The sequence below is a fragment of the Rhizobium sp. RHZ02 genome, assembly GCF_014851575.1.
Lineage (GTDB): Bacteria > Pseudomonadota > Alphaproteobacteria > Rhizobiales > Rhizobiaceae > Rhizobium > Rhizobium altiplani.
On sequence record NZ_JACUZX010000005.1, the window covers coordinates 228,489 to 283,781 of the forward strand.

A 55,293-nucleotide genomic window follows, 5' to 3' on the forward strand; every position below is an offset into this window, starting at 1 on the left:
GACCGCCTGGATGACGATGCGTTCGTGCTGCTCGTGCAGCCAAGCGGCAAGGTGTTTGCCGCAACTGCCGCCGGCTCGGCTTACCTCGGCGCCAGCGTCGGCGATTTCTTCTCAGAGATCTCGGCGGTTCGCCGGTTCGGCGATCGCGCTGGCGTCATCGAGACAACAATCAGCGGGCTTCCGCACTACGCGGAAATCACGCTCATCGGCAACTCCGGCGGCTATGTCATCGCGGCAACGTCGTTGGAGCGGATCAGCAAGCTCTGGCGAGACGAGGTCACGCTGAACGTGACCCTCTTCGCAGGCATCTCCTCGATCCTGCTCGTCATCCTCTACGCCTACTATATGCAGGTGAAGCGCGCCCGCGATGCCGACGATACCTTTCTGGAGTCGAACCTTCGCGTCGAAACCGCGCTGTCGCGCGGGCGCTGTGGGCTCTGGGACTTCGATTTCGACCGCCGCGAATTTTACTGGTCGCGCTCGATGTACGAAATGCTTGGGCTTCCCGGCTCGGACCGGACGATGTGCTTCAGCGATGCCGCCCGCCTGATGCATCCGGATGACGGCGGCGTCTACGAAATCGCCCGGTCAATCGCTCGCGGTGATGCGGGCCAGGTCGACCAGATCTTCCGCATGCGGCATGCCGGCGGCCATTATGTCTGGATGCGGGCTCGCGCGCAGGTGATCCGCACCAATTCCGGCCGCGTCCACATGATCGGTATCGCGATGGACGTGACCGAGCAGCATCGCCTCGCCCAGCGCTATGCCGAGGCCGATCAGCGATTGGCCGACGCCATCGAATGCACATCGGAAGCCTTCGTGCTCTGGGACAAGAACGACCGCCTCGTCATGTGCAACGCGCACTTCCAGCAGGCGTACGGACTTCCCGATAGCGTCTTGGTCCCCGGCACCGAGCGCACAGTCGTCAATGCTGCCGCCGCGCGCCCCGTGATCGAACGCCGTATCGCCGACGCAGATGGCTCCGGTTATTCCCGCACAACCGAAGTACAGCTTGCCGACGAGCGCTGGCTGCAGATCAACGAGCGCCGTACGCGCGACGGCGGCATGGTTTCGGTCGGCACCGACATTACGCTGCTCAAGCGCAACCAGGAGCGCCTGCGCGACTCCGAACGCCGTCTCATGGCGACGATCGGAGATCTCTCCGCTTCCCGCCAGACGCTGGAAAGCCAGAAGGCGGCCCTTTCTGTCGCCAACTCCAACTACCTGCTCGAGAAGGAGCGCGCGGAAGGCGCCAACCGTGCGAAGAGCGAGTTCCTGGCAAACATGTCCCACGAACTTCGCACGCCGCTCAACGCAATCCTCGGTTTTTCGGAGATCCTGCAGGATCAGATGTTCGGTCCGCTCGGCTCGTCGAAGTACAACGAATATGCCCGCGACATTCACGACAGCGGCAAGCATCTCCTGAACGTCATCAGCGACATTCTCGACATGTCGAAGATCGAGGCCGGCCACATGAAGCTCGAGTGCGAGACGATCGATCTCGCGCCGCTCATCGAGGAAAGCCTTCGCTTCACAGCAATCCCGGCCGCCCAAAAGAACATCTTCGTCGAACAGCGCCTTTGCGATGGAATGCGGTTGACCGCCGATCGCCGTGCCATGAAGCAGATCCTGCTGAACCTGCTCTCCAACGCCGTGAAGTTCACCAACGAAGGCGGTCACATCGCCGTGCGCACGCGTCGTACCAGCAGCGGCGTCATGCTGACGATTGCCGACACCGGCATCGGCATCCCTCGCGCGGCGCTCGGCAAGATCGGCCAGCCTTTCGAACAGGTGCAAAACCAGTACGCGAAAAGCAAGGGAGGCTCTGGCCTCGGTCTCGCGATCTCGCGGTCGCTGACGATCCTTCAAGGCGGGAAAATGAAGATCCGTTCGCGCGAGGCGATCGGCACCGTCATTTCCCTGCACATCCCGAACGGCGACCGCTAAGTTTTCACAACTATCTGGAATACTTTCCTGATGGCTTTCGAGAGCCGTTTGATCTCTCCCTCAAGCGTCTTGATGTCAGGGCAATCGGCTGCCCGGCAGACAAGATCAATGAGGCCCGCCGGCGCCTCCTTCGGCTCGAACAAGCCATCGATACATAGGCGGATGAGCTGTGAGATATCGGTATAGAGCGACAGTGTCGCTAGGCAGAGTTCCATATCATCGCGGTCCATCAGCTCCGCGCCGACTAACTTCACCTGCCCTGCCGTATTGAAGTCGTCCTCCTCGATGGCGATGCCTTTGGTGGAGGCCACGAGCCGCAGATACTGCGCGATGAATTCGATGTCGATCAAGCCGCCCGGAATGAGCTTCAGGTCCCAGATGCTGGCCGGCGGTTTTTCCTGCTCAATCAGGGCCCGCATCTCCGACACGTCCTTGGCGATCTTCTCTGCGTCGGTCTTCGAACGAAGGACGTCTGCGATGATCCGCTCAGCCTCCTTGATCAATTCCTTGTCGCCGCACACGAGGCGGGCACGCGTCAGAGCCATATGCTCCCAGGTCCAGGCTTCCTCGCGCTGATACTTTTCGAAGGACTTGATGCGGGTGGCGACCGGCCCCTTGTTTCCCGAGGGCCTGAGGCGCATGTCGACCTCATAGAGCACGCCCTCCGCCATCGGCGCCGAGAGCGCCGAAATCAGCCGCTGGGTGATGCGGGTGAAATAGCGCGTCGAGTCCAGAGGCTTGGGGCCCGATGATTCGGCGGCTTCATCGTCGTAATCATAGAGCAGGATGATATCGATGTCGGAACCTGCAGTGAGTTCGAAGGTCCCGAGCTTACCCATACCGACCACAGCCACACGACCACCCGGAAAATCGCCATGCGCCGTCCTGATCTCCTTCATGACGGCATCGAGCACTGCCTCAAGGACGAGATCGGCCAGATGAGTGAAGGCGCGGCCGGCCATGGCGCCTCGGATCGCGCCGGTCAACAGCCGGATGCCGATGAGGAAGCGCTGTTCGTCCGCGAAGATGCGCAGTCGATCGAGCACCTCCTCATAGTACCGCGCGGGCGCGAGAAAGCCGCGTATGCGTTCGGCGAGATAGGATCGCGTCGGTAATTCCGCCATCAGGCCGGGATCAAGCATGCCGTCGAACACATGCGGCTTGGCGGCAATGACCTCTGCCAGCTTCGGCGCCGAGGACATGATGTTGACGATGAGCGACAAAAGCGCCGGGTTGCTGCCAAGGAGCGAAAACAGCTGAATGCCGGAGGGCAGGCCGGAGAGAAAGCTGTCGAAGCGCAGGATCGCTTCGTCGGCGCGGTTGCTTTCCCCGAACACGCGCAGCAGCTCCGGTGTCAGTTCAGTCAGCCGTTCGCGTGCCTCCACGGATTGCGTCGCCTTGTAGCGACCGTAGTGCCATGTGCGGATAACGCGAGAAATGTCGGACGGGCGCTCGAAGCCGAGCTTGCGCAGCGTGTTCAGCGTATCGGGATCGTCGGCCTGACCGGTGAACACCAGATTGCCCGTTTCTGTTGAAAGCCTGGTCTCTTGTTCGAACAAGCGGGCATAGCGCCGCTCGACCGTCTTGAAGACCTCGACCAGGCGCGTGGCAAAACTCGGCGTGTCGTCGAACCCCATCATGAAGGCGATGCGCTTCAGATCGGTTTCGGTCTCGGGTAAAAGATGGGTTTGCTCGTCGTGCACCATCTGAATTCGATGCTCGACGTCGCGAAGGAACCAATAGGCCTCGGTCAGCTCGTCGCGCGTCTCCTCGTCGATCCATTTCGCTTTTGTCAGCTCCGCCAACGTCTCTTCGGTACCGCGGCGACGAAGTGCCGGCATCCGGCCGCCGGCGATCAACTGCTGCGTTTGCGCGAAGAATTCGATCTCGCGGATGCCGCCACGACCGAGCTTTACGTTATGGCCCTTGACCGCGATTGCGCCATATCCCTTGTGCGCATGGATCTGCCGCTTGATGGAATGGATGTCGGCGATAGCAGCGTAGTCGAGATACTTGCGAAAGACGAACGGAACCAGCCCGCGCAGGAACTGCTCGCCGGCTTGGATATCGCCAGCGACCGCCCGTGCCTTGATGAAAGCGGCACGTTCCCAGTTCTGCCCTCTGCCCTCATAATAGATCATTGCCGCATCGAACGAGATGGCAAGCGGCGTCGATCCCGGATCCGGCCGCAGCCGCAAGTCGGTGCGGAAGACGTATCCATCGGCGGTCCGTTCCTGCATGATCCGTACGAGCCGCCGCATCAGACGCGGAAAGATCTCGATCGCGTCATCAGGATCTGCGACGATCCCCGCCTGTTCGTCAAAGAACACGACCAGATCGATATCCGATGAGTAATTGAGCTCCGATGCGCCGAGCTTGCCCATGCCAAGAACGATCAGCCCCGAGCCCTCACCGGGCGCGGTCACGTCCTTAAGCGTTACCTTGCCCCCATCGTGAGCAGCAAGCAGAAGGTGATCGATCGCCGCGCTGACGGATGCTTCTGCGAGCCGGCTCAACCAGCCGGTCGTCACGCGACCGTCGAAAATCCGGGCCAGATCCGCCAGGGCGACGAGGAAAGCGACCTTGCGTTTGATGATGCGCAGGCGGCTCATGACTTCCGCTTCGCTCGGCGCCTCGCCATTTGCTGCCGGCTTCCAGCAGGAACGCGCCTCCGCGATCATCGCCTCGATGCGCGGTTCCAACGGCTCCGAAATCGCAGTTGCGACGATTGCCGTATCGATGTTGGCAATCTCGCGTAGATAGGGAGACAAGGTTAGTGCGGTTGTGATGAAGTCGCGAAGCGTGCCGTCCGCCTTGAGCATCTCCGCCACGGCAGGTTCGCTTTTGCCGATCTTCTGAAGATCCGTCTGGGCAAGCTTCAACTCGCTCTTGTTCAGCGGTTTCAGCAGCCCGTCGGCTACTTCCACAAGGCTATGCCTCGAACCCGTCAGCATGCACCCTCCCTGGCGAACAGAACCGAGAACCGCCGGGGAGAATCACAGAACTTCCGGCAACTGGAATCTAACCTAGGGTCTGTGGCAGCGATGGCCAACACAGAATTCAATCAGTAGTCAACGTGTTCGCGGAGAGCTATTCACCGGAAAGATCATACTGACCGTGAGGCCGCGCTTTTCCTGATTTTGCGGATCGGTATCGGACAGTTCCAGCTTCCCGCCGTGCAGTTCCATCACCGCCTCGACCAAGGAGAGGCCAAGGCCGGTGCCGGGCTTGGAGCGGCTTTCATCCAGCCGCACGAAGCGCTTCAGCACATCCTCCCGCTTCTCGGCCGGGATTCCCGACCCATGATCAGCGACTGAGAGGCAAATGCCATCGGCCCGGCGGAGCAGCTTCAGCGCGATATCGCCGTGGCCCTCGGCATCCGAGGAATATTTGATGGCATTGTCGATGAGATTGAAAATCGCCTGGCCGATTAGCTCGCGGTTGCCCTGCACCTCAATATCCGGCTGGATCGATGATGTGAGCACCAACCCGGCTTCGTCGGCGACGGGTTCATAGAGTTCAGCGCTGTCTGCCACGATCGCCGAGAGGTCGACCGCCGACATTTCTGCGGCGACCGATCCCGCTTCGACGCGCGAGATCATCAGCAGTGCATTGAACGTACGGATCAGCTGATCGGACTCGGATATAATTCCCTCAAGCGCGACGCGTCGAACCTCGCCGTCCTTGGTGTCCAGTGCGTCGGCGGCCTTGTTGCGCAACCGCGTCAGCGGCGTCTTGAGGTCGTGCGCAATGTTGTCTGAGACCTGTCGCAATCCCTCGTTCAGCTTCTCTATCCGCCCGAGCATCGTATTGAGTGAAACAGACAGGCGATCGAACTCGTCGCCGGAACCGCCGACTGGAAGACGCTGCGAGAGGTCGCCAGCCATAATCTTCTTGCTGGCATCGGACATGCGGTCGATGCGTTTCAAGGCATTTCGACCGATGCCGAACCAGATGATGATCGCCCCGAGACCCATGATCGCGAGCGCGATCATCAGCGCCTGCCGGACCAGCCCGCGGAATGCCTCGGGCTCCCCGAGGTCGCGGCCGATCAGCAGACGCAACCCGTTGTCCAGCACGAAGATGTTGGCAACGGCCATGTGCCGGCGACTGATGCCGCTTTCCGCATAACGCTGATAGGTGAAGGGCATGGAGGTCCACCCCTCCTCATCGAGCACCCCGGGCTGCACAGATGCGACGTTACCGGCGAGGATATCGCCCGAGGGACCGGCAATGATATAGAGATTGGCACCGGGCTGGCGCGCGCGACGCTCCATCGTCCGAAGAAGAAGGTTCATGCCGCCGGCATCATAGGCCCGCTGGACCTGATCGACCTCCTGCTGCACGGCTTCGCGGATCTGGTTGGTCAGAAGCCGCTCGGACATCGCGGTCACATAGAAGACCAGCGTCGCGGCGCAGATGGCGAAGAGCAGGATGTAAAGTGCCGAGAGGCGGACTGCCGTAGACTTGAAGAGAAACCAGAAGCGGTTCATCCCTCGTCCTTGATCATATACCCCGCACCGCGAATGGTCTTGAGAAGCGGCTGGGCGAAGTCCTTCTCGATCTTCGACCGCAGTCGCGAAACATGAACGTCGATGACGTTGGTCTGAGGATCGAAGTGGTAGTCCCAGACGTTTTCGAGAAGCATCGTCCGGGTCACGACCTGACCGGCATTCTTCATCAAATATTCGAGGAGGCGGAATTCGCGCGGCTGCAGCGGTATTTCCTTGCCACCGCGTCGAACCTCATGCGCGAGCCGGTCCAGTTCAAGGTCGCCGACGCGATAGACAACGTCCTGATCCGGCGTGCCCTTGCGGCGGCCAAGCACCTCGACACGAGCAAGAAGTTCACTGAAGGCATAAGGCTTCGGCAGATAGTCGTCACCACCCGCCCTGAGGCCCGTCACGCGGTCGTCCACCTGGCCGAGAGCGGAGAGAATGAGAACCGGCGTATGAATTCCCTTGCGGCGCAATTCGCTGATGACGGACAAACCGTCGCGGCGCGGCAACATACGATCGATGACGATCACGTCATAGCTGTTTTCCGAGCCCATGAAGAGCCCGCTTTCGCCATCGCTCGCGTGATCGGCCACAATGCCAACCTCACGAAATGCCTTGGTGAGGTAGACCGCTGCTTCGAGATCGTCTTCGATAATGAGAATCTTCATGCGGTCGACATTACCTGCCGGCTGCGTTTCGGCAAGGCTCAAAGCTTCTTCCTGTTGCGAAGAGGTCATTGCGATCACCTACGGATATGGACGAAAGGGAGCCGCGCCCAGAAGGCGCGGCTCCCCCCTATGTCAGGGTTGGCGGATTAACCCTGGCCATTGATCGGAAGGGCGACGAAGCGGCTGCCTTCCTTCGACTGGATCTGGAAGAGTGCCCGCGTGCGGCCATCCTTCTTCGCCTGGTTCAGGACCTTGACGACATCATCAGCGTTGGAGACTTCCTGGTTGTTGACCGAGGTAATCTTTTCGCCTTCCTTGATGCCCTTGTCGGCCGCGTCGGAATCCGGGTCGATGCCGGTGATCTGCAGACCCTTGCCGTCTTCGGAAGGACCAACCGTCAAGCCCAGATCAGCCAGAGCCTTTTCGGAAGCAGGAGCCTGGCTTTCCGGTGCCTGATCGCCGTCGTCAGCGGAAGCATCCTTCTGTTCGGCGGGCAGCGTTCCGAGTTCGACCGTCAGAGACTGAGCCTTGCCGGCACGCCAGACGGAGAGCTCGACCTTCTTGCCGGGCGTCATGGCGCCGATACGGCGGCTGAGGTCGCGGGCATCCTTGACGGTTTCGCCGTTAACGGCGGTGACCACATCACCTGCCTTCATGCCAGCCTTTTCACCAGGCGTACCAGCCTGAGCGGAGACGACAAGCGCACCGCTCGCCTCGGAAAGGCCGAGCGAGTCGGCGATGTCCTTGGTGACGGGCTGGATCTGCACGCCGAGATAGCCGCGAGATACCTGGCCGTCCTTCATCAGGTCAGCAACGACATCCTTGGCCGTAGACGCCGGGATGGCAAACGCAATACCCACATTGCCGCCCGACGGAGAGAAGATCGCGGTGTTGATGCCGACGACTTCGCCACTGAGATTGAAGGTGGGGCCACCGGAGTTGCCGCGGTTCACAGCAGCGTCAACCTGCAGATAGTCGTCATACGGGCCGGAGCCGATGTCGCGGCCACGAGCCGAAACGATACCGGCCGTTACCGTACCACCGAGACCGAAGGGGTTACCGACAGCGACAACCCAGTCGCCGACGCGAACGCCGTTGTCATCGGCCCAGTTGACGTAGGTGAACTTGCGGCCCTTGCCATCAACCTTGAGGACGGCGAGGTCCGTACGGGGGTCCTTGCCGATCAGCTTGGCATCAAGCTCGGTGCCATCGTTCATGACCGCAACGAATGCCGCGCCGTCGGAAACGACGTGGTTGTTGGTGACGATGTAACCGTCTTCAGAAATGAAGAAGCCCGAGCCCTGGGCAACCGGACGCAGACGGCCCTTGCCATCCTGCGGGCCATGGTGACCCTGCGGACCACGACGGCCCTGCTGGCCCTGCGGACCTTGCTCACCGAACTGGCGGAAGAAAGGCTTCAGGGCATCCGGAAGATCGTCGAAACCACGGCCATTAAAGTCGAAGGCGAAGCCGTTGCCCTCGTCATCGGCGACGGGGTTGACACGGTTTTCGACACGCACGGAAACAACTGCCGGCGAAACCGCATCGACGACGTTCGCGAAGCTAGGAACAGACGGGGCCTGAACCTTTACGGCTTCGGCATAAGAGCGGGTGATTTCGAGGGGAATACCGGTCGCAAACACCGCAGCGGCAAGGCCGGCGACGGTCGAAGCCTTCAGCGCGGTATTGAGCGACGGAGCTTTGATATTCTTAAACATGAGTGCACCTTCTTTGACTTCAACATCTACAGGATCGGGATGACCAGATCGGGTGATGAAGCAAGATATAGGACGGCACACCTTACTGCGAACTGTCCGACCGATGAAAAATTCGTAATGTGCAATACGACGCGTTGCGATCCGTGCAGCAATCTCGCCCTCGACTAAGGCTCTGTGAGTCGATAAGCCTCCTTTCCACAACCGGAGGAGGACGAGACAATGGCCCATGTGGTCACGGGGGAGGATTTTGCGCCCGACACTGCCGCGCTGGCAGCCGTCATCTTCGGTGTCACCGCCTTCGCGGTTGCACAGGGACTGACCTACCCGCTGATTTCTCTGGTCCTCGAGCATCGTAACGTTGCACCCAGCCTCATCGGCTTCAACGCCGGTTGCTTTGCGGCGGGCCTTGCTGTCGCAACGTTTGCGGTCACGTGGCTGTCGCGAAAAGTCCGCGGCGATCGCTTGATCGTCGCAGGCCTCATCGGCTGTGCCGTCAGCCTCTCCACTTTCGCAACATTCGACTCGTTCTGGGTGTGGTGCGTCGCCCGACTTTTTCTCGGATTCTTCGTCAGCCTGATTTTCATGTTGAGCGAGGCCTGGCTCAACACCGCCTGTCCCGACCGCCTGCGCGGGCGCGTTTCCGGTCTCTACGGCGCCGGCATGTGCGGTGGCTTTGCCGCGGGTCCGCTCGTGATCCCGATCTTCGGCACGGAGCAAGGCTTCGCCTTCGCGCTGCTTGCCGTCTACGTCGCCTGCGTCGCCTTCCTGACGATCATCCTTACCCGGAGAGCACGGACGCTTCCCGAGCAGGCCGCCTCGGGAGCGCTCTTCAAGTTTGTCAGAAGCGCACCGATGCTGATCTGCATGGTGGTCGCATTTGCATTCGCCGACATTGCCGCCATTGCGGCGATGCCCGTCTATTTCGTCCGGCTCGGTTATTCCGAGGCGTTCGCCGCCATCAGCGTTACGGTGCTCGCACTGCCGACCGCGCTTGCCCAACCTGTCGTCGGCTGGCTGCTCGACAAGACCTCGCGCTTTGGCGTCGCCATCTGCTCCGGCCTGCTCGCCGGGCTGAGCTTCATCGCGATCCCGTTTCTTCAGTCGCAGGCGGCGATCCTGGTGATGTTCGGCATCATGGGCGCTGCTAGTTTTTCGCTCTACACCTGCGCCTTGACGATCCTCGGCGAGCGCTATGCCGGGGACACGCTTGTCGCGGGAAGTGCGGCCTTCGCCCTCGCCTACGCTGTCGGCAGCGCGGCGGGCTCGTCCTCGGTCGGCGCGATGATGGACGTCTATTCGCCATCGGCAGGACCTATTGCCGCCGGTAGTGTGGTGCTGGCATTCACGGGGGTGCTTGTCGCGTCTGTGGTGCGCCGCCGCCTCCACAGGCGGTCGTAGGATCACTCGTCGAGCAATTCTCTCAGGCGAGCCTGTTCTTCGGCTGTCAGCTTGGAGCCCGTCGGCCGGCCTACCCATTTCCGTGCGAAGACGATCAGCGAGAGGCCGCCTGCGACGGCGAGCAGAAGCGGCGCGCCCCACAGAAGGATCGTCTTCGTTTCGAAGCGCGGCTTCAACAGCACGAACTCGCCGTAGCGCGAGACGATGTAGTTCATCACCTGCTTGTTCGTATCGCCATCGGTCAGCCGCTCGCGCACCAGGAGGCGCAGGTCCTTGGCAAGTTCCGCATTGGAATCGTCGATTGACTGGTTCTGGCAGACCATGCAGCGCAGTTCGGCGGAGATCGCCCGGGCGCGCGCCTCGAGCGTCGGATCGGCAAGAACCTCGTCCGGGTTGACGGCAAAGGCCGGCGCGGCCGACAGAACTATCGCTATCACCAGGAGCAGACGCCTCATCATTCGGCCGGCTCCATGGCAGGACGCAGCGGCTTTGCCCTGCGGTTCGGCGCCCCGACACGCAGGCGCCGGTCGCTCAGCGACACGAAGCCGCCGATCGCCATGATCACCGCGCCACCCCAGATGCAGAGAATGAAGGGCTTCCACCAGATGCGCACGACCATGCCACCGTCGTTCGTCGGATCGCCGAGCGACACATAGAGCTGGCTCAGCCCGAACGTCACGATGCCGGCTTCCGTCGTCGGCATCTGCCGCGCCGTGTAGATCCGCTTGGACGACCAGACATCGGCAACCTCGACGCCGCCGCGGCCGATGGTGAAGTGACCGCGCTCTTCGCTGTAGTTCGGTCCGGTCGCCGGCTTCATGCCGTCGAACCGCACGGCGTAGCCGCCGGCTTCCACCGTCTGGCCGGACTTCATCTCGATGACATGCTCGGTTTCGAAGGTGGTCACCGCGACGATGCCGAGGACGGCAACACCAAGCCCGGCATGCGCGAACGCCGTGCCGAAGGCCGAGCGCGGCAGGCCGGCAAGGCGTCTCCAGGCGACGGAGGCAGCCACCTTGCCGACGCCGGCGCGATACCACAGATCGGCGATCGCGCCGAAGATCAGGAACAGCGCTGCAGCAAGGCCAAGCACGGCAAGCACGGGACCGCCGTGCTGGACATAGAAGAAGACCACCGCAACAACAAACGCCAGGATCGCGACCAGATAGAGCCGCTGCAGAACAGCGAGCAGATCGCCGCGCTTCCAGGCGAGCAGAGGGCCAAAGGGAACGATGACCAGCAGCGGCGCCATCAGCAGGCCGAAGGTCATGTTGAAGAAGGGCGGCCCGACCGAGATCTTGTCGCCGGTCAGCGTCTCCAAAAGCAGCGGATAGAGCGTGCCTGTCAGCACCGTGCCGCAGGCGACCGTGAGAATGAGGTTGTTGAGGACAAGCGCCCCTTCGCGCGAGATCGGCGCAAACAAGCCGCCGGCCGACAGCTGCGGCGCGCGGAAGGCAAAGAGCGACAGCGACCCGCCGATGAAGATCAGCAGAATGAACAGGACGAAGACGCCGCGGGTCGGATCGCTGGCAAAGGCGTGCACCGAGGTCAGGACCCCCGAGCGCACGAGGAACGTGCCCATCAGCGACAGCGAGAAGGTCAGGATGGCAAGCAGCACCGTCCAGATCTTCAGCGCCTCGCGTTTTTCCATGACGAGCGCCGAATGCAGCAGCGCGGTCCCGGCAAGCCAGGGCATGAAGGAGGCATTCTCGACCGGATCCCAGAACCACCAGCCGCCCCAGCCGAGCTCGTAATAGGCCCAGTAGGAGCCCATGGCGATGCCGAGCGTCAGGAACGTCCAGGCAGCCAGCGTCCAGGGCCGCACCCAGCGCGCCCAGGCGGCATCGATGCGGCCTTCGAGAAGGGCAGCCACGGCAAAGGAGAAGCAGACGGAGAAGCCGACATAGCCGAGATAGAGCAGCGGCGGGTGGATCGCCAGACCGACGTCCTGCAGCACCGGGTTGAGGTCCTTCCCCTCGGCCGGGGCCGGATCCAGCCGCATGAAGGGATTGGAGGTCAGCAGGATGAACAGGATGAAGGCGACCGATATCCAGGCCTGCACGGCGAGCACGTTTGCCCGCAGCGTATCGGGCAAATTCCGTCCGAAGACCGCGACCAGGGCGCTGAACAGCACCAGGATCAGCAGCCAGAGCATCATCGAGCCCTCGTGATTGCCCCAGACGCCTGACAACTTGAACAGCAGCGGCACAAGCGAATGGGAGTTCTCCCAGACGTTGGCGACCGAAAAGTCGGAGACGACGTGGGCGTAAGTCAGAACTCCGAAGGAGAACGCCACCAGCGCGAACATCGCCAGGGACCCTACAGAGGCCAGATCCATCATCGCACGGTCGAGGCGCCTTGCACCGATCACCGGCACGATGGAAACCACGAGCGCCGTCGCCAGCGCCAGGATCAGGGCATAGTGGCCGATCTCGATGATCATTGCACCGCCTCTCCTTCCTTCCAAAGCCCTTGGGCCTTCAGCTTGTCGGCGACTTCCTTCGGCATGTATTTCTCGTCGTGCTTGGCCAGCACCGTATCGGCGGTGAAGACGTCGCTGCCCGTTTCGAAACGCCCCTCGGTCACCACGCCCTGGCCCTCGCGAAAGAGGTCGGGAAGAATGCCGGTATATCGTACCCTGACCAGATCGCCGGTCGCATCGGTCACCGCAAACTGCACTGTCGATCCCCCCCCGCGCACGATGCTGCCCTCGCCCACCAGGCCACCGAGACGTATGCGCGTTCCAGGCGGCACCGGGTTCTTGGCGATATCCGCAGGCATATAGAAATAGGCCACCGACTGGCTGAAGGCGAACATGACGAGCAGCACCGCCGCAATGATGAAGCTCATGCCGCCACCGATCACCGCCAGGCGCTTCTGCTTGCGCGTCATTCCGTCATTCCTTCTGTCGCAATGTCGAGCTCTCGCGCCAGCGCCAACAGTTGCTTGCCTTGCTCGCCGGTTGCAGGGAATACCGCGAGTCCACGCTGCAACGCGTCGACCGCGTGCGCCTTTTCATTCAATACGGCATAAGAACGCACAAGCCGCAGCCAGCCTTCCAGATTGTTCGGGTCTTGGGTAAGCTTGGCATCAAGGCTTTCCACCATGCCGCGGATCATCTGTTGCTGGTCACCGGCACTCATGCTCTCGGCTGCGGCAACCTCAGCCTGGGTGGGATTACCGGGCGCGCTCGCGGCGCCGCTCGGCGACACGCCGCCATCCATCGCAATGCCAAGTTCTTGCGCCAGCGCAAGGAGTTGCTTGCCTTGTCCGCTGCTGGCCGGAAACGTTGCCAGTCCGCGCTTCAGAGCCGCAACTGCGCGATCCGTGTCTTTCAATACGACATAAGAGCGGACAAGCCGTAGCCAGCCTTCCAGATTGTTCGGGTCCTGGGTCAGCTTGGCATCAAGGCTCTCCACCATGCCGCGGATCATCTGTTGCTGGTCGCCCGGACTCATGCTCTCCGCAGCGGCAACCTCAGCCTGCGTCGGATTACCCGGCACGCGCGCGGCACCGCTCGGCGGCGCGCCGCCATTCTTCGCAATGTGTTCGGCGACCAGCGGCAACCAGGGCGCGTCGGCCGGCGATTGCTTCGCGAGCGCCTCGAAGGCGACCTTGGCCTCTGCCGCCTGACCAGCCTGCTCCATGCTAAGCGCAATGTAGAACCGGGCCTTCGGATTGTCGGGATCTAGCTGAAGCGACTGCTCCAACACCTTGCGCGCATCTTCGGTGACCACACCGTCCGAGATCGCCATCAGCGTCTCGGCAAGGCCGTCCAGCCGCGCCGGGCTCGGCCCGAGCAGACGGATCGCGCGGCGATAGGCATTCTCGGCATCGGCGACACGCATAGTGTTGAAGTATATCGGTGCCAGGACGTCCCAGCCCTTGCCGTCATCGGGATTTTGCGCCAGGTGCCGCTCGGCCTTGGCGACCAGGATCGCCATATCGTTGCCGGGATTCTCAAGTCTGGCTTGCAGCGGCTGCGACGGCAAATCGGGTCGCCCTACAAAAATGTAAAGACAGAGCCCCACCATCGGCAGGAGCAACAGCACGAACGCCTCGGAAAGACGGTGATGTTTCGAGGCCTTGCGATCGGTGACCGGCGCGGCCGAGACAGTGATCAGGCGCCGGCCAATTTCGGCTCGCGCGTAATCGGCCTCATCCTCTGAAATCAGCCCACCAGAGAGATCGCGATCGAGTTCCCGCAACTGATCGCGATAGACGGCAGCCTCCCCGGCATGCGCGTCATCGACCGCTCTCGTGTCACGCAGAAGCGGGTAAAGCAGAACGGCAGCGACGGCGGCCGTCAGAGCGGCCACAAGAATCCAGAAAAGCATAGATGCCAAATACTCGAAGCGAACATCTATTCCAACAAGCAAAGCCGCAATGACGATTATTTGAGGCGTTTGGCCGCAACATGGCCCGAGCAGTTAATTCTGCCGTCGCTCAGCCGAGGGGCGACCAACTGCCATTATCGTTTCGGCAGGCGGAACCGCGCGCCACCGTTTCCTTGCCGCCGATCGTCACGCTATGGGTATACTGACGGCAGTTCTGCGAGCCGACCTGGTAGGGTGCAGACGCGACGACCCTGCCGCTGACATTGCGCCCGCTCCAGACAACAGGCTGTCCGACTGCAGCACTTTCCAGCGCGCGATACTCGGCTTCCAGGGCGCGCTGGAGGTCGCTGTCGCTGATATCCACGCCGCTGCGACCGATGATGCCGCCCTGCAACGCCGCGATATAGGTAGCCGAAGCAGGAGGTTTCCTCGAGAAAAGACCGCCGGAGCCACCGCTTTTTGTCGATTGGCACGCTGAAAGCGTGATGGCGACAAGAAGCGAGGAAACGATCATGCCTTGCGAACGTAGCATCATTCAGCCGAACCAGAATTAGGTGTCAATTACGCAGCCACACGCGCACCAAGCCGTGTCGGCAATAAGGCAAAGCATGCTATGCAATCGCCTATGTCTATGTGACATCAAGCAAATGCTCACGCAACATCCTTTGTGATGCCAGGCAAAATAAGCCGGGCCTTCAATCCCTGCCATTCGCCGCGGGACAATTCGAGCCGCCCCTGATACTCGTTGGAAATCTCCGTCACGATCGAAAGTCCAAGGCCGGTGCCCGGTTTGCTTTCGTCCAGCCGCTTGCCGCGCTTCAGCGCCTCGCGAACCTGATCCTGCTCAAGTCCTGGCCCATCGTCCTCGACAACGAGCTCGACCCAGTGGCGACGCCCGCTGCCTTCCGTGCCCTTGACCTCCTCCGGTGCTTCCGCGACGGAAACGCGAACCTTGGTCGCCGCGAAACGGGCAGCATTCTCCAAAAGGTTACCGACGATCTCTTCTAGGTCCTGCTGTTCCATGGCGACCGCAACATGTGGCTGCGCCGCCGTGAGTTCAAACTGCTTGTCGGGGTTCAAGCGCCGCATCACGCGCACCAGGCGCTCAAGAGCGGGTTCGGCGTCGGTGCGGGCAAGCACGGATTCGCGTTGCGCCGCAATGCGGGCACGGTTCAGATACGACTGCACCTGGCCTTGCATCGCCTCCGCCTGGCCGCGCACGAGATCGCCGTGCGTGCGTTCCAGCACGCGCGCCTCGTTGAGCAGCACGGCAATCGGCGTCTTCAGGGAGTGGGCAAGGTTGCCGACCTGCATGCGCGCCCTCTCGACAATGCGGCGATTGCTGTCGATCAGCGCGTTGACCTCGTTGGCGAGCGGCAGGATTTCGCGCGGAAAATCGCCCTTCAACTGCTCGCTCTCGCCGGCGCGAATTCGCTCGAGCGCAGCGCGCGCCTTGTCGAGCGGCTTGAGGCCGTAGAGAATCGCCAGTGCGTTGACGATCAGGCTGCCGACACCGAAGCCGGCTAGCGCCAGGTAAAGGCTATGGGAGAAATTGCGAACGTCGTTCTCGACAACATCGACGTTGCCGGTCACGCGGAAGCGGGCGGCGCGACCGTCAGTATCCAGCACGACCTCGGTCTCGGCAACCTGGATCCGATTCCCCGCAGCATCCGTCACCTGATAGTAGCGCTCATAATTCTTGTCGAAGGGCGCTTCGAGAACAGAGGGTACAGGGATCGACGCGGAACCCAGCGAGGGCGACACGAGCGGCGGCGCCGTGTAGGTGCCGAGTGGTTCGACGACCCAATACCAGCCCGTCTTCGGCTGCGCAAAACGCAGGTCGCCAAGTTGCGGGCTGCCGCTGAGCGCCCCTTGGTCGCCGATCGTAACGGAATTGACGACGTTATAGAGCTGGGCGCGCAAAAGGTCCTGGAAGCCGCGCTCCGCGCTCTTTCGGTAGAGCGTCGAGATCAGCAACCCGATGACGACAAGCGCGACAGTCGACCAGATCGTGGTCAGCAGCAGGACGCGTGCAGTAAGCGATTTAATTCGCATTGTTCGGCGCTTGGATGCGGTAGCCGAGCCCGCGCACCGTTTCGATCAGATCGACGCCCATCTTCTTGCGAAGGCGCCCGACGAAAACCTCGATCGTATTGGAATCGCGGTCGAAATCCTGATCGTACATATGTTCGACCAGCTCGGTACGCGAAACCACTTCCCCCATGTGATGCATGAGATAGGACAGCAGCCGGTACTCATGCGAGGTCAGCTTCAGCGCCACACCATTGACTGTCGCCTTTGAGCTCTTGGTATCGAGCCGCACGGGGCCGCAGACGATCTCGGACGAGGAATGCCCCGCCGCGCGGCGGATCAGGGCGCGGATGCGTGCCAGCACTTCCTCGACATGGAACGGCTTGGTGACGTAGTCATCCGCGCCGGCGTCGATGCCCGCGACCTTGTCGCTCCAGCGGTCGCGCGCCGTCAGGATCAGCACGGGCATGCCGCGACCTGCGCCACGCCACTTTTCGAGCACCGTGACGCCATCCAGTTCCGGCAGTCCGATATCGAGAATGATCGCGTCATAAGGCTCGGTATCGCCGAGGAAGTGGCCCTCCTCGCCGTCAAAGGCCTGATCGACGACGTAACCGGCTTCCTTCAACGTGTCGCTGAGCTGCCGGTTCAGGTTGACATCGTCTTCGACTACCAGAATGCGCATCGGTCCGCTTTGCTCCGCTTGATCTCTTGGCGTCTAGATAGGGCGATTCTGCCTACATCGGAACCTTGACGGTCACTTTACGCGGGCGCTGTCCGTTGCCTTGGACGAGGACGGTGATGATGCAGCTGTCGCCAGCAGGCTGAACGGAAAGGAGCTGACCTCCCGTTTTTTCCACAACCTCACGCGCGGCCTCGCTGCAATCGCCTGCAACACGCACCGTCAGGGTACGCGGATTATCCGGTGAGGGCGACGTTATCGCCAGCCCGGCGGCTAGCGCTGCGACGCTCAAGGGAGAGGCCATGTGCAATGCTTTCAATGGATACTAACTTGGCCCAGACTATGTACTCAAGAGACCTGAATGGCAAATGAATGCCTTGTAATCCTTGATATTTAGAACAATTCCGAATTCACGCCAGGCGTGTTCAAAAGTCCGGTCGGCGAACGAAGCTTTCCGCTCGCCGCGCCGGATTCAAGAAACGGACTTGATGGTCGCCTTGGCGGTGACACGCCCGTAAGCAGCGAGCAGGCCGCCGAGTGCGCCAGCTATGTTGACGACTGTGTCGACCAACTGGCTCTTGTCCGTCGCACCAAGGTCGATACTGACAAAATGCAACACAGATGCGACGATTGAAATCAGCGCGCCCCAAATGGTCTTCGAACTGTACCAATTCTTCAGATCTATCATTTTCTCTCCTTCAAGATGAAATTCACACAACACATGTCGCGTGCGCCGGAATGCCGAGCGACACACGTTCCCCAAGTTGCCTGACACGCAGGCTGAGGCTGTTTTGCGGATGGCCGAAATCGGCGAGTTCGTCAGCGGTGGGATAAACCCACTCCGCCCTGTCGGATTCGCTTACTCTCAGAACCGCGTCACCGTCCATAATCTCGACGCGGTAGCGTTCAAACGGCTCATCCAGCGGAATTTCGGCGGCGAGCCAGTTGTCGGCGCTGTCGCGCCCGCGCCGGATCCAGGGACCTTCACGCCATCGTCGTTGCGCGCGCATCTGATGTGGACGGGGGCAAGCGGCGTCAGTGCCCGCAGGCCTCCCTCGAAGGCAAAGGGGCCGGCCTTCCCAGCCGACGAGGCCGTTTCGGCGATCCAATTCAACCGCAGGTCCATTTCGTCGCTGCCGAGGCCGAGCGGCTTGACCGCTTCGTCGAGCAGCACGACGGCCGAGCCGACTGCTGCCCCGGAAAGCATCGCATCCTCGGTGCCGGCAAGCGCCCGTAACAAGCCATGCAGCGCCCAACGCCCACTCTCTACCTCCTCGGCCTCCCGGAACGCCAGGACTTCCCAGGCACCGTTGACCGACAAGAGCGCCATAAGGTTGGCGCCATTCAGAACTGAGGTCGCCGGTGCCGAAGCCCGGCCGCCATATGGCAGATCAAGTTCGAGCGGCAGTGACCAGTCAAAGCGGCCGACAACCCCTGCCGCGAGCGCGCATGTCAATGAGCCAATGCGGGCCGGCCGATCGAGTAGCACCCTGCCCTTGTAACCCTCGCTCGTAGCAGACGACGATAGCCCGATTGTTGTCCACGGTTTTGCAAAGGCTGCGCCTCGGGCGAAGCTCGAAGGATCGCTGCCATCGAATCGCGGCAGATCCATCAGCTGAACGACGGGAGAAAACAGGTTCGAGCCGCCCTCGCCGCTCGGCTTTGCACCAGTAACCGTCCCTGCACTCCTATCGACCGAGGCCGCAAATTCGCGCGCCTCGACCCGGCGGGCGTCCCCATCTTCGACGCGGGTGATCAGGAAGCGACCGCGGGGTCCGCCTGGGAGTGTAACGATATCGCCAGTCTGGATACGCATCTCATTCGGCGGCAGTAAGAACCGGATGGAGCGCCGGGCAATGCGATTGTCGCGCAACAACGCCTCGTTAGCGGCAAGCGCCGTCTCCTCAGGTACGACGGCTGTGAGATGCTGCTGAATGATCCGGATCGTCGATTGCGCCACGCGATGGGAACGGGCGCTCGCCTGCTCATAATCGAGGTCGGGGTTGTAGAAGCTCAGCAAGGCTTCGGCGGCAAAATCGCTGTCATGACCACGCGTCTCCTGCCACAGCGGCTCGTCTTCGCGGTCCACAAGAATTTCGACTGGCAGCGCCGGCAGGCTTGTCCGCATGCGGGACCGGAAACGCAAAAGCCCCGCATCTTCGATCGCATCGATCCGAAACGCTTCCTGGAGTGGCTAGATCAGGCTGCGCGCGGTGTCCCCCTGCACATACCCCGACAGATCGCCGCTGACCTCCGATACGTCGAAATCGTCAAAGCCGTGTTCCCGCAGCACCGCGGCCACGACCTCCGCCGGAGTGCCACCACCGAGCCTGCCGTTCAGCCAATGCCCAATCCTCCAGTTGGCGCCGTCACTCCATGTCGATGTATTCAGCGCGGAAAGGCCGGAAAAGGCCGCGCGTCCCACGACCAGACGAAAAGGTGCGCCGGATCGACCATTCCGGCCGGAGGACCACCGCTGGTCCACGACGCGTGATGCGCCTCCAGGAAACGCCGCTGCATGGTGTCGGCTCGGCTTCGGTTGGAAAAATAGGGAGCTGCACTTTCCGACGCCGCCGCGAGGACCGGCGCCGATGATACGGATCATGTCGGCTGCCTTCAGCTGTCCGCGCGAGAAGCGCTCGGCCAGACCGACGAGATTGTCCGCGGAGAACGCTGTCTCCAGTTCCGCCAACGCGTCAAGCATGAGGCAGAGGATCCGCTGTTCACCATCGATGACAGCCTCGATCTCGCCGCGGCGCCGGTTCGCCCTTGCCCCCGCCGCCCGCATCAGAGCGCCTCGAAGCTGATGACGCCGGCCGATTCCAGCGCCAGCTCGAACATCACCTCGCCATTATACTGGCCGGAATATTCGAGCGCGCTCGCCTGGAACGGCCCCGCCACCGTTTTGTAAGCCGTACCGTTGAATATCTTCAGGAGCAGGTCCTTGCCCTTCTGCGCCACCGTTGTCCGATCCCTTCGAGGAAACAGGCGCAGCCGGCGCCCTTGGTGTCATCCACTTGTCACTTTCAACCAGCCGGCGAAGCTGCTACGACCTTGCCCGCCCCCACCCCGTTCGCGTCAAAGCCCTCCATGTCTCGATCCATCCCCCTGCGCTCGGTGCAGACGATTGCCGTGCTTGCCGTCACCCAGCTGATTGGCTGGGGCAGTACCTTCGACATGCTCGGTGTCATGGGGCGCGTCATCGCGCCGGATCTCGGCTTGCCGAACGAGGTGGTTTTCGGCGGGTTGAGCATCATGATGGTCGTCAGCGCCCTTGTCGGCCCTGGGACGGGCCGCCTGCTCGCCCGGCATGGAGCCGCCCGCGTGCTCGCCGCCGCGTCGATTACCTTCACGATCGGCCTGCTGCTGTTGTCAGCCGCGCACGGCCTCGTCCTCTATGGACTTGCCTGGATTGCGATCGGCGCCGGCGGCGCCTTCGGTCTTTCCGCTCCGGCCTATACCGCCGTCGTCGAGCGAGCCGGACCTGACAGCAAACGGGTGATTGCCATCCTCATGCTGTTCACCGGCCTTTCGAGCGCGATCTTCTGGCCGATCCTCAGTCAGCTGAACGCGAGCGTCGGCTGGCGCATGACGTTTCTCATCTGCGCGGCGCTGCAGTTTTTCGTCTGCCTGCCGCTGCATATTTTCGCCCTGCCGAAGCCGATCGCCTTTACTGCGGACAGCAGCGCCGCACAGGAAACGCCGGTGCCGCTTTCGCCTGCGGGACAGCGCAAGGCCTTCCTGCTGATTGCCGCCGCAACGACGATATCGACTTTCGTGACTTTCGGGGTGTCGCCATCGCTGCTCGAAATACTGCGTCAGTCAGGCGCCTCGCCTGCGCTGGCGCTGCAGCTCGGTTCGGCACGCGGCGTGATCGGCATTTCCGCCCGCATCCTGGATATGCTCCTCGGGCGTCGCGGCAATCCGATCCTCAGCGCCGCAATGGGCGTGAGCCTGATGGTCTCAAGCTTCGTGATGATGCTGCTGATCCCGCCCTCGACGCCACTGCTCGTCACCTTCATCCTGCTCTATGGCTTCGGCTCCGGTGTCATGACCGTTGCCCGCACCCTGCTGCCGCTCGCCCTGTTCTCGCCGCGCGAATTCGGGCTGCAATCAGCCCGCCTGTCGCTGCCGCAGAACCTCGCCAATGCCATCGCACCCGTCGTCTTCACGGCGATCCTCGATCGCGCCGGTGCCGGAACCGCAATCGCGACATGCGCCGCGCTCGCCGTCATCTCGCTCGGCTTCGTGCTGACGCTGGCTGCGCAGGTCAAGGCAGCGACCAGGGTATACGAACCGGCCTGAGAGATGCAGGCAGTTGCTGCGATGGGCGGGACATTTCAGGTCACCTTCCCATCTTCTTCATAAGCAGCCCACCGCTTGATCTTGGAGGAGAAACAACATGGACCGGTTCACTGGCGGTTGCCGCTGCGGCAATGTCCGCCTCGTGGCTATTGGACGCCCCTATCGGGTCGGCATTTGTCATTGTCTCGACTGCCGCAAGCATCATGGCGCACTCTTTCACGCATCCGCGATCTTTCCTCAGGATGCGGTGACGGTCGAAGGCGAGACAGGTGAGTACGACGGGCGGTTCTTCTGCCCCCGCTGCGGCTCCCCGGTTTTCGGGCGCTCCGGGGATGAGGTCGAAGTGAACCTCGGATCGCTCGATGCTCCCGACCAGTTACAGCCAACTTACGAACTCTGGACCATCCGCCGCGAGTCGTGGCTGCCGCCGTTTCCGCTGGCGAGACGATACGAAGGCGACCGCGACGCCACGAGCCGCTTCGAGGCCTAGGTTGCGTCGCTATGCAGCGGCGGCTCCGTCACAGCCCGATAGCGCAACTCGGCGACATAGAGCTTCGTCTTCGGTTCGCGGCGGCTCTGCGTCCTGAGATGCAGCAGGCTGACGAGGTGATACGCTCCAAGATCGAGCGCCACATCCTGCAGCAGGGCGTGGAGACGCGAGGCCACCAGCTGCGCCTGCCTTCGCCCACCCACGTCGAAGCAGATTTCGAGCGACACCAAATGCTCCTCGCCTCTCTCGGTCGAAGTCGAATAGTCGTTGCTGACGAGTTCGCCGATCAGCACGCAAGGAAGCTTTCGCCCGGTCACCAGCCGATCGCGGATACCGTCGTCGCCGATCATGACGAGAAGCTCTGCGTCGCCGGTCAGGCGTGCATGGATAGCCGTCAGCAGTTCATTGGCTGCGCTCATGGCTCTCGCCTCCGTTTGCCGGCGAATTACCTGCGGTATCTCTAGCTAGCCGCGCCAGGATCGCCGCCAGATCGCGGAGCGTGATCGAAAGGGCAGTGCTCATCGTAACTCTTCCTCGCAGAGGCAGCAGAGGTAGCGGCCGGTCTCATCCGGATCGCGCCAGGTGCCGATGGCAAACAGCCGATCGCCCTTGCGCAGCCGCATCCCGGCCCTGATGTCGCTGCGGAACCGCAGCCAGATACGGTGGGTCAGCGTGAAAACATCCGCGCCCGCCCGCTCCTCGCGCACTTCGCTCACCGGCTCGATCCGCGCCCACATGGAAGCAATTGCGGCAAAGGTGACGGTCGCGCCACCCTGCCCGTCCGGCGCTTCTTCCGGCGCCTCCAGGTCGAGCGCGCGGTCATCTGGCCGGGATCGAAGAAGACGGATCGCATCAGAGCCTCCGCATCAGGAACGGCGCCACCAATCGGTCGTAACCAGCGGGTACGTCTGCTGGCTGGTCCTCGACGGCGACGGCGCCCCTGAAGGCGAACATCTGGGCGACATGCACAGCAGCGCCCGCTTCAGTGTGTCGGGCACCTCGGCACCGCTCTCGCCGAAGCCGGCGGAAAAATCGATCTCGATGCCGCTTGCGGCAATGGCAGGGTTCAAGTTTCGAGCCAGCACAGACGCGCCGGCCGGGCAGTACCGTCAAGCACATGGCCGGCCGCGGGCAAGACCACTTCCTCGCCCACCTCATCGTAAATACTCAGGCTTTCAACCGCTTGCACCGGTCCCTTGGCAATCTGAATCACGCGATCTTCAGGTAACGATTCAAGATGGAGGCGCCAGACCTGGGTGATCAGGCAGAGGCCCGTCGTGCGCTTCGGATGCTCGCGGGCGACGCTGATCAGCGAGGCCAGCAGCGCATCTTCGCTGCCGTCATCAAGCGGCAGATGGGCCTTCACTTCCGCAAGGTGGGGTAATCAGTGCAAAAGTCATGGACGATCTTGGATTGGTTTGATGCAGGCATATTCGGCAGGCGGATACGGATAGTGGCCGCACCCGCCTTGCCCCGATCAACTCACGGCGAACTTGATGAGCTTGATCGCCTCGAAATTCTGCACTCCGCCGCCGACTCGCTTGGTTGTGTAGAAGAGCACGTAAGGCCTGGCGGAATAGGGATCGCGCAGCACGCACGCCGGTGCGGTCGACGACGAGATAGCCGGCGCGGAAGTCCCCGAAGGCGATCGACAGCGCGTTGGCCGCGATATCGGGCATGTCCTCGGCCTCGACAACAGGGAAGCCGACGAGCGAAGCCGCCTTTGGTGCACCTCGCGCGCCCGGGCCACACCCTCGGCAAGCATGCCCTCGACAAAGAGACCGCGGCTATCCTCGCGGATGGTCTTCCAGGCGCCGATCGGCTCTGCAGGGTCATGCTGGAAGAGCATGCGCACGCCGCACGCCCCGCGTTCAGCCAGCGACTTGCGGAAGGCGCCGCGCTCGATGGCATCCTTGCCGAGATCGACTTCGCCAAAGACGCTGGCATAGCCGGAGAAGCTGCCGTCGCGCTTTAGCCCCCTCAGCTCCAGATTGGCGAACTTGCGCGTATCCGCGCCCATGGGTGATCGCACCAGCGCGCGGCTTGCGGTCATGATATTCTCCTCGTTGTAAACTGTTATTCCGGCTAGCGCCCGCGCGCCGTATCGTCCGGCGAGGCGCGACAGGATGCCGAGACCCCACCAGGCACAGATGCCTGCCGCCGCCGACCCGACAGCACGACCTCAGAGGCCGAGAGGCGATCCGCCAGCGCCAGCCTTTCGGCAATCCAGATACCCGTCGGGCCGCCGAAGATCGTCCCGCAGGCAAGGCCGGTGAAGAAACGGCTCGCAGCCTCCCGTCGGCTTTTCGGCAGGAGATAGACGAGCGACACCGCTGCCCCCGCCGACGCGCCGAGCGCCCTGGTCGCCCAGAGCCCGGCATCGTTGGAAAGGTCTGTCATCGCAGGGATCCTTGGTTGGCGAAGAACGGCAGCCGACCGGCGGTCACGACTTCGCGCCGCCGTATTCGGGGTGCCGTCCTCGCACTTCAGCGAATCTTTTGAATCGCTTGGGTGCGTTTGCTCGAACATTGAGTCCAGGCGCTCAGAGTTTGATTCATGCGCCGGCGCAGGCTTTCAATACCCCACCGCCTGGCGCTTCTCCTCGTCCGTGAAGAACGCCGCGCTTCCCAACCTTGTCCATAGTTGATCGCGTTCCGCCGCAAGCCCGGCCACCTTGTCGAGATCGGACTCAAGCCGCAGGCGGTCTTCGTAATGTCCGGAGAGCCAGGCGGAAAGCGAGGCCGCGGTGCGGGTCAGCATCGGCAGCACGGTCAGCCGATAGAAGGCGCGGTTCGCCTCCTGGTAATAGGCATAGGTGTTGTCGCCGGGAATGCCGAGCAGCATCGGCGGCACGCCGAAGGCAAGCGCGATGTCGCGGGCAGCGCGCCTCGACGAAATCCATGTCCTTCGGCGACAGCCCCATCGACTTCCAGTCGAGCCCGCCCTCGAGGAGTAGCGGGCGTCCGGCGCGCATCGGGCCGGAATAGCCTTCGTCGAGTTCCTGTTTCAGCCGCTCGTACTGGTCGGGCGAGAGATTGCCGCCCTCCTTCGGCTGGTAGACCAGCGCGCCTGACGGGCGGGCCGAATTGTCGAGCAGCGCCTTGTTAAAGGTCGCCGCCGCATTGGAGAGATCGAGCGCCACCTGGGCGGCCGCAAGCGGCGGGAAACCGAGATGATGTCGAGTGGATGGAAGAGCTTCAGATGCATTAGCCCCAGCCCCTCCGTCTCCGCCGGAAAGCGGCGCACGGAACCGCCGGCGCGATAGTCGTAAGCCTCGGGCCACCCATCCCTGCCCTCGACGATACCGATGCGATCAGGCCGCAGCAGGTGCAGCTCACGCACATTTCCGCCGACCATCAGCGGCTCGACATAGGCATTGCCCGACAGCAGCAGGTGCCCATAGAGCGCCTCGAAGAAATCGGCGACCCATGCGTCCGTTTGGCTGGCCGAGCAGCGAGAGGATGGCATGATCCGGCCGCTCATGATCGCCCTCGTAGAGCAGCCACGGCACCGAGGCTGCGGCTTCCGCCACTAGCCTGACACTGCGGTGTGCGACCGGGTTCTTCATGAAGCCCTCGCGCGACAGTGCCGCAGAGGAGCGCCCCGTCCAACTCGCCCGCCCCCCTGCGGCAAGCGACATGAAGCCACCTGCGGCCTTCTTCTCGGGCACGGTCCTGCGACCCGCCGCGGAGCTCCACGGCAGCAATGATCTCAATCTCATGGTTGGTATCCCGGAGTTAGGCGGACTCTCAAGCCTGCGGCGTGGCGACAGCCAATCGCAGGTGGAGCCCGATCAGGCCTTGAAGGCGACTTCTATGGTTTGCCGGTCCTGCGCCACGATCCGGCACTTGGTCTCGAAACCCTCGCCCTTGATGATCAGGACGAATTCCGCAGGTATGCCAGCGGAATTGGAGACGGAGAGCCCGGCGCTGTCGGTACCGAGCGAGCGTATGGTGCAGTCGATCGTCGAGCGGCGGTCGTTGAACATGATGGACCCCGCTTTCAGGACGCGACGGCGCGAACCAGTCGGACCATCAGCGCCGATAGAGTTCCACGACACGCATCGGTTTCGACCGTTGTGCTTGGCGTGGTACATTGCGGCATCGGCCTGAGCCAACAGCGTCTCGATATCCCTGGTGATGATCGAAAGCGCCGAAATGCCGAAACTTGCTGTCACGTTCAAGTCGCCGAAAGCTCCTCGGATCGGCCGGGACGCGATCGCCATCCTTACCTTTTCGGCGACCGCGAACGCCTCTTCGCGATTGATATGCGGAAGGAGAATGGCAAATTCCTCTCCCCCGAGCCGGCCGAACAGATCTCCCGCCCGCAGGCTCGCCTTGCAGGTTTCGGTGACCGCATGGAGCACCTGATCCCCCGCGGCGTGGCCATGGGTGTCGTTGACGCTCTTGAAGCGGTCGATGTCCAGAACAATGCAGGACAGGTCATGCTGGTGTCTCAGGGCAAGCGACAGAAGTTGATCGGCCTCCTGCCGGAAGGCACGGCGGGTAAGCGTGCCCGTCAGGCTATCGGTCGCGGCCGACTGCAGCAGCTCGATCCGGTCCATCGCCACGCCCGCCAGTTCGTGGAGAACAGAAAGATCCCTGGACCCGAACGATCTGGGGCGGCGATCGATCGCACATACCGTTCCGATAACGTGGCCACTCTTGGTTTTCAAAGGCACCCCGGCGTAAAACCGCACGTGGCTTTCTCCCGTTACGGCCGGGTTGTGCGCGAACCGCGGATCGCGGGTCGCATCCTGTACGAAAATTGGTTCCTCATGGTCGACCACGTAACGGCAGAACGTATCTTCGAGCGGAACCTCGTCCGCCGCCAGCCCAGAACATGCCTTGTACCATTGCCGATGCGCGTCGATGAGGGACACAAGGCCGATCTCGACCGCGAAGATCTCCTTGATCAGCCGCACGATGCGCTCGAAACCTTCGTCCTTCGGGGTATCGAGGAGGTCAAGCTGCTCCAGCGCCGCGAGACGCTCGATTTCCCGCTTTTTCGGGTCCAAGCACGACGTCCCGAAAGCCCTCACAACCACCATGCAGCATCGCTCCTAGCCCAGCTGAGATAGCATGCGTCTCATACATTCGTGAAGAAATTCAATACCGCTTTCCCCATCACATTATCGATGGCTTGTCAGAGTGGGACGGGAGATGCAGGCCTCCCTGCTTGCCGTCTGGGGGCGCCATAGCCTAGCCAGATTAACGCGAGACGCCCGGGTCCTTTCACGCTATGAAGGGGACCCTAGATCCCGCCTGTCAGATACCGAGGTTTCCAGATGGCTTTGAAAGTCCTTTTCATTGGCGGCACCGGCCAAATCTCTTACCCATGCGTCGAGCGCGCCGTTGCCGAGGGTCATGATGTCAGCGTTTTCAACCGCGGCCTGAGACAAGACCCTTTGCCTGCAGGCGTGACCTCGATCGTGGGTGAACTTGGATCGACCGCCTACGCGGATCTCGCCAGGGCCAACTTTGACGTCGTATGCCAGTTCATCGCCTTCACGCCCGACCAGATTACGCGCGACATCGAGGTGTTTACGGGGCAATGCGGTCAGTACATTTTCATCTCCTCGGCCTCGGTCTATGAGAAGCCGCCACGTCACTATGTGATTACCGAGAAGACACCGGCGATCAATCCGTACTGGCCCTACAGCCAGGCCAAGATTGCCTGCGAGGAACTGCTCAAGAAATCCGAGAACCTGGCCTGGACGATCGTCCGCCCCAGCCACACGGTACGCACCGGTGTGCCGATGATGTTGGGCGATAGCGACATCATGGCAAGGCGCATGCTGGACGGCGAGCCCACCATCGTGGCAGGCGACGGCCACACGCCCTGGACACTGACCCGCTCGGTCGATTTCGCAGTGCCTTTCGTCAGGCTTTTCGGCAAGAAGGCGGCGCTTCGCGATGTTTTCCACATCACCTCCGACCGCGCGCATATCTGGAACGATATCCAAAGGGCGATCGGCAGATTGCTCGGCGTCGAGGCCAAGATCGTTCACGTGCCGACCGACACCCTGATCAAGTATAATCCGGCCTGGGAAGGTCCCTTGATCGGCGACAAGGCCTGGACTGCGATCTTCGACAATTCGAAGGTCAAGCAGGTTGCAGGTGACTTCACCTGTGCTGAAAGCCTGGATGAGATCCTCGCCGAGCCCATCATGCACCTGAAGCAGCGCCTCGCCAAAAATCGTCCACCGAAGGGTGAACTCGATGCTCTGGTCGACAGGATCTGCGCCGCGCAGAGCGCTCTCGGCTAGGCCTGCCGTCCAACCGCATCCCTAACTGGCGCATTGGAGGGCAGGCTGCAGCATCAGCGCAGCGGCCGCTTCACCGCCGTGTTGCTCTCGTAATCCGCCGCCATCCGCATTTCGCGGATCGGGCGCACGAGGTCGATGGAGCGCTGGTAGTCTGGATGCGCCTTGTAGGCGGCAAGAGCAGCTTCGTCCTCGAATTCGCCGTAGACAACGAGGTCGACATCGGTGCCTAGCTGGTCGGTCTTGATGTTGGTGCCGATCTCCAGCAGGCGGGCGTGCGGGATCGCCGTCAGGATCGACAGGCCGGCGCGCACCTTTTCCAGTTGGTCCGCGGGCGCTGTGAAGAAGACGATGTGGCGGATCACGCGGAACTCCTGTGAGCGTCTAGCCGAAGACCCGCGCGATAGCACGCAGGAGCCAGGCCTTCAACCGCGCAAGCGCACCTGCCGGCCGTTCGCGACGGATGGCCGCAAGGAAGGTCTTGCCGTAGCCGGCGAGCTTTTCCGCCCGGTCCGTACCGTTGACGATGCGGCGCGCATTGACCCAGTCCTCCGTCGTCTCGTTCAGGTGGTCGGCGAGCTTATGAGTGGCGAAAGAGCCCTGGACCATACCTTCGATCAGGATCGAAACGGCGGCGTCCATCTCCATCGCCCGGTCGGGCTCGGCCACGAGATCAATGCCGGTCAGCAAGCTCATCGCCTCGTAATTGCGCTTGTGGGTGAGCTGCACCAGGCCGCGGCCGAGCCAGCACTTGCCGTCCTCGTCTGGCCGCCAGTAAGGCGTCTTCACCCAGGAGAGCTTGCCTGACGCATAGGCATTTTCCAGGATCTCAATCGCCCTTGCGTCGGTCGTCGCCAGCGTCTCGCGCACCGGCTGCATCGTATAGGCCGTCTCGTGGTAGGCGGTCGCCATGATGTAGGCGAGCCAGCGCGGATCGGCCTCAGCCATTCGCGCTTCCCAGAAATCGAGAATCGCGGTCATGCCCTCCACCTGCGGCTGATTAAGCGCTCCCTTAAAGAGCGCATGGCGCACAGTGTTGAAAAAGAAGGGCCTGTCGATGTGGATAACCATAATACCAGCCTCAAAAAGTGGTACGGCGTTCTACGTCTCAATCGATTAAAATTAATTCAATCGTTTAAAGTGTTTAAGCGCCTGATTTACACGTAGTTTAAGCCGTGCCAGTGATTAACTCACCGTTAAATCCAGCCTCGGAGGAGAGCATGCAGCAGCCGGCCAACAGCAATCAGCCGACCATTCCCCAGCATGTCGTCGACCAGCTCGAAAACGAGTGGCGTCAAGTTCGCCCGGAGCCGCAGTCGCCACGCCCAGCACAACAGCAACCTCAACGCTAGTCCTCAGACACCCCTCACCCGGCGTTCTCCGTATCCCTCCAGCATCGGTGCCGTCAGCGCCCAGACCAGCGCATCCAGCCGGTCGGGCGAACGGCCGGATGAAAGCCCGTCCGGGCCGAAGTCGCACATCTGGTCTTCCAGCGCGACGAAGCGCCCGGCATGGGCAACGCGCCCCTGTTCGTAGAGTGCGGCAACCGGTTCGGCCCTGAGGTACTTACCGCGCGTCGCGCGCACGGTCGAGACCGGCAGGCTCTCGTCGATGCTTTTCAGCATCGATGGCGGCCAGAAACACAAAAGCCGGGTCGAACGCCCGGCTTTCAGATCCGAAAAGCTTTGCCTCGGCACTCCGCCGCGCCCGCAACTTTCCGACTATGCCATAACCCTATCAAACGACCGTCACGCCGTAAAGGATTATTTTCCTATCAAGTGAAAATTTTCCAAAGCCACCGGACTGCTTGAGTTTTTCTGATTGGTCCACATCCATCAGCATGTGCTAATTTTATCGCCATGAACCAGGAAGAGCTCATTTCCTTTGCGCTCAGCCTGCCGGAGGCGGTCGAGAGCGCGCATCATGGCACGCGCGATTTTCGCGTGCGCAGCAAGATATTCCTGACGGTGCCGGAACAAGACTATTGCGTCGTCCGCCTGACGCCCGACCAGCAACACATGACGCTGGCGGTGGCGCCCGACGACACGGCCGCGGTGCCGGGCGGCTGGGGACTGCGCGGCTCGACCCGGCTTTTCTACGGCAAGGCGAGCGACGAACTCGTGCATGGCCTCGTGCGCAAGTCATGGCAGAACGCCGCGCCAAAAACCCTGCAAAGACAATTCGTTGTCATTCCATCCGGCTAGATCGAATCAACGATAGCCGGTAGCGTCGGCGGCTTTGCCTGCGTCCATGACCTCGTCCATGTACCGCCAGCAGTCCGGCCGCGAGCCGTCCACATCGTCAAAGCCGTAGATCTTGGCGAGCCCGCCGCTCGACAGCGACTGGCCGCTCCAGCGGACGCGTTCTGGATCGGCGGCAACGGCTGCCACCGCCCGGCCCGTGAAGCGCGGTGTCTCGGAGATGATGAAATGCGGCTGCACGGACGTCGCGTCGCGCCAGTTCTCCTCTCGCACATTGAAGATATCGAGCATCATTTCCGAGCGCATCCAGCCGGGCGTCAGCGCCACAGCCGTCGCGTCATGCGGCGCAAGATCCTTGGCATGCGCCCAGGCCATGCGGATGGCGCCCGTCTTGACGAGGTCGTAATATGGGCAGAGGCGGTAATGCGTGGCGTTGTATTCGGCCGTGCCGTCGGTCAGTTCGACCAGCAGCCCGCCGGGGTGCTCGACCATCAGCGCCAGCGCGAAATGCGCGGTGATCAGATGGGTGTCGATCGCCAGCCGCAGCATGTGCAGCCCCTTGTCGAGCGAGTGCTCCCAGACCGGCTTGTTCCATTCCGTCAGATGTTCGCCGCCCCAGATATCGTTGACCAGGATATCGAGCCGGCCCTGTTCGCGGCGGATCCTTTCGACCAGCACCTCGACTTCCGAAGGCATGGTATGATCGACGCGAACCGCGATCCCCTCGCCGCCCGCAGCGGTTACCATCTCGGCGGTCTCCTCGATCGTCTCCGGGCGGCCATACTCCGATTGCTTCTCCCGCGTCGTGCGGCCGGTAACGTAGACCGTTGCCCCGGCGGCCCCGAGTTCCAAGGCGATCCCGCGACCTGCGCCGCGCGTGCCTCCGGCCACAAGGGCGATCTTTCCTGAAAGCGCTGCTGTCACGTGCTTGTCCTCCACGCTGGACCAGGCGCAATGGGTGTTCGCCATTGCACTTGAATATAAACGAACGTTCGTTCATATTCGTCGCGAACACAAGAGGAATTTTCATGCCGCGACCCCGTACGCTTTCCGACGAACAGCTTCTCGACATGGTGCTCGGCCTCGTCCATTCGGAAGGTCCTGACGCGGCAAGCTTCGGCGCGGTGGCGAAGATCAGCGGCCTTTCCGGCTCGACGCTGGTACAGCGCTTCGGCACCAAGGCTGCAATGCTGCGGGCCTGCCTGCTGCGCGCCTGGGACCGGCTGGACATGGAGACGACCCGGCAGATCCAGTCTCTTCCCGAGACACCCGAAGGCGCCATCAACTTGCTCGCCGGCCTTTCCAGGGATTACGGCGACGATGCCGCGTCCTACGCTGAAGGCCTGCTGGTACTGCGGGAAGATCTGCGCGACCCGGCCTTGCGTGCTCGTGGGGCTGCCTGGGGAAAGACACTGGCGGCAGCGCTCGACCGATCCCTCGGCGCCCAAGGCAAAACGCCGCTCGGACGGCTGATTCTGTCGCAGTGGCAGGGCTGCCTGCTCTGGTGGGGCTTCGAGCCGCAAGGCTCGATCGAAGACTATGTTCGCGCTGAGCTGAGAGAATTCCTTGAGACGGTCGCTCAGCCAGCGACTACTTAGCCGCCTCCGGCTGCTGGGCCTGCGCCTCGTCGCCCACTGTCAGCGGCCAATCCACCACATAATCCTCAAAGTCGTCGACCTTGACCTCGGTTTCGTCGATCGTCCGGCCGCGCGCCGAAATGCCGGCGGCATGCACAGTCTCGGGATCGCCAGAAACCAGGGGATGCCACCAGTAAAGATCGCGCCCCTCGTTGATCAGCCGGTAGCCGCAGGTCGGCGGCAGCCAAGCGATCTCGTCGACGTTTTCCTTGGAGAGCTGGACGCAATCGGGCACGAAATCCCAGCGGTTCTCGTAGGAGGAACAGCGACAGCTGTGGTCGTCGAGCAGCTTGCAGCGGATCGAGGTGAAGTAGATGTCGCCGCTATCCCACTCCTCGAGCTTGTTGAGACAACAGAGGCCGCAGCCGTCGCATACGCTCTCCCATTCGGTCGTCGTCATCTCGGCGAGCGTCTTCGTCTTCCAGAAGGGTACTTCTTCCATCATTCCGTTCTTGCAACAGCTCCGCGCAAAATCGCGTGAGAGCTTCCATTTCTCTTGTTCTTGTCAGCCAAATCAACCAATGATTCACCAAGCTCCGGTTACTCCGGGGCACTGTCGGCAGATTTGCCATAGTCCGGCGTCAGGTTCCTCCGACGTCGAAGTGACTGATCGGGCGGGAATATAAGACGTGACGGATCCGGACAATCCAGAAAAACGGCCGCGCAAGCAACGCCACCTGCTTTTGAAGATCGACTCGTGGATCGATTCGACCATCTGGAATGCCGGTTTTCGCTCGGCCGAAATCTGGGAAGACATCACCATCTTCTTCCGCCGCTTCCGCGTTCGCGGCTGGAAGCGCATTTTCTTCGAACTGGCCGGCGAAGGCCTGACATGGGGTTCCGTCGGCGCCGTCCTGATGCTCGCCCTCGCCCAGCCTGCCTTTGAAGCTACCAAGGAAGATTGGCGCAATCGCGGCGACTACGCCGTCACCTTCCTGGATCGCTATGGCAACGTCATCGGCCATCGCGGCGTCATCCACCAGAACTCCGTGCCTATCGACGAACTGCCCGACGCGCTGATCAAATCAGTGCTTGCGACCGAGGACCGGCGCTTCTTCGATCACTTCGGCATCGACGTCATCGGTCTCTTCCGCGCGCTTGTTACCAACGCCCAGGCCGGCGAAGTTGTACAGGGCGGCTCGACATTGACGCAGCAGCTCGCCAAGAACCTGTTCCTTTCCAACGAACGCTCGATCGACCGAAAAATTACGGAAGCCTTCCTGGCGCTGTGGCTCGAAGCCAACCTCTCCAAGAAGGAAATCCTCTCCACCTATCTCGACCGCGCCTACATGGGCGGTGGCACCTTCGGCGCTGCCGCAGCGGCGCAGTTCTACTTCGGCAAGAGCATCACCGACGTCAATCTGGCTGAATCCGCAATGCTCGCCGGCCTGTTCAAGGCGCCGGCGAAATATGCGCCGCACGTCAACCTGCCGGCGGCGCGCGGTCGCGCCAACGAGGTGCTGACCAACCTTGTGCAAAGCGGCCTGATGACCGAGGGCCAGGTGATCGCCGCCCGGCGTAATCCGGCGACGGTCGTCGACCGCAACCAGGTGGAATCACCCGATTTCTTCCTCGACTGGGCTTTTGACGAGGTCATGCGCCTCTCGCCGCGCTTCCCCCAGCATTCGCTCGTCGTCAGGACCACGATCGACATGGGGCTGCAGAGCGCGGCCGACGATTCAGTGGAAACGTCGCTGCGCGAATATGGCGAGCGCTATCACGCCAAACAGGGCGCGATGGTGGTGATCGAAAACGGCGGCGCGGTGCGGGCCATGGTCGGCGGCCGGGATTACGGCGAAAGCCAGTTCAACCGTGCCACCAAGGCGCTGCGGCAGCCGGGTTCATCCTTCAAGGTCTACACCTATTCGGTGGCGATGGAGAGCGGCATGACGCCCGATACCATCGTCGTCGACGCGCCGATCTACTGGGGCAACTGGGCCCCTCGCAACTACGCCAATAAGTACGCCGGCCGCGTCACCATTGCGACTGCCATCGCCCAGTCGATCAACACCATTCCAGTGCGCCTTGCCAAGGAAAAGCTCGGCATCCAGCCGATCCGGGCCATGGCGAAGAACCTCGGCGTCGAGTCGCCCGTGCGCGACGACGTGACGATCCCGATCGGCACCTCCGAGGTGACGGTGCTCGACCAGGCGACCGCCTATGCCGTCTTCCCGGCAGGTGGCTACCAGTCGCGCCGTCACGGCATCACGCAGGTCCTCGATTACGGCGGCGACGTCCTCTACGACTTCGACCGTGACGAGCCGCCCGCCAAGCGCGTGCTCTCCGAGAAGGCCGACACCTACATGAACCAGATGCTGTCCCGCGTCCCCTATGTCGGAACGGCGCGAAAGGCAGCGCTCGACAACGGCATTCTGACAGCCGGCAAGACGGGCACGACGCAGGCGTACCGCGACGCCTGGTTCATCGGCTACACCGGCAACTACACGTGCGCCGTCTGGTTTGGCAACGACGACTATACCTCGACCAACGAGATGACCGGCGGCTCGCTGCCGGCCATGACCTTCAAGCGTGCCATGGACTATGCGCACCAGGGCATCACGCTTCGACAGATCCCCGGCACGCAGCCGCTGCCGCCCGACAAGACGGCAAAAACGGTCGCCGCCGCCAAGCCGGCGGAGGGCAGCCCGCCGCCCCTCGTCCGCCCCCGGATGCTCTCGGTCGAGTCCACGCACATTCTCAAGGACCTTGGCCAGGCGCTGAAGGCGGCGCCCCCGCTTGCCGCGCAAAAGGTGGCGAGCGCCGACTAAGGGCATCAGCAGCAACTGCTTCGTAGAGCGAGGGAGGCCGATCATGTCACGCATCGTCATCATCGGAGGGAGTGGCCACGTCGGAAGCTATCTGGTGCCAGCGCTTGTCGAGCGAGGCCATCAGGTCGTCAATGTGAGCCGTGGCACAGCAAAACCGTATCGCCCCCACTACGCATGGGGTGAGATCGAGAACGTCGCGCTCGATCGCGCGGCCGAGGAGAAAGCCGGCCGGTTCGGCGCCAAGATCGCAGATCTAAGGCCTGATATCGTCGTCGATATGATATCGTTCGACCTATCCAGTACACGGCACGTGGTGGAGGCCCTCCGAGGAAAGGTTGGCCATTACCTGTTCTGTAGCTCGATCTGGGTCTATGGCCGCCTTTTTGCGATCCCCTCGACCGAGACCGATCCGCCCAATCCGATAGACGCCTACGGGAGGGGCAAGGCCGAGTGCGAAGCCTGGCTGACGCGGGAGGCGCACGTCACCGGCTTTCCCGCGACCTGTTTCCGTCCTGGCCATATCGTCGGCGAAGGCTGGAATCCGATCAACCCGATCGGAAACGCGGATCCGGAAGTCTTTTCGCTGATTGCCCGTGGCGATGAACTCGTCTTGCCGAACCTCGGACTTGAAATGGTCCATCACGTCCATGCTGATGACGTGGCTCGCTGGATCATGTGTGCGATCGAGAACCGGTCGGCTTCAATCGGCGAAGTCTTCAACACGGTATCGGAACAAGCGGTGACCCTGCGGGGCTACGCGGAAACGGCATATCGCTGGTTCGGAAAGGAGCCGCGCATCGCTTACAAGCCCTTTGAAGAATGGCTTGCCGATCTCGGCGAGTATGCGGAAAGCAGTCGTGGGCACGTGATCCGAAGCTCGTGCCACTCAATTGAAAAGAGCCGAAACCGCCTGGGCTACAAACCGCGGTACACGAGCTTGGAGGCAGTGCACGAATCTGTGCGGGCGCTGATAGCTTCCGGAAAAGTCGTCGCGGCGGGCGCCGATCTTTGAAAATCGCTTGATGCCAAAAGTCTGGACGCTGATCCAGCTATCGAAAATCGACAATCAGTCGGCCTTTCGAATGGTCCAGCGTTGATCCGTTTTGGCCGGGATATGCCGCCGATACCGCCCTGCACCATTCCGCCTAGCTAGAATCAGTGGTAACCCTTTCAACTGATTTGTTTCTCAAGGGCGCATAGTGTTTCGGTTTCCTCTCTTCATAGCGATGACTCTGATTATCGCCTTTGGTGGCGGGATCATGATTTCGCTCTACGCGCTGGATGCGACGGCCGGCTTCGGCGCGATCAAGCTCGGCGCCTGGGAAGCCTTCCCCGAGCTACAAACCGAAAGCGCCGACCCCTATGCGAAATCGCACCGGGCGCGTGCCGGACGCCTGCTTTACGGAAACGCCGAAGGCCTGATGTTTACCGCCAAGGTCGATGACGCCGGCGACCGGCTGAATGCCGGCTGCAGCTACCGTATCACGGGGCAGACGCCGCCCGCCCGCATCTGGACGCTGTTTACCGCAGACAACAGCGGCAATCCTGCCTCGCTGCGACCGGGGCTTCCCGGCGCGCTGAATTCCTGGACGGTGCTGCGGCAGCCCGACAGCAGCTTCACGATCGACATTTCCGCGCACGCCCGACCGGGAAACTGGCTAGCGCTGCCGGCGGCGGGTACCTTCCAACTCGTCCTGACCCTCTTCGATACCCCGACAGCCGGCAGCTCCGGCGTTATCGACCTTGCGATGCCGAAGCTTCAGAAAACCGGATGCGGCAATGCTTAGGATCCTGTTTGCCATCCTCGCGGGACTTTTCGGGGCGGCACTCTTGCACCTCGTCATCATTCTTTCGCTGCCGCACTTTACCGGCAAGGACGCCGCCACCCGCGTCGCCTCCGAGGGCGATCTCGACAAGTTCTACCTGCTTGGGTCGACGGACGATGCCGCGGGACTTTCCAACGATGACCCTTTTGTCCGCACTGCTGTCTGCTCGTTCGACATTGAGGAAAATCCAATCCGCCTGACGGCCAAGGGCAATGTGCCGTTCTGGTCTGTCGCGCTCTATGACGAGGCTTCGAACGAGGTCTTCAGCATGAACGACAGAACGTCTGTGGGGGGAGCGCTCGACATTCTGGTCGGAACGCCGATCCAGTTGACAGAGCTTCGCAAGGCTTTGCCGCCTGACCTGCAGAAAACCATTCTCGTGGAAAGTACGCGTTCGGAAGGCTATGTGGTGTTGAGGACATTGGCGCCCCAGGCGAGCTTCGACGCAGCCGCGCGGAACTTCCTCGCGGAGGCCGGCTGCGACGAATATGCCGGCCCCTCGGATTGAAGCAATAAGTCTATTTCTTTGCCCGCGAAATGCGAGGCGCCGGGGAACGCTTCGAGCTTTCCGTCAGGCGCTCGTAACGCACGCCCGTGAAAAGGAGGATCTGTGCCTCGACTGGTTTCCTGCCCTTGCGGCGTTGCGTCTGAGACAGACGGTCCGCCAATGCGACGACTATTGCCATTCTCGTCTCCATGCACGGCCCGAGACGGATGAACTGCGGAATCTCACCCTGCCCGCCTATGCGAGCCAGCGCGTCCTGTAGAACCCGAAACCGGGCTCCGAGGCATTCGCGCCTTTCTCACGGCACCTGTTTGAAATACCGTGATGTGAAACCGGACGACCGAAGCACTCGATCGCCGTTCATACCCGAATTGAGACATATGACAGTTAACAGATCGTTAATTTCATGCCTGGACGTTAGCTATTTGCACGACATCTTATAAACGCGCTGAGTCCCCATTTGGTTTCAAACTTCTCATAAGAAGTTTCAATCGACAATGTCGCAACGATATTAGCATTAATTCATATACTTAACGGAGGTTGTGTCGGCGATGGCGGCCCCATCACAGCTCCGTGGTTTCTCGTCACAAAAATATCAATTGCGATCCTCACCAATACCGGTAAAGTTGTGTCATCGGCCACGGGTCCGTGGCCAGGCGGCGGGGCGCCGTCTTCCGCTTATTGCGGACAGGGAGGGGTTAAAATGTCTTTGTTTATCGGTTCGACATTCTCTCCCGAGGACCTTGACGTGCTGCGCGATGCCCTCGATGCGTGGTGTGCGGAAAAGCGGATCGACATCAAGAGCGCCGAAGCCCAGATGGCAGCGTCCGCTGCGCTTGACCTCTATCAGTCCGGGAACAATAGCGCCGAGAGGCTTTTGGCGGCGCTGCGCGGACACAAAGGGCTTTAGTCACTCCGTCCCGCGGTCGTCATACGGTGAAGCCTTTCGGTACAAATTGAATAAAGTCTTTAGCAAGCGTTAACCCTGCCCATGTAGGATTTGTTCATAACCTATGTGGGGTAAGGGGCGTCCCTTCGCGTCCAGTCCTGCGACATCCCTTTTTGCGTTTCCAGGGTGTGTTCTTGTGCGTGACCGGTTCCGAGACCTAGAGGCCCCATCCGCCAGCCGGAAGAAGGACGTGGTTCTCATGGCGACCGTCAGCAGCTTCGAGGGATTGCAGCCGCCAACCCGCTCCGAACTGCGCCAATTCGCCGAACTCTTCACGCCGCTGTTCCAGGCCTCCTCTCTCGAGGCAAAGCGTCAGGCCGTGGCAGCCCTTTCCCAATGCCCGCAGATTCCACCCGCCGTCGCGCTTTTCGTCGGCTGCCAGTCGATCGACATTGCAGCGCCGTTCCTCACCTCCTCGCCGGCGATCGACGACGAGACCTTGATCACCATTGCGCGCACCCAGGGCAGCGCACACATGAAGGCGATCGTCAGCCGGGATGCGCTTTCCCCGCGGGTCATCGACGCGCTGGTCGGCCTGCGTCAGGCGGAACAGCGGCTGGCAGCTCCGGCTGAGGTCGAAACCGGCATCGTACCATCCGAACCGCCGGTTCCGGCTTCCCTCGAGGAAGCCGAGGCTGCAGCGCGCCGCGCGAGTGAAGAGGAGATACGCAATAGAATCAGGGAGTTGGCACGTCATGTCAGCCGCCCGGAAGGCGATCGCCTCGGGCTGCGTAACCTGTCGCCGATCCAGGCCGCACTCCTCGTCCGCTTTGCCCGCAATCGCGAAGCGGCGCTCTTTGCAAAGGCGCTTGCCAGCGGGCTTTCGGCAAGCCGCTGGCTTGCAGAGCGCATTATGCTCGATATCTCCGGTCAGCAACTGGCGACCACGCTCATCAGTCTCGGCCTGGACTTCCGCGACGCCGTCTTTGTGCTCGAAAAGCTCTACCCGCACCTCGCGGAACCGCAGCATGGCGTCACGCGCGCATGGATGGTGCTGGACAGTCTCGATCTGGAAGAGTGCAACGCCCGCGTCGACGCCTGGCGCCGCGCCGACAGCTATACCTACCTGCCCGAAAAAACAGAAACGGCGCAAGCCACCCATGAGGAACCGCCCGCCCAGGACAGGCGCATCATCCGTACACGCTGACTTTGACTAGAGAGGGTTCTCGCGCCCGTCGCCAAGCGGAACGATATCCCCGAGCTCATCGGCTTCAAGCTCGACGATCCAGAGGTCCGGGTCGAACTTCCGCTCACGCTCGAGCATTTCCCTGACCCGATCAGGCTCTTCGCGCGTCAGCCGTTGCTCGAATAGGCGCTCCCCGCTCGTCTCGTCGTCGAAGAGGCTTTGCGGCGCTGGGCCGTAGAGCGTCTCAAGACCATCGCGGAAGTGCTGGCGAATGAAGATGGCGCCCGCCTCGTCGGCACCCTTTGCCTCGACAGCGGCAAAGTCACCTTTGGCAAAAACCCGGCGCAGGAGGGCGGAGACGAAAATATCGGTGCGTAATCTCATCGGCGAGCTATAGCAGACAAACGGCAAGCGGCAATGCTTGGCATTGCCGGGCTTCAGAGCGCGCCGATCTCCTTGAGCTTCTTCAAGACCGCTTCGCTCGGCTCGCCATTCTCGGGAAGGTTGTAGTGCTTCTGGAAGTGGCGAATGGCGGTGCGAGTCTGTTCTCCCGGCACACCGTCAACGCCGACATTGGCGTAGGCCATGTTGCTGAGGCCCTTCTGGATCTTCAGGACGAGATCCACAGTCGACAACTCCGCGGATGGTGCGGCTTTCTTTGCAAGTGTCGGCGCGGTCTTCACACTCTTTTCGGCGCTGCGGATGGCGGCGGCGACAGGATCCTCGGCGGATGCCTTCGAGGTGATGTCTTCGCGCGGCTTTTCCAGCGGGATCGCCGAGGGGCCGACCGAGTCGGTTCTGAGCGCTGCCAGCACATCTGGCGTTGCGTCGCCCGTCTGCGGCATGCCCACGGTTTCTTCGAAGAAGAGGATCGCCGCACTGGTGCGCGGGCCGATGACCCCATCCGGAGTGCCGTTGTAAAGGCCACGCCGGACCAGTTCGGTCTGGATGTCCATGACGATCTGGCTCGGCTGCTGCCCGCCGGGAGCGACTGGCGGCGTCGCATTGGTCTGCGTGACGTCGGCCTCGTCCTGCCGCTGGATCTTGAAGGTGGTGACATTCCCGCTTTGCTCCTCGATGACCGGGCGACCGCCGAGCACGTTCGGAAAGAGCGGATCGCGGGTGCGCAGGAACGGGTGCGGATGCGCCCCTGGCTGATACCAGAGCGCGTTTGCGGCTACGAAGCTGAAGATGACAAGGAAGGCTGCCGTACCGCCGGCAACCGACGGGTTGCGGCCGATCACGCCGCCGAGCACGCTTGCGCCCTGCAGCCCGATACCGCCGACCATGGTTGCCCCTGTGAGAAGGAGGCTCGGCCGTTTCTGTCGGCCTCTCCGTCCCTTAGGCGATTTTCGCTTGCTCGCGGCCATCGAAAAGCCCCTCTTCCAAAACGCCCGCTAGCGCCGGCACAGCCTTCAGTCGCGGCGGAAACTCGACAAGATCGTTGCGGGCAGTACCCACAGCCGGAATGCCAGAGCCATCCGCTGCAATGGACATCGTAATGATCGTACCGGCGCCCGGCGTGCTGGCGATTGCGAAGTCGCCGCCATGCAGCGCCACCAAGCCCTTCACCAACGACAGGCCGAGTCCCGTTCCCTCGAATCGGCGGCTATAGTCGTTCTGGATCTGGACAAAAGGTTGGCCGAGCGTTTCCAGCTTGTCGCCGGGAATGCCGATGCCGGTGTCGCTCACGCAGAGGTTCAGAACGCCGTCGCGCATCGACGCGTCGATCGAGATCGCACCGCCCGCATCGGTGAATTTCACGGCATTGCCAACCAGATTGATCAGGATCTGCTGGATCGCGCGCTGATCGGCCACGACCTCGTCGAGACCGCGCTGCACTCGGCTTGTCAGCGATACACCCTTGGACTTCGCCTGCAGCGCCAGCATGGCCTCGCAGGAACGAACGACGGATGCAATGTCGAAGGGTTCGAGGCAAAGCTCGTAGCGCCCCGCTTCGATCTTGCTCATGTCGAGCATGGTGTTGACGACGGAGAGCAGGTGCGCGCCGGATTCCCTGACAAGGCCGACATATTCCCGCTGGCGGTCGTTTTCGAGCTTGCCGAAATACTCGCCGAGCAGGATGTCGGAGAAGCCGAGGATGGCGTTGAGCGGCGTGCGCAATTCGTGGCTGACCGCGGCAAGGAACCGCGATTTTGCATCGTTTGCCGAGCGGGCGTCGGCGGCGCGGTTCTGCGCCTCCTGCCGTAACTGCTGCTCCACCGAGACATCGCGTAGCTGGGCAATCACGCTTAAGAGCGTGCCGTCGCCGTCCTGCCGCGCGGTCATATCCATACGCAGGTAGGCAAACTGCCTGTTGTCACGCGAAACCGAAGGGCGCTCCAGCCGCAGATCGACCGCGGCAGTCGCCTCACCCTGGCGAAGCTGATCCAGCGCCTGCAGGAAAAGGATGCGGTCAGAGACATGTATCTGATCGACAAAGCCCTTGCCGATCGGATCACGCATCCAGGCGAGATATTCGCGCTTGTCACGACCGCCGACGGCAGTGACGTTGCCCTGCGGATCCAGGAAGAAGGCGAGACCGGCGGTTGCTTCCATGAAAAAGTCTTCGGCGACAGGCGCGGCAATCGGCGCTGTTGCCGTACCCTGACGCGACAGGGCAATGCTGCCCACCGCAGAAAACAGGAAGGCCGCGCAGACGGTTGCGACACCGACGGGTAGCGCAATGGCAGGACTGGTCACAGAAGAGAGCCCAACGGGGACCGCGACGAGAGCCGCCGACGAAAGCAGCGCCAAGCGGCGCAGGATCATCAATTCACGCTGGCGCACCGCTGTGCCCCCTCCTGTCCGGGAGAGCCAGCTTTCCACCGCCCGGTCCACGAGGGCTGCCGCCCGCTCTGCGATCTTACTCATTACACGCACGCAATACCCGCCCAAAAAAGGCTTTTTACCAGGGCCGACAATAGGCCTTGGGCGCTTAAGGAAAGGATAAGGGAAAAGCCGCCTCCACACCGCAGAAGAGCGAAATGTCCCGTTTTTGGACATATGGAAGCGGCTTTGATTTTTTACGGTTAACGGGCGGTAAGCGACGGATTTCGCTCACATATCAGCTTGCTGTTAACCTTTGTGGCACATCTGCCGCAAGGTTTGCCTGCAATTACAGGAGGAGGCCGATGACATGCTTAACAGCGGTCGCTACAATTTGACCGAAATGCGGTGCAAATCCCGTTCATTAAAATTCGAACTAAATTTGAGGCAAATGCCGACGAGTTTTGAAAACTGGCATTCGCAACTCTGCTCTAAGGTCAAAGCACACCGGAAGACCGGACCGATTCGGCGGTAAGACCGAACGGGAAAACAGGATGGCAACGACGATGTGGTTTCTGATCAAAGGATCATTCTGGTTCGGGCTTGTGCTCGTGTTGCTGTCGTTCTTCAGCGGCGAGAGCTCGACCAGCTCGCAGCCGACATTGCAGTTTTCCGACGCCTTTGTCGCGGCGACAGGCGCCTATGACTACGTGACAGGCATGTGCGGCGAGAAGCCGGAGGTCTGCGTCAAGGGTGCGGAGACCATGGCCGCGCTCGGCCACCGGGCCCGCGAAGGCGCCCGTGTCGCCTATGAGCTGCTGGACAGCCGTTTCGGTGACGACAACGCCGCCAAGCCTGCTGTCGCACCCAATGCGCCGATCGCTCCCGTCGCGGCACTTGCGCCCTCTCATGCCGAGGCTCAGGCCGAGGCACAGGAGCGCACCGCAGCGCTGAACCAGCCGATGCCCTATCGCCCGCCGGTTGACGACGGCGATGAAAGCCTTTCCGACACCGTGACGACGGGCACCATTCCGCTGCCGACGCCGCGTCCGGCCACCTGAGAATTACGCGGGATTTCCCGCAACCAAGCTTGCACCGGCGATCCGCAAGCCGCGGAATATCCCATGCCTGACGTGCCTGCCCTGTTTATTTCCAGCTTTTGCTGCGCCGCGAGGATGCCTATCCTCCGCGGCGTTTCTTTTTAATGGTTCAAATCTGGCCGCGTTTCACCTATATGAAACCTGATAACGAAAGGCCACAATACATGACGTCCCTCGAGCAGATCATTGACGACTTCTCCTTCCTCGACGACTGGGAAGATCGCTATCGCTATGTGATCGAGCTCGGAAAGGCGCTTCCGGACCTTCCCGACGACAAGAAGACATCGGCTAACAAGGTGATGGGCTGCGCCAGCCAGGTCTGGCTCGTAACGCACACCGCGGGGGATCCAGACAATCCCGTCATGAACTTCGAGGGCGACTCCGACGCGCATATCGTGCGCGGGCTCGTGGCCATCGTTCTTGCAACCTATTCCGGCAAGACGGCATCGGATATCGCGGCCCTCGACGCCTTCGACGTATTCTCGAAGATCGGCCTCGTCGAGCATCTCTCCTCGCAGCGCGCCAACGGCCTGCGCTCGATGGTCAACCGCATCCGCGAGGAAGCCCGCGTACGCGCGGTGGCCTAAGCAACCACCCGCCTCATCACGAATAGAGTTCGGGCCTGTAGCCCTGCGCACCCCAATGCTCCACGCGCGATCGGCGCGCGGGCGCCGGCGGATTGTAATGCCGGGAGAGCGCCATCAGGGCCGTGCGCAGCATCAGTTTGGCCGCTTCCCCCTTTCTTCCCCGGCCAAAAACACAAAAGCCGGGCTTCCGCCCGGCTCTACAGGATCAAATCCTTGGCAACGATCAGCCGCGTCCGCGCTTGCGACGCTGGCCGAGCCCCATTTCCTTTGCGAGGCGCGAGCGCGCTTCGGCATAGGCCGGCGCTACCATCGGGTAGTCGACGGGGAGCTCCCATTTCTCGCGGTATTCTTCCGGCGAGAGATTGTGGTGGGTCATCAGGTGACGCTTGAGCGACTTGAAGTTGCCGCCGCACTCCAGGCATGTGATCTGTTCATCCTGAACGGATTTACGCACCGATACAGCCGGCTTCTGCTTCTCGACAACCGCCGTTGCAGCTTGCGGCGTCGACGTATTGCTAAGTGCCGAATGCACGTCAGAAATCAGGTTAGCGAGATCGCCAACCGGGACCACGTGGTTGCTGACATAGGCGGCAACAATATCTGCGGTGAGCTCGACCAGCAACTCCGGCCCGCTACCGGCTGCAGTATCCGTCATAATACGTTTCTCCTGTTTCAATGCTCCAAAGGTCTAAGCCTCGTCAGCCAAGACCGTCATCGTAGAGCCAACAGCAAAAAACCCAGGCTACGGCAACCTGTTTCGAAAAACTGAAATCCACCCCTAGATTCCTGAGGCCGAAACCCGTTCTTATACTGCCCGATTTCGAATTAGTACGCTACCACGCAGCTTACTTCCTCAATTAAACACTGAAATCCAAAGCCAACGAGGAAATAAGCAACGTGATTCTAATTCAATATCAGAACTCTACTTGATCACCAATTATCACCGTTTTACGAAAACGCCAATTATTATTTCATATATATCTACCGAAAAATGTCTATTTCGCAAGAATTGCCTGCCATAAACCCAAACATTAACCATTAAGAAATCTGCAAAAGGGTGCAAAAATCAACTTAAAATACTGAATCGGAAGCGCTCTCATCTTTTGGCGAGGTCATCGCGCACCGATTGGGGGCCGAGGCGATATCCAGACTGGTGCGCGGCCTTGGCAAGGAGGTGCGCCGCGACCGGCGCCGTCAGCAGGAAGAAGACGAAACCGGCGAGCGCCCGCGCAAAGACCGAAACCTCGCCCGCGGCGACACCGGCGGCAAAAAGCAGCATGCCGGAACCGACCGTTCCAGCCTTGGAAGCGGCGTGCATGCGCGTGTAGAGATCCGGCAACCGCACGACGCCGAGTGCGGCAACGAGCGCAAACAACGAACCGGCCAGCAAAAGGAAAGCGACGACGAGCGCTGTCGCATAGTCCATCATTTCTTGCCCTTCCTGCCATTCTTGTCGCTGCGTTTGGCCGCGACTTTGGGCTTTTTCGGGGCACGCGCCTTTTTTTCGCTGTGCCGTTCCGCGACAGGAGCGCGCGACATCACGAAACGCGCGAAGGCGACCGTTGCCAGAAAGGCGACAAGTCCCAGCGAAATGGCGATGTCGATATAGAGGCTGAAGCCCGTCTTGACCGCCAATACGGCGATGAAGCCGATTGCCGTGCCTGACAGTGTATCGAGCGCCAGGATCCTGTCGGGCAGCGTCGGCCCGACGAGGACCCGCCATCCCGCCAGGAGAAAGGCAATTCCAAGGATGACCAGGGCAACCGCGGCGGCCGTGGACATGATGGCAAGCGGGGAGATCATCGAAATGCCTCCATGATCCGGCGCTCGAAACCGTTGGCGATATCGCGCTTGGTCGCCTCGGGATCGGCGCAATCCAGCGCATGCACGTAAAGCGTCTTGCGATCGTCGGAGACATCGACCGACAGTGTGCCCGGCGTCAGGGTGATCATGTTGGCTAGAAGCGTGATCTCGAAATCGCGGTCGACGGTCAGCGGAAAGGCGAAGATGCCGGGTTGCAGCCGCATGTTGGGCGTCAGCACCGTGACGGCGACCTTCCAGGCCGAGATCGCCAACTCCTTGAGAAACAGAAGGGCAAGCCGCACGATCGCGAAGGACCGGCGAAGATATCCCCGGCTGCCATAGGGTTCGCGGATGATGGACAAGCACAGGGCGCCGATCGCAAAGCCGAAGAGGAGGTTGTGCGGCGACGCGCTGCCGGTAACGGTCGCCCAGGCAATGGCGAGCAGCACGTTCAGCAGCAGGGCGATCATGGCATCCCTCCATCCGGGAAGACCGACTGCAGATAAGCTGTCGGATCGATGAGGCCGGTCGCCGCAGCTTGCGCCATGTCCAGCAGCTGTTCGGGCAGGATGCCGAAAGCAACGACAAGAGCTGTCAGGATGAAAAGCGGCAGCCCCGCCTGCCAGCTGATTGACACTGCCGCCTGCGGTGCCGTTGCCGGTCGCCAGTAGGCGAGCAGGAAGACGCGTCCGAATACGACCGTCAGCAGGAAGCCGCCGATCAGGATCGCGGCGGCCAGCCACCAGGCGCCGACGTCGATCGATGCTCTGACCAAAATCACCTTCGGCCAGAAGCCGGAAAAGGGCGGCAACCCACACGCGGCGACGAAGAGGATGAAAGAGAACGCGGCAAAACCGCCGTTCTTGCGATAGAGGCCGCCGAGCGCGGTCAGCGAGAAACCGCCGGCAAGGGCGGCAGCCTGCCCGGCGAGAAGATAGAGCGCCGTCATCAGCACCATCGAATGCAGCGCGTAGAAGATCGCGCCGGACAGGCCGCCGGGCGTGCCTAGCGCTATGCCGACCAGCATGTTGCCGATGCCCGAGATCACGACATAGCCGAGGAGCTTGCGGATATCGTCCTGCGCCAGCGCCCCAAGCGCGCCGACGACGATGGTCGCTGCCCCCACCGCCGCAATCAGAAGGCTCAATTGTTCGCGCTCGATCGGCAGCAGCATGACCATGACGCGAATGAGGGCGTAGACGCCGACCTTGGTCAGCAGACCGGCAAACAGTGCCGACACGACGATGCGCGGCGTATGATAGGAGGCCGGCAGCCAGAAATTGACAGGAAAGGCAGCGGCCTTCATGGCAAAGGCCAGCAGCAAGAGGGCGGACAGGGTCATCAGCGGCGCGGTGTCGCGCACACTCTCCACCTTGCCAGCGATATCGGCCATGTTGAGCGTGCCGAAGACAGCGTAGACGATGCCGACCGAGATCAGGAACAGCGTCGTGCCGATCAGGTTCAGCACCGCATATTTCATGGCCCCGTCGATCTGCCCGCGCTCGGAGCCGAGGATCAACATCCCGAAGGACGAAATGAGAAGCACCTCGAACCAGACATAGAGGTTGAAGACGTCGCCTGTCAGGAACGCGCCGGAAACGCCTGCCATCAGAAGCAAAAGGAAGGGAAAGAAACCGTATCGGCGGCCGCTTTCGGTGACGTCCTTCAACGCATAAAGGCCGCCGGCGAGCGCTGCGATGGCAGCGGTCAGGGCCATCAGCGCGCCGAAGAGATCGACGGTGAAGGCGATGCCGAACGGCGGAAGCCAGCGCCCCATGACCATGGTCAGCGGGCCATGCGCCACCACCTTCGCCAACAGCGCGGCATCCAGCAGGACCAGACCGGCAAGGCCCGGAATGGCGACCTGCGCCTGCAGTCGCAGCGAGCCGCGCATCATCAAGAGGACGGCGCCGAGCGTGATGCAGAGCGCCACGGGTGCGATGACGAGCCAGTTGGCGAGCGGCACAGACGCCGTGACCATCGCAGCCGAGAGATCGGTGATCGTGCTTACCGGAGCCGCCATCTAGTACCCCATCGGCGGCAGCGGTGGATCGACGGGCTCGGCGACACGCATTTCGTCGGTGTTGTCGGTGCCGATGTCCTGATAGGCGCGATAGGTCAGCACCAGCAGGAAGGCGAGGAAGGAAAAGGAGATGACGATCGCCGTCAGGATCAGCGCCTGCGGCAGCGGATTGGCGGCGCCGTTAGGGAGCGTATCGAGGTTTGCCGCGATGATCGGCGGCACCTCGCGCGTCAAACGTCCTGCGGTAAACAGCAACAGGTTCACCGCGTTGCCGAGGACGGCGATCCCGAGCATGATCCGGATCGAGAATTTCGACAGCATCAGATAGATCGCGGCGGCGAAGAACAGGCCGACGAGGATCGCAAACAGCGGCTCCATCACTCGATCTCCCTTTCCTCAAGCGCCAGCGCGATCGAGGTGATGGCACCGACGACCACCAGGTAGACCCCGATATCGAAGAGCATGACGGTCGAGAGCGGCACCTCGACACTGGCTATCTCAGGATAGATCCACAGCCCGGTCATGAACGGCACGGCAAAGACGACCGACAGCAGACCGGCGGAGCAGGACATCAACAGTCCGGCCCCTGATATCGCCAGGGGATGGAAGACGATGGCGCGGCGCACGGCGCCGACGCCGCGGGCAATGCCGAAGATCGCCAGCGCCGAGGCGGCAATCAACCCGCCGATGAAGCCGCCGCCCGGCTCGTTGTGGCCGCGCAGGAGCACAAAGACGGAAAAGAGCAGCATCAGAGCCGTCAACACCGGCGTGATCGTGCGGAAGATCAGTGTGTTCATGGGCGCTCGATCCCCAGATCCTCAGGCGCGTCAGGATCGTTTTCGGCAAGCTTGCGCTCGGTCTGCGCGCGGATTCGAATGAGGGCGAGGATCGCAAGGCCGGTGATGGCGACGACCGCGATCTCACCCAGCGTGTCGGTGCCGCGGAAATCGACGATGATGACGTTCACGACGTTGGCGCCGTGCGCGATGGTCTTTGAGTAAGTGTTGAAGAACTCCGTCAGCGCATTGTTGAACGGCCCCTGCGTGGCCTTCATCAGAAGCAGCGCGAAGCCAGAGCCGCAGGCGATCGCGATGCAGCCGTCGAATATCTTCTGGCTGAGCGGCCGCCGATCGGTCGGCGACAATTGAAGGCGGGTCATGACAAGCGCCAGGATGACGACCGACAGGGTCTCCACCATGAACTGCGTGAAGGACAGGTCGGGCGCGCCGAACAGCAGGAATATGATGGCGACGGAGAAGCCCTGGATGCCGAGCGAGACGATCGCCGTCAGCCGGTCGCGCGCGATGACAACGCTCAACAGACCAAGAACGGCGAGCAGGAAGATCGCCCATTCGTGGACCTGGACCTGCCGTGGCCAGACAGGCAGCATCGGCATTTCGCCATAGAGCCAGAGGGGGACGAGCAGGATTGCGGCAAGGCAGAGGAAGGTGCAGGTGATGTAGAGTTCAAGTCGCCCCGGCTGGACGAACCGCGTTACGCGCATCGATAATCTAATCAGACCTACGATGAAGTAATCGAAGCCACGATCCGGTCCGGGTCCTAGCTTGCACAGTACCGTCGCCATGGCCAGACGCGCCTGGTCTATCCGCCAATAAACGAGCGTGCCGAGCGCGATCGTAAGACCAGACAGAAGCAGCGGCACGCCGACATGCGGGATAAGGGAAATCTCGATCACGCTCGCCGATCCACGGATGGCGGATCCCGTTGGAGACGAGATGTAATGGTGCGCCGTTGCGGAGAAAACCGCAGTCATCAGGCCCAATAGCGCCAGCAAGACAGGACCGACCCAAAGCAATGGCGGTGCCTCGTGTGGGTGCTTGGGCGTTGCACGGACCGGCCCGAGAAACGGCTTCAGCGCCACGGCGAAGCCAATCGCGAACATCAACGCGTTGCCCGCGACCGCAACCATTGTGAAGACGATCGATCGTGGGTCCGCATGTGCCAGCGCGGCGTAAATCTCTTCCTTGGCGAGGAATCCGAAGAACGGCGGCAGACCGCCCATGGAAATAGCCGCGGCGAGTGCTGCCGCAAAGGTCAGCGGCATCGCCGCTTTCAAGCCGCGCAGACTGGTGATGTCGCGCGTGCCGGTCTCATGGTCGATGATGCCCGCAACCATGAACAGCGCACCCTTGAAGAGCGAATGCGCCATGAGGTAGAGCGCCGCGGCCTCGGTGGCATAGGGCGCGCCGAAGCCGGTCAACAGCACGAGAAGGCCAAGCGAGGAAACGGTCGTATAGGCGAGTTGCAGCTTGAGATCGGTCTGGCGGATCGCAAGCAGCGTGCCGACGATCAGCGTCACGCCACCGAAGAGCGGCAGCAACGTCTCCCAGGCCGGTGTCCCGCCCATGACGGGATTGAGGCGCATCAGGAGATAGACGCCCGCCTTCACCATCGTTGCCGAATGCAGGTAGGCCGAGACCGGCGTCGGCGCCTCCATCGCGTTCGGCAGCCAGAAGTGAAACGGAAACTGCGCCGATTTGGTAAAGGCGCCACAGAGGATGAGGATCAGGATCGCCAGATAATATGGATTGCCACGCAGCAGATCGCCGGATTGCAGCAGCGTCGACAAATCAGTCGCGTTTGTCGTGCTCCAGATCAGGAGCAGGCCCGCCAGCAGCAGCAGGCCGCCACCGCCGGTAACGACGAGCGCCTGCAGGGCGGCGCGACGCGCTGCCTCGCGCTCGTGGTCGAACCCGATCAAGAGGAAGGAGGTAATCGACGTCAGTTCCCAGAAGATGAAGAGCATCAGCAGGCTGTCCGAGACGACGAGGCCGAGCATGGCGCCCATGAACAGGAAAATAAAGGAGAAGAAGCGCCCCTGATCCAGATGCCCCTTCAGGTATCCGCCCGAATAGAGGACGATCAGCGTGCCGATCCCGGTAATCAGCAGCGCGAAGGTCAGCGAAAGACCGTCGAGCAGCCAGGAAAAGCGGAGGTCGAAGCTCGGCACCCAGGCATAGCCGCCTGTTATCACCTCGCCGCCCGCTATGACCGGCAGCAGGCTGGCGAAGTGCGCAAAGGCCAAAAGCGGCGCAAGCGCCAAGAGCCAAGCGGCGTTCGCCCCAAGGACGCGAACGAGAAAGGGAGCGAGAACTGCGCCGAGAAGTGGCAGACACAAGGCCGCAAATGTCAAAGCCGTGACACCGGCCATGTGCCCTCCTCTGCTGGCAGTGCTTCGTGGAGCCGGCGAAAGCCGGAAGTCCGTCAGGTTTACGAGAACAGGCGCGCGGTCACAAGTCTTGTTCGACCGGGAGCAACCGGCAGCGGCAGGATACTCACAGGGAACGGATCATCTCGGGTCGGTCAGCCCCTTGCAGTATCTTCGAAGCGTCTATTGAAGCGATAGTCACAGACTCTGTCCAGGGCGCCTCAAACCTCCGGGGCGATCGGTTTATCGACGAAATATCAACGGCATCGCCGTTTTCGCCGGAACGGGATGACGCTTTGACGAGCTCGGCATCCCTTGATCCATGCGACCTTTCGCACCACATTGCTGTCGAAAATCAAAGCTGCCCCCCGGCGCGAAAGGAACAAGCCATGGCCGATACGACAATCGCCAAAGTTCACAAGACCGACGCGGAGTGGAAGGAGCAGCTGACTCCCGAGCAATACCGGATCACCCGCCAGCATGGCACCGAGCGTGCCTTTACCGGCCCCTATTGGGATTCGTTCGAAACCGGGCTCTATCGTTGCGTCGGCTGCAATGCACCGCTGTTCCGCTCAGACACGAAGTTTGATGCCGGTTGCGGATGGCCGAGCTATTTCGAAGCTGTCTCACCCGACGCGGTGACCGAACTCCGCGATACGACCTACGGCATGGTCCGCACGGAGATCCGCTGCGGCACTTGCGATGCCCATCTGGGGCATGTCTTCCCCGATGGTCCGCCGCCGACCGGCCTGCGCTACTGCATCAACGGCCACGCGATGGTGTTCGAGCCGGAGAAATAAAAGCTCGCGTCCGAGCTGCTTAGAAGCGTTCGACGACCGCCTGGACGCTTTCATCCAGCGACAAGCGGGACGTATCCAATATCGCGCATTTCTTTGCCACGGCCTCGCGGCGGAGGAAGGATGCCCAGATCATCATTTCGGTGTTGGCAAGCTCTGGCTGCCGGCGTTCGACCGCCAGGCGATGCGTTCGTGTTTCGTCATCGCAGTCGGCCAGCAGCGGCAAATAGGCAATGCCTGTTGCTGTTGCCGCTTCTTCTAGAAATGCAAGGCGCATCTGGCCTTCGAGCAACTGATTTCGGCCGGAGTGCTGTGCCTCCGCGAGGCTCTCAAACCACTTGAAGGTCATGGCCCGCTGCCATCCGGCTGGCGAGCCGTAGTCCGCCGCCATCCGCGAGAGCGGGGGAACGCCGATGTCATCGAAATGGTAGACGTCGATTTCACCAGCGAACCGAGCGGCGATCGCCTTGGAAATCGCCGTCTTGCCCGATCCGGAAGCGCCAGTGAGAACGATGAGGCTCACTTCGTGACCCTAAGCTCCATGCAAGTCAGATCGAGCCAGCGGCCGAACTTCGTGCCGACCTCCGAGAAGGTGCCGGCAACGCGGAAACCAAGCTTTTCGTGCAGTTTGATGGACGCAGCGTTTGCCGCCTCGATGCCGGCGATCATCACGTGGATGTTGGCCTCGGCCGCACGCTCGATCAGCGCCCGCATCAGCAATTCGCCGATCCCCGCGCCGCGGCAATCCTTGTCGACATAGACTGAGTGTTCGACCGTGTGGCGGTAGCCGTCGAAGGCTCGCCAGTCACCATAGGAGGCATAGCCTGTGACCTTGCCATCCTTCTCCGCAACGATGACCGGGAAGCCCTTTGCCTTGCGGGCCTTGAACCACTCGATGCGGTTGTCGAGATCAACCAGCGTTTCGTTCCAGATGGCGGTCGTATGCTCGACAGCGTGATTATAAATATCGCGGATTGCCGGGAGGTCGGCTTCGGTGGCATCGCGCACGAGAACGGCGTGGTTCATATCAAGTCCAATTTCAGTTCGGTTCCGGCAAGCGGCATACGCCCGGCATTCAGCGTTGTAAACCAACGAAATGACGGGACGAAAGCGATCATTCGCGATAGCAGAGAATTGATCGAAATGGACACGCAGGCCGGCTGATCAGACCCCGGAGCCTGCCATGCTGAAGCAGGTGAGCACCGCCGAGTAGTGCACGGCCGCCGCGGCGACCACGAAGCCGTGCCAGATGGCGTTCTGGAAGCGCAGCTTCTCCCAGACGTGGAAGATGACACCGAGGGAATAGATGATCCCGCCGATGAGGATCAGGAGCATCGATACAAAGGGGATGCGCTCCGCCACCGGCCCGGCCACGAAGATGCCGCTCCACCCCATGCCGAGGTAGAGAAGGATGGCAACCTTGTCGAAGCGGCCTGGAAGGGCGCACTTCAGGAAGATGCCGAGCCCCGCGATCGCCCAGATGCCGATGAGCATCCCGAACAGCAGCGGACTGTCGGCGCCACGCTCCAGGAAGGGTGTGTAGGTGGCGGCGATCAGGATGAAAATCGAGGAATGATCGAGCCGGCGAAGGAACCACTTCGTCCGCGAAACCGGCCAGGCGTTATAGGAGAAGGAGATGCCGATCGTCAGCACGAGGCCTACGCTGTAGATCCATGCCGCCGCGAGTTCGCCATTGGAACTCCAGAGAGTGGCGTAAAAGATCAGAACGGTCGCGCCGATGAGCGCGAAAGCAAGCCCAATGCCATGGACGACCCCATCGGCGATCAGCTCATATTTGTCGTAAGCCCAGCGGATGCCGTTGAACTCTGTCATGCCGGGAAACCCCTCACCTTTCCAACCGATCGTCGCACCGAAACGGTGTGCAGGCAACACAACAGCGATGGCACGCCGTTACATCTTCGTGAGCCTTGGACGCTCTGGCTTCGGCGTGGAGATACACAGGTGGAAGGCAGAAGGGTAGCCTGAAAATGGGCCACCCTTGATGACATGCCACCTTAATGACTTAGAGCCTTTCAGCTCATGCAGTCTTCGCAGAGCGGGGCATAGGGTACGGCGCCGAGACGCTTCTTCGAAATCGGCTCGCCGCAGCGGACGCAGGTGCCATACGTGCCTTTCGTGATCCGATCGAGGGCTGCGTCGATGGCGCGCAGCTCTTCCTGGCCGGCCTGGCCAAGCCCCTCCAGCACTTCGTCGTTCTCGCTCTCGATCGCGCGGTCGTCGCTGTCCTGCTCCTTGGTGCGCCCGAGATCAACGTCGATGCGACTCAGCCGCGATAGAAGCTCGCGCTGGCGGTTGCGTAGGATCTGCTCGTAGGTCTGCGTGTCGGTCATGGATATTCCTCCATCGGTCTTTTGCCGTTGTTTTCTTCTCAGCGCTGCCTATCGACCAGCACCGAGCATTTGGCATGCCTGACGACGCGGTCGGCGGTGGCACCGATGAAGTAGTTGCTGAAGTCGGGAATGTGCGAGGCGACGATGATCAGATCCGCATCATGCGCTTCGGCGGCAGCGAGGATACTGTGGGCGGGGCGGCCGTGACCGATCTCGATCATTGCCGGTATGCCGCTCGTGCGGATCAGCATGCCGAGTTTCTGTTCGGCATCGTCGATCGCGTTTTGCCGCAGCTCGGGCGGCAGATCGATCGCGACATAGGTGGGAACGTCCTCGACAACGTTGAGCAAGATGATCTCGCCACCTTTTTCAAGGAGCGTGGATGCCTTGCGGAGCGCCTTTTCGCCCCTGTCCAACCCGCCTATTTCTATCGGAACGATGATTCTCTTGTACATTCAGGCCCTCCAGCGCTGCCGTTTCTTACGGCCACATCCTCTCAAGAGATAAATAAGGCGCTTTGATCAAGATCAAGATCAGGATGGATTCTTGTCAACAAGCATCGAACGCTGAATCGTCAAAATCGGATCTTCTGTGAACAATCAGAATGCGCCATATAGGGATCAAGTACAGCGACCAAGGGAACCTCTGAGGCACATGAACCGGCGCAAATTCCTTGGTATTGCTACGGGCGGCGCTTTCGCCGCTACCGCCGGTATGCCTCCCCCATCCAAGGCAGGAGATACACCCATGACCACTGAAACGTCCTACGCCCTGACGCGTCCTGCCTATGTCGATCAGTCGCATCTCGTCGTCACCGACCTGCCGCTGGTTTCCAATTTCTATCAATCGATGCTTGGCCTTAATGTCATCGAGAAAAGCGCGAGCGGCGAAATCCTCGGTGTCGACGGCACGCCGCTTCTGACGCTGACGACAGGCAAGGATGTGCGTGTCGCACCGCGCAACGCAGCCGGCCTTTTCCATACGGCCTTCCTGATGCCCAGCCGCACCGAGCTCGCCCGCTGGCTGCGCCACGCGGCGCACAACAATGTCGTCCTGGACGGCGCATCCGATCACCTCGTCAGCGAGGCCATCTATCTCTCCGATCCGGAAGGCAACGGCATCGAGATTTATGCCGACCGTTCCCACGACCAATGGAAATTCCAGCCGGACGGTCAGGTGGAAATGGCGACGCTTCGCCTTGATCTGCAACCGCTCTACAACAGCGCACCCAACGATGCCTGGAACGGAATGGCCGACGGAACGGCAATCGGCCACATCCACCTGCAGGTCGGCAACATTCCGGAAGCAGACACCTTCTACCGCGATATTCTTGGCCTGAAGC

Annotated in this window: 55 protein-coding genes and 9 pseudogenes (2 of these 64 running past the window's edge); 17 read left to right on the top strand and 47 right to left on the bottom strand. The window is 61.6% G+C overall.

Annotation, left to right across the window (positions count from 1 at the left end; genetic code table 11):
• Positions 1–1,947 carry the 3' portion of a PAS domain-containing sensor histidine kinase gene (locus IB244_RS11050; protein WP_192304216.1) on the top strand. Its footprint begins 372 nt before the window's first position, so the window shows 1,947 of its 2,319 coding nt (coding positions 373–2,319); the start codon falls outside the window, past its left edge; it ends in the stop codon at positions 1,945–1,947.
• Here the strand turns inward: IB244_RS11050 and IB244_RS11055 are convergent.
• The 4 genes from IB244_RS11055 to IB244_RS11070 all read right to left on the bottom strand — a co-directional run bounded on the left by IB244_RS11055 (position 1,944) and on the right by IB244_RS11070 (position 8,832).
• Positions 1,944–4,901, bottom strand: coding sequence for a bifunctional [glutamine synthetase] adenylyltransferase/[glutamine synthetase]-adenylyl-L-tyrosine phosphorylase (locus tag IB244_RS11055; protein ID WP_192304218.1), 2,958 nt, complete (start codon positions 4,899–4,901; stop codon positions 1,944–1,946). The genes IB244_RS11050 and IB244_RS11055 overlap by 4 nt on opposite strands.
• A 117-nt stretch (positions 4,902–5,018) precedes the next feature.
• Positions 5,019–6,440 carry a sensor histidine kinase gene (locus IB244_RS11060; RefSeq protein ID WP_025659900.1) on the bottom strand — a complete coding sequence of 474 codons (1,422 nt, stop codon included), beginning with the start codon at positions 6,438–6,440 and terminating at the stop codon, positions 5,019–5,021.
• Entirely contained in the window at positions 6,437–7,114 is a 678-nt protein-coding gene (locus tag IB244_RS11065; protein ID WP_192241547.1) for a response regulator transcription factor, read from the bottom strand. Before IB244_RS11065 ends, IB244_RS11060 begins: the two co-directional genes overlap by 4 nt.
• A 146-nt stretch (positions 7,115–7,260) precedes the next feature.
• On the bottom strand, positions 7,261–8,832 hold the full coding sequence (locus IB244_RS11070) for a Do family serine endopeptidase (protein ID WP_062374591.1): 1,572 nt from the start codon (positions 8,830–8,832) through the stop codon (positions 7,261–7,263).
• A gap of 219 nt (positions 8,833–9,051) precedes the next feature.
• On the opposite strand from IB244_RS11070, the gene IB244_RS11075 reads away from it, so the two are divergent.
• On the top strand, positions 9,052–10,230 hold the full coding sequence (locus IB244_RS11075; RefSeq protein WP_025659903.1) for an MFS transporter: 1,179 nt from the start codon (positions 9,052–9,054) through the stop codon (positions 10,228–10,230).
• 2 nt (positions 10,231–10,232) lie between these two features.
• Here the strand turns inward: IB244_RS11075 and IB244_RS11080 are convergent, their stop codons facing one another.
• From IB244_RS11080 to IB244_RS11140, 13 genes and pseudogenes are all read right to left on the bottom strand, one after another.
• Positions 10,233–10,688 carry a cytochrome c-type biogenesis protein CcmH gene (locus IB244_RS11080; protein ID WP_192304220.1) on the bottom strand — a complete coding sequence of 152 codons (456 nt, stop codon included), beginning with the start codon at positions 10,686–10,688 and terminating at the stop codon, positions 10,233–10,235.
• Positions 10,685–12,673, bottom strand: coding sequence for a heme lyase CcmF/NrfE family subunit (locus IB244_RS11085; RefSeq protein WP_192304222.1), 1,989 nt, complete (start codon positions 12,671–12,673; stop codon positions 10,685–10,687). The genes IB244_RS11080 and IB244_RS11085 overlap by 4 nt, the downstream gene beginning before the upstream one ends.
• Positions 12,670–13,122 carry a cytochrome c maturation protein CcmE gene (gene ccmE / locus IB244_RS11090; RefSeq protein ID WP_025661001.1) on the bottom strand — a complete coding sequence of 151 codons (453 nt, stop codon included), beginning with the start codon at positions 13,120–13,122 and terminating at the stop codon, positions 12,670–12,672. The genes IB244_RS11085 and ccmE overlap by 4 nt, the downstream gene beginning before the upstream one ends.
• Complete coding sequence (gene ccmI, locus IB244_RS11100; protein WP_409564058.1) at positions 13,119–14,567, bottom strand: c-type cytochrome biogenesis protein CcmI; 1,449 nt, start codon at positions 14,565–14,567, stop codon at positions 13,119–13,121. Before ccmI ends, ccmE begins: the two co-directional genes overlap by 4 nt.
• 109 nt (positions 14,568–14,676) lie before the next feature.
• Positions 14,677–15,102: a membrane protein gene (locus IB244_RS11105; protein ID WP_025661003.1), complete on the bottom strand. Its 426-nt coding sequence runs from the start codon at positions 15,100–15,102 to the stop codon at positions 14,677–14,679.
• 116 nt (positions 15,103–15,218) lie between these two features.
• On the bottom strand, positions 15,219–16,622 hold the full coding sequence (locus tag IB244_RS11110) for a sensor histidine kinase (protein ID WP_018860061.1): 1,404 nt from the start codon (positions 16,620–16,622) through the stop codon (positions 15,219–15,221).
• The gene (locus IB244_RS11115; protein WP_192304224.1) at positions 16,612–17,283 is read right to left on the bottom strand and encodes a response regulator transcription factor; all 672 of its coding nucleotides are present in this window, start codon (positions 17,281–17,283) and stop codon (positions 16,612–16,614) included. Before IB244_RS11115 ends, IB244_RS11110 begins: the two co-directional genes overlap by 11 nt.
• A 52-nt stretch (positions 17,284–17,335) precedes the next feature.
• Positions 17,336–17,584, bottom strand: a complete 249-nt coding sequence (locus IB244_RS11120) for a hypothetical protein (protein ID WP_018860059.1) — start codon at positions 17,582–17,584, stop codon at positions 17,336–17,338.
• Positions 17,585–17,752: 168 nt separating this feature from the next.
• Positions 17,753–17,968 (bottom strand): hypothetical protein, encoded by a 216-nt coding sequence (locus IB244_RS11125; RefSeq protein ID WP_018860058.1) that lies wholly within the window; start codon positions 17,966–17,968, stop codon positions 17,753–17,755.
• Between the two features lie 177 nt (positions 17,969–18,145).
• Positions 18,146–19,426 (bottom strand): phage tail protein, encoded by a 1,281-nt coding sequence (locus IB244_RS11130; RefSeq protein WP_246734390.1) that lies wholly within the window; start codon positions 19,424–19,426, stop codon positions 18,146–18,148.
• Between the two features lie 242 nt (positions 19,427–19,668).
• Positions 19,669–19,800, bottom strand: a complete 132-nt coding sequence (locus IB244_RS32110; protein ID WP_245268046.1) for a glycoside hydrolase TIM-barrel-like domain-containing protein — start codon at positions 19,798–19,800, stop codon at positions 19,669–19,671.
• Positions 19,801–19,852: 52 nt separating this feature from the next.
• Positions 19,853–20,068 (bottom strand): annotated as a pseudogene (locus IB244_RS11135) (gene transfer agent family protein); the annotation flags it as partial.
• A pseudogene (locus IB244_RS11140) lies at positions 20,068–20,190 on the bottom strand (phage tail tube protein); the annotation flags it as partial. The pseudogenes IB244_RS11135 and IB244_RS11140, both read right to left, overlap by 1 nt.
• A gap of 180 nt (positions 20,191–20,370) precedes the next feature.
• Here IB244_RS11140 and IB244_RS11145 point away from each other — a divergent pair.
• A complete protein-coding gene (locus IB244_RS11145) occupies positions 20,371–21,585 on the top strand; it encodes an MFS transporter (protein WP_192304226.1) in 1,215 nt (404 codons plus the stop codon).
• Between the two features lie 97 nt (positions 21,586–21,682).
• Positions 21,683–22,075 carry a GFA family protein gene (locus tag IB244_RS11150; RefSeq protein ID WP_018860054.1) on the top strand — a complete coding sequence of 131 codons (393 nt, stop codon included), beginning with the start codon at positions 21,683–21,685 and terminating at the stop codon, positions 22,073–22,075.
• Here the strand turns inward: IB244_RS11150 and IB244_RS11155 are convergent.
• The 8 genes and pseudogenes from IB244_RS11155 to IB244_RS11190 all read right to left on the bottom strand — a co-directional run bounded on the left by IB244_RS11155 (position 22,072) and on the right by IB244_RS11190 (position 27,125).
• Complete coding sequence (locus IB244_RS11155) at positions 22,072–22,494, bottom strand: DUF3168 domain-containing protein (protein ID WP_192304228.1); 423 nt, start codon at positions 22,492–22,494, stop codon at positions 22,072–22,074. The two genes, IB244_RS11150 and IB244_RS11155, sit on opposite strands and share 4 nt — an antisense overlap.
• 99 nt (positions 22,495–22,593) lie before the next feature.
• Positions 22,594–22,928: pseudogene (locus IB244_RS11160) on the bottom strand (phage head closure protein).
• A pseudogene (locus IB244_RS33075) lies at positions 22,928–23,441 on the bottom strand (hypothetical protein). Before IB244_RS33075 ends, IB244_RS11160 begins: the two co-directional pseudogenes overlap by 1 nt.
• Before the next feature lie 111 nt (positions 23,442–23,552).
• A pseudogene (locus tag IB244_RS32900) lies at positions 23,553–23,820 on the bottom strand (phage major capsid protein); the annotation flags it as partial.
• Positions 23,802–24,128 (bottom strand): annotated as a pseudogene (locus IB244_RS11175) (HK97 family phage prohead protease); the annotation flags it as partial. The pseudogenes IB244_RS11175 and IB244_RS32900, both read right to left, overlap by 19 nt.
• 30 nt (positions 24,129–24,158) lie before the next feature.
• Positions 24,159–24,475, bottom strand: a pseudogene (locus IB244_RS11180) (DUF6107 family protein); the annotation flags it as partial.
• A 174-nt stretch (positions 24,476–24,649) separates the two neighbouring features.
• A pseudogene (locus tag IB244_RS11185) lies at positions 24,650–25,796 on the bottom strand (phage portal protein).
• 72 nt (positions 25,797–25,868) lie between these two features.
• Positions 25,869–27,125 (bottom strand): sensor domain-containing diguanylate cyclase, encoded by a 1,257-nt coding sequence (locus tag IB244_RS11190; RefSeq protein ID WP_113471196.1) that lies wholly within the window; start codon positions 27,123–27,125, stop codon positions 25,869–25,871.
• Positions 27,126–27,362: 237 nt separating this feature from the next.
• Here IB244_RS11190 and IB244_RS11195 point away from each other — a divergent pair, with 237 nt between their 5' ends.
• A complete protein-coding gene (locus IB244_RS11195; protein ID WP_113471197.1) occupies positions 27,363–28,343 on the top strand; it encodes an SDR family oxidoreductase in 981 nt (326 codons plus the stop codon).
• Between the two features lie 53 nt (positions 28,344–28,396).
• Here the strand turns inward: IB244_RS11195 and IB244_RS11200 are convergent, their stop codons facing one another.
• From IB244_RS11200 to IB244_RS11210, 3 genes and pseudogenes are all read right to left on the bottom strand, one after another.
• On the bottom strand, positions 28,397–28,705 hold the full coding sequence (locus IB244_RS11200; protein ID WP_018860049.1) for a Dabb family protein: 309 nt from the start codon (positions 28,703–28,705) through the stop codon (positions 28,397–28,399).
• Positions 28,706–28,724: 19 nt separating this feature from the next.
• Positions 28,725–29,411, bottom strand: coding sequence for a hypothetical protein (locus IB244_RS11205; RefSeq protein ID WP_192241193.1), 687 nt, complete (start codon positions 29,409–29,411; stop codon positions 28,725–28,727).
• A 284-nt stretch (positions 29,412–29,695) separates the two neighbouring features.
• A pseudogene (locus tag IB244_RS11210) lies at positions 29,696–29,968 on the bottom strand (DNA-packaging protein); the annotation flags it as partial.
• Positions 29,969–30,199: 231 nt separating this feature from the next.
• Here IB244_RS11210 and IB244_RS11215 point away from each other — a divergent pair.
• Positions 30,200–30,544 carry an MmcQ/YjbR family DNA-binding protein gene (locus tag IB244_RS11215; protein WP_018860044.1) on the top strand — a complete coding sequence of 115 codons (345 nt, stop codon included), beginning with the start codon at positions 30,200–30,202 and terminating at the stop codon, positions 30,542–30,544.
• A gap of 6 nt (positions 30,545–30,550) precedes the next feature.
• Here the strand turns inward: IB244_RS11215 and IB244_RS11220 are convergent, their stop codons facing one another.
• Positions 30,551–31,465, bottom strand: a complete 915-nt coding sequence (locus IB244_RS11220; RefSeq protein WP_113471203.1) for an SDR family oxidoreductase — start codon at positions 31,463–31,465, stop codon at positions 30,551–30,553.
• A gap of 104 nt (positions 31,466–31,569) precedes the next feature.
• On the opposite strand from IB244_RS11220, the gene IB244_RS11225 reads away from it, so the two are divergent.
• Positions 31,570–32,139 (top strand): TetR family transcriptional regulator, encoded by a 570-nt coding sequence (locus tag IB244_RS11225; RefSeq protein WP_113471199.1) that lies wholly within the window; start codon positions 31,570–31,572, stop codon positions 32,137–32,139.
• On the opposite strand, the gene IB244_RS11230 is transcribed toward IB244_RS11225, so the two are convergent.
• Complete coding sequence (locus IB244_RS11230) at positions 32,132–32,620, bottom strand: YcgN family cysteine cluster protein (protein WP_169682928.1); 489 nt, start codon at positions 32,618–32,620, stop codon at positions 32,132–32,134. The genes IB244_RS11225 and IB244_RS11230 overlap by 8 nt on opposite strands.
• A 187-nt stretch (positions 32,621–32,807) precedes the next feature.
• Between IB244_RS11230 and IB244_RS11235 the strand changes: the two genes are divergently transcribed.
• The 4 genes from IB244_RS11235 to IB244_RS11250 all read left to right on the top strand — a co-directional run bounded on the left by IB244_RS11235 (position 32,808) and on the right by IB244_RS11250 (position 37,280).
• Positions 32,808–34,946, top strand: coding sequence for a transglycosylase domain-containing protein (locus IB244_RS11235; RefSeq protein WP_192304230.1), 2,139 nt, complete (start codon positions 32,808–32,810; stop codon positions 34,944–34,946).
• Between the two features lie 43 nt (positions 34,947–34,989).
• A complete protein-coding gene (locus tag IB244_RS11240) occupies positions 34,990–35,958 on the top strand; it encodes an NAD-dependent epimerase/dehydratase family protein (protein ID WP_169682834.1) in 969 nt (322 codons plus the stop codon).
• Positions 35,959–36,145: 187 nt separating this feature from the next.
• Positions 36,146–36,733 (top strand): DUF1214 domain-containing protein, encoded by a 588-nt coding sequence (locus IB244_RS11245; RefSeq protein WP_025661024.1) that lies wholly within the window; start codon positions 36,146–36,148, stop codon positions 36,731–36,733.
• The gene (locus tag IB244_RS11250; RefSeq protein WP_018860036.1) at positions 36,726–37,280 is read left to right on the top strand and encodes a membrane protein; all 555 of its coding nucleotides are present in this window, start codon (positions 36,726–36,728) and stop codon (positions 37,278–37,280) included. The genes IB244_RS11245 and IB244_RS11250 overlap by 8 nt, the downstream gene beginning before the upstream one ends.
• 10 nt (positions 37,281–37,290) lie before the next feature.
• On the opposite strand, the gene IB244_RS11255 is transcribed toward IB244_RS11250, so the two are convergent.
• Complete coding sequence (locus IB244_RS11255; protein WP_018860035.1) at positions 37,291–37,458, bottom strand: hypothetical protein; 168 nt, start codon at positions 37,456–37,458, stop codon at positions 37,291–37,293.
• A gap of 522 nt (positions 37,459–37,980) precedes the next feature.
• On the opposite strand from IB244_RS11255, the gene IB244_RS11260 reads away from it, so the two are divergent.
• Positions 37,981–38,187, top strand: coding sequence for a hypothetical protein (locus tag IB244_RS11260; RefSeq protein ID WP_113164334.1), 207 nt, complete (start codon positions 37,981–37,983; stop codon positions 38,185–38,187).
• A gap of 175 nt (positions 38,188–38,362) precedes the next feature.
• Positions 38,363–39,373 carry a DUF2336 domain-containing protein gene (locus IB244_RS11265; protein WP_169682838.1) on the top strand — a complete coding sequence of 337 codons (1,011 nt, stop codon included), beginning with the start codon at positions 38,363–38,365 and terminating at the stop codon, positions 39,371–39,373.
• 6 nt (positions 39,374–39,379) lie between these two features.
• Here the strand turns inward: IB244_RS11265 and IB244_RS11270 are convergent, their stop codons facing one another.
• Genes IB244_RS11270 through IB244_RS11280 form a run of 3 tightly spaced genes read right to left on the bottom strand, consistent with a single transcriptional unit; the run spans position 39,380 to position 42,226 of the window.
• A complete protein-coding gene (locus IB244_RS11270; protein ID WP_026372176.1) occupies positions 39,380–39,736 on the bottom strand; it encodes a DUF1491 family protein in 357 nt (118 codons plus the stop codon).
• Positions 39,737–39,789: 53 nt separating this feature from the next.
• A complete protein-coding gene (locus IB244_RS11275; protein WP_025661029.1) occupies positions 39,790–40,722 on the bottom strand; it encodes a peptidoglycan-binding protein in 933 nt (310 codons plus the stop codon).
• On the bottom strand, positions 40,694–42,226 hold the full coding sequence (locus IB244_RS11280; RefSeq protein ID WP_192304232.1) for a sensor histidine kinase: 1,533 nt from the start codon (positions 42,224–42,226) through the stop codon (positions 40,694–40,696). Before IB244_RS11280 ends, IB244_RS11275 begins: the two co-directional genes overlap by 29 nt.
• A gap of 461 nt (positions 42,227–42,687) precedes the next feature.
• Between IB244_RS11280 and IB244_RS11285 the strand changes: the two genes are divergently transcribed.
• On the top strand, positions 42,688–43,182 hold the full coding sequence (locus tag IB244_RS11285; RefSeq protein ID WP_112824466.1) for a DUF5330 domain-containing protein: 495 nt from the start codon (positions 42,688–42,690) through the stop codon (positions 43,180–43,182).
• A 203-nt stretch (positions 43,183–43,385) separates the two neighbouring features.
• Positions 43,386–43,808 carry a SufE family protein gene (locus IB244_RS11290; RefSeq protein WP_192304233.1) on the top strand — a complete coding sequence of 141 codons (423 nt, stop codon included), beginning with the start codon at positions 43,386–43,388 and terminating at the stop codon, positions 43,806–43,808.
• A 223-nt stretch (positions 43,809–44,031) separates the two neighbouring features.
• Here the strand turns inward: IB244_RS11290 and IB244_RS11295 are convergent, their stop codons facing one another.
• From IB244_RS11295 to IB244_RS11330, 8 genes are all read right to left on the bottom strand, one after another.
• Positions 44,032–44,463: a MucR family transcriptional regulator gene (locus IB244_RS11295; RefSeq protein ID WP_018859452.1), complete on the bottom strand. Its 432-nt coding sequence runs from the start codon at positions 44,461–44,463 to the stop codon at positions 44,032–44,034.
• 441 nt (positions 44,464–44,904) lie between these two features.
• Positions 44,905–45,237 carry a monovalent cation/H(+) antiporter subunit G gene (mnhG, locus tag IB244_RS11300; RefSeq protein WP_192304235.1) on the bottom strand — a complete coding sequence of 111 codons (333 nt, stop codon included), beginning with the start codon at positions 45,235–45,237 and terminating at the stop codon, positions 44,905–44,907.
• Complete coding sequence (locus tag IB244_RS11305; protein ID WP_113471757.1) at positions 45,234–45,611, bottom strand: cation:proton antiporter; 378 nt, start codon at positions 45,609–45,611, stop codon at positions 45,234–45,236. The genes mnhG and IB244_RS11305 overlap by 4 nt, the downstream gene beginning before the upstream one ends.
• Entirely contained in the window at positions 45,608–46,081 is a 474-nt protein-coding gene (locus IB244_RS11310; protein WP_025661036.1) for a Na+/H+ antiporter subunit E, read from the bottom strand. Before IB244_RS11310 ends, IB244_RS11305 begins: the two co-directional genes overlap by 4 nt.
• Positions 46,078–47,634, bottom strand: coding sequence for a Na+/H+ antiporter subunit D (locus IB244_RS11315; RefSeq protein ID WP_169682844.1), 1,557 nt, complete (start codon positions 47,632–47,634; stop codon positions 46,078–46,080). Before IB244_RS11315 ends, IB244_RS11310 begins: the two co-directional genes overlap by 4 nt.
• Positions 47,635–48,012 (bottom strand): Na+/H+ antiporter subunit C, encoded by a 378-nt coding sequence (locus tag IB244_RS11320; protein ID WP_018859457.1) that lies wholly within the window; start codon positions 48,010–48,012, stop codon positions 47,635–47,637.
• Positions 48,012–48,431: a Na(+)/H(+) antiporter subunit B gene (locus tag IB244_RS11325; RefSeq protein WP_018859458.1), complete on the bottom strand. Its 420-nt coding sequence runs from the start codon at positions 48,429–48,431 to the stop codon at positions 48,012–48,014. Before IB244_RS11325 ends, IB244_RS11320 begins: the two co-directional genes overlap by 1 nt.
• A complete protein-coding gene (locus IB244_RS11330; RefSeq protein WP_169682846.1) occupies positions 48,428–50,806 on the bottom strand; it encodes a putative monovalent cation/H+ antiporter subunit A in 2,379 nt (792 codons plus the stop codon). The genes IB244_RS11325 and IB244_RS11330 overlap by 4 nt, the downstream gene beginning before the upstream one ends.
• A gap of 386 nt (positions 50,807–51,192) precedes the next feature.
• On the opposite strand from IB244_RS11330, the gene msrB reads away from it, so the two are divergent.
• Complete coding sequence (gene msrB, locus IB244_RS11335) at positions 51,193–51,603, top strand: peptide-methionine (R)-S-oxide reductase MsrB (RefSeq protein ID WP_018116550.1); 411 nt, start codon at positions 51,193–51,195, stop codon at positions 51,601–51,603.
• A gap of 19 nt (positions 51,604–51,622) precedes the next feature.
• Here the strand turns inward: msrB and IB244_RS11340 are convergent, their stop codons facing one another.
• The 5 genes from IB244_RS11340 to IB244_RS11360 all read right to left on the bottom strand — a co-directional run bounded on the left by IB244_RS11340 (position 51,623) and on the right by IB244_RS11360 (position 54,406).
• Positions 51,623–52,123: a hypothetical protein gene (locus IB244_RS11340; protein ID WP_018116551.1), complete on the bottom strand. Its 501-nt coding sequence runs from the start codon at positions 52,121–52,123 to the stop codon at positions 51,623–51,625.
• Entirely contained in the window at positions 52,120–52,626 is a 507-nt protein-coding gene (locus IB244_RS11345) for a GNAT family N-acetyltransferase (RefSeq protein ID WP_018116552.1), read from the bottom strand. The genes IB244_RS11340 and IB244_RS11345 overlap by 4 nt, the downstream gene beginning before the upstream one ends.
• A gap of 138 nt (positions 52,627–52,764) precedes the next feature.
• Entirely contained in the window at positions 52,765–53,433 is a 669-nt protein-coding gene (gene trhA, locus IB244_RS11350) for a PAQR family membrane homeostasis protein TrhA (protein ID WP_018859461.1), read from the bottom strand.
• Positions 53,434–53,633: 200 nt separating this feature from the next.
• Positions 53,634–53,951, bottom strand: a complete 318-nt coding sequence (locus IB244_RS11355; protein ID WP_018116554.1) for a TraR/DksA family transcriptional regulator — start codon at positions 53,949–53,951, stop codon at positions 53,634–53,636.
• A 38-nt stretch (positions 53,952–53,989) separates the two neighbouring features.
• A complete protein-coding gene (locus IB244_RS11360) occupies positions 53,990–54,406 on the bottom strand; it encodes a universal stress protein (RefSeq protein ID WP_018116555.1) in 417 nt (138 codons plus the stop codon).
• A gap of 292 nt (positions 54,407–54,698) precedes the next feature.
• Between IB244_RS11360 and IB244_RS11365 the strand changes: the two genes are divergently transcribed.
• A protein-coding gene (locus IB244_RS11365) for a VOC family protein (RefSeq protein ID WP_169682851.1) crosses the window boundary here: on the top strand, positions 54,699–55,293 show its 5' portion. 266 nt of this gene lie beyond the right edge of the window; 595 of the gene's 861 nt are visible here — the first part of the coding sequence; its start codon is at positions 54,699–54,701; its stop codon lies off the right edge, out of view.

Coding starts and splice junctions, on each gene's coding strand:
- IB244_RS32110 (WP_245268046.1), bottom strand. CDS start 19,800: ATGCAGCGGCGTTTCCTGGAGGCGCATCACGCGTCGTGGACCAGCGGT.
- IB244_RS11255 (WP_018860035.1), bottom strand. CDS start 37,458: ATGGCAATAGTCGTCGCATTGGCGGACCGTCTGTCTCAGACGCAACGC.
- IB244_RS11190 (WP_113471196.1), bottom strand. CDS start 27,125: ATGGTGGTTGTGAGGGCTTTCGGGACGTCGTGCTTGGACCCGAAAAAG.
- IB244_RS11145 (WP_192304226.1), top strand. CDS start 20,371: ATGTCTCGATCCATCCCCCTGCGCTCGGTGCAGACGATTGCCGTGCTT.
- mnhG (WP_192304235.1), bottom strand. CDS start 45,237: ATGATGGACTATGCGACAGCGCTCGTCGTCGCTTTCCTTTTGCTGGCC.
- IB244_RS11075 (WP_025659903.1), top strand. CDS start 9,052: ATGGCCCATGTGGTCACGGGGGAGGATTTTGCGCCCGACACTGCCGCG.
- IB244_RS11285 (WP_112824466.1), top strand. CDS start 42,688: ATGTGGTTTCTGATCAAAGGATCATTCTGGTTCGGGCTTGTGCTCGTG.
- IB244_RS11060 (WP_025659900.1), bottom strand. CDS start 6,440: ATGAACCGCTTCTGGTTTCTCTTCAAGTCTACGGCAGTCCGCCTCTCG.
- IB244_RS11345 (WP_018116552.1), bottom strand. CDS start 52,626: ATGAACCACGCCGTTCTCGTGCGCGATGCCACCGAAGCCGACCTCCCG.
- trhA (WP_018859461.1), bottom strand. CDS start 53,433: ATGACAGAGTTCAACGGCATCCGCTGGGCTTACGACAAATATGAGCTG.
- IB244_RS11120 (WP_018860059.1), bottom strand. CDS start 17,584: ATGGCCTCTCCCTTGAGCGTCGCAGCGCTAGCCGCCGGGCTGGCGATA.
- IB244_RS11290 (WP_192304233.1), top strand. CDS start 43,386: ATGACGTCCCTCGAGCAGATCATTGACGACTTCTCCTTCCTCGACGAC.
- IB244_RS11110 (WP_018860061.1), bottom strand. CDS start 16,622: ATGCGAATTAAATCGCTTACTGCACGCGTCCTGCTGCTGACCACGATC.
- IB244_RS11150 (WP_018860054.1), top strand. CDS start 21,683: ATGGACCGGTTCACTGGCGGTTGCCGCTGCGGCAATGTCCGCCTCGTG.
- IB244_RS11205 (WP_192241193.1), bottom strand. CDS start 29,411: ATGGTTATCCACATCGACAGGCCCTTCTTTTTCAACACTGTGCGCCAT.
- IB244_RS11055 (WP_192304218.1), bottom strand. CDS start 4,901: ATGCTGACGGGTTCGAGGCATAGCCTTGTGGAAGTAGCCGACGGGCTG.
- IB244_RS11080 (WP_192304220.1), bottom strand. CDS start 10,688: ATGATGAGGCGTCTGCTCCTGGTGATAGCGATAGTTCTGTCGGCCGCG.
- IB244_RS11270 (WP_026372176.1), bottom strand. CDS start 39,736: ATGAGATTACGCACCGATATTTTCGTCTCCGCCCTCCTGCGCCGGGTT.
- IB244_RS11240 (WP_169682834.1), top strand. CDS start 34,990: ATGTCACGCATCGTCATCATCGGAGGGAGTGGCCACGTCGGAAGCTAT.
- IB244_RS11155 (WP_192304228.1), bottom strand. CDS start 22,494: ATGAGCGCAGCCAATGAACTGCTGACGGCTATCCATGCACGCCTGACC.
- ccmI (WP_409564058.1), bottom strand. CDS start 14,567: ATGCTTTTCTGGATTCTTGTGGCCGCTCTGACGGCCGCCGTCGCTGCC.
- msrB (WP_018116550.1), top strand. CDS start 51,193: ATGGCCGATACGACAATCGCCAAAGTTCACAAGACCGACGCGGAGTGG.
- IB244_RS11125 (WP_018860058.1), bottom strand. CDS start 17,968: ATGATAGATCTGAAGAATTGGTACAGTTCGAAGACCATTTGGGGCGCG.
- IB244_RS11325 (WP_018859458.1), bottom strand. CDS start 48,431: ATGAACACACTGATCTTCCGCACGATCACGCCGGTGTTGACGGCTCTG.
- IB244_RS11330 (WP_169682846.1), bottom strand. CDS start 50,806: ATGGCCGGTGTCACGGCTTTGACATTTGCGGCCTTGTGTCTGCCACTT.
- IB244_RS11355 (WP_018116554.1), bottom strand. CDS start 53,951: ATGACCGACACGCAGACCTACGAGCAGATCCTACGCAACCGCCAGCGC.
- IB244_RS11275 (WP_025661029.1), bottom strand. CDS start 40,722: ATGGCCGCGAGCAAGCGAAAATCGCCTAAGGGACGGAGAGGCCGACAG.
- IB244_RS11280 (WP_192304232.1), bottom strand. CDS start 42,226: ATGAGTAAGATCGCAGAGCGGGCGGCAGCCCTCGTGGACCGGGCGGTG.
- IB244_RS11305 (WP_113471757.1), bottom strand. CDS start 45,611: ATGATCTCCCCGCTTGCCATCATGTCCACGGCCGCCGCGGTTGCCCTG.
- ccmE (WP_025661001.1), bottom strand. CDS start 13,122: ATGACGCGCAAGCAGAAGCGCCTGGCGGTGATCGGTGGCGGCATGAGC.
- IB244_RS11195 (WP_113471197.1), top strand. CDS start 27,363: ATGGCTTTGAAAGTCCTTTTCATTGGCGGCACCGGCCAAATCTCTTAC.
- IB244_RS11310 (WP_025661036.1), bottom strand. CDS start 46,081: ATGATCGCCCTGCTGCTGAACGTGCTGCTCGCCATTGCCTGGGCGACC.
- IB244_RS11105 (WP_025661003.1), bottom strand. CDS start 15,102: ATGATGCTACGTTCGCAAGGCATGATCGTTTCCTCGCTTCTTGTCGCC.
- IB244_RS11360 (WP_018116555.1), bottom strand. CDS start 54,406: ATGTACAAGAGAATCATCGTTCCGATAGAAATAGGCGGGTTGGACAGG.
- IB244_RS11315 (WP_169682844.1), bottom strand. CDS start 47,634: ATGGCGGCTCCGGTAAGCACGATCACCGATCTCTCGGCTGCGATGGTC.
- IB244_RS11225 (WP_113471199.1), top strand. CDS start 31,570: ATGCCGCGACCCCGTACGCTTTCCGACGAACAGCTTCTCGACATGGTG.
- IB244_RS11295 (WP_018859452.1), bottom strand. CDS start 44,463: ATGACGGATACTGCAGCCGGTAGCGGGCCGGAGTTGCTGGTCGAGCTC.
- IB244_RS11115 (WP_192304224.1), bottom strand. CDS start 17,283: ATGCGCATTCTGGTAGTCGAAGACGATGTCAACCTGAACCGGCAGCTC.
- IB244_RS11230 (WP_169682928.1), bottom strand. CDS start 32,620: ATGGAAGAAGTACCCTTCTGGAAGACGAAGACGCTCGCCGAGATGACG.
- IB244_RS11085 (WP_192304222.1), bottom strand. CDS start 12,673: ATGATCATCGAGATCGGCCACTATGCCCTGATCCTGGCGCTGGCGACG.
- IB244_RS11260 (WP_113164334.1), top strand. CDS start 37,981: ATGTCTTTGTTTATCGGTTCGACATTCTCTCCCGAGGACCTTGACGTG.
- IB244_RS11250 (WP_018860036.1), top strand. CDS start 36,726: ATGCTTAGGATCCTGTTTGCCATCCTCGCGGGACTTTTCGGGGCGGCA.
- IB244_RS11320 (WP_018859457.1), bottom strand. CDS start 48,012: ATGGAGCCGCTGTTTGCGATCCTCGTCGGCCTGTTCTTCGCCGCCGCG.
- IB244_RS11065 (WP_192241547.1), bottom strand. CDS start 7,114: ATGAAGATTCTCATTATCGAAGACGATCTCGAAGCAGCGGTCTACCTC.
- IB244_RS11070 (WP_062374591.1), bottom strand. CDS start 8,832: ATGTTTAAGAATATCAAAGCTCCGTCGCTCAATACCGCGCTGAAGGCT.
- IB244_RS11215 (WP_018860044.1), top strand. CDS start 30,200: ATGAACCAGGAAGAGCTCATTTCCTTTGCGCTCAGCCTGCCGGAGGCG.